Origin of the sequence: Pseudomonas sp. R28(2017), assembly GCF_002112505.1 — a bacterium.
Lineage (GTDB): Bacteria > Pseudomonadota > Gammaproteobacteria > Pseudomonadales > Pseudomonadaceae > Aquipseudomonas.
In genome coordinates this window covers 57,541-112,401 of the sequence record NZ_NEHW01000004.1, presented here as the reverse complement: position 1 = coordinate 112,401, position 54,861 = coordinate 57,541, and the positions used below count along the sequence as shown (strand labels likewise).

At 64.2% G+C, this 54,861-nt stretch carries 57 protein-coding genes (1 of these 57 only partly in view); 22 read left to right on the top strand and 35 right to left on the bottom strand.

The genetic code is table 11. From position 1 onward, the window contains the following. Both CAF78_RS08555 and CAF78_RS08550 read right to left on the bottom strand, forming a co-directional pair. A protein-coding gene (locus tag CAF78_RS08555; protein ID WP_085675028.1) for an MFS transporter crosses the window boundary here: on the bottom strand, positions 1-391 show its 5' end (the start). 1,151 nt of this gene lie to the left of the window's left edge; only the first 391 of its 1,542 coding nucleotides appear in the window; the start codon lies at positions 389-391; its stop codon lies off the left edge, out of view. A gap of 226 nt (positions 392-617) precedes the next feature. Continuing rightward, positions 618-1,526: a LysR family transcriptional regulator gene (locus CAF78_RS08550; RefSeq protein ID WP_085675027.1), complete on the bottom strand. Its 909-nt coding sequence runs from the start codon at positions 1,524-1,526 to the stop codon at positions 618-620. Between the two features lie 252 nt (positions 1,527-1,778). Here CAF78_RS08550 and CAF78_RS08545 point away from each other — a divergent pair, with 252 nt between their 5' ends. Beyond that, on the top strand, positions 1,779-2,225 hold the full coding sequence (locus tag CAF78_RS08545) for a universal stress protein (RefSeq protein ID WP_085675026.1): 447 nt from the start codon (positions 1,779-1,781) through the stop codon (positions 2,223-2,225). Between the two features lie 73 nt (positions 2,226-2,298). Here CAF78_RS08545 and CAF78_RS08540 read toward each other — a convergent pair whose 3' ends face one another. The 5 genes from CAF78_RS08540 to CAF78_RS08520 form a co-directional block, all read right to left on the bottom strand. Further along, a complete protein-coding gene (locus tag CAF78_RS08540) occupies positions 2,299-3,339 on the bottom strand; it encodes a YhcG family protein (RefSeq protein WP_085675025.1) in 1,041 nt (346 codons plus the stop codon). A gap of 181 nt (positions 3,340-3,520) precedes the next feature. Beyond that, positions 3,521-4,381 (bottom strand): HlyD family secretion protein, encoded by an 861-nt coding sequence (locus CAF78_RS08535; protein ID WP_085675024.1) that lies wholly within the window; start codon positions 4,379-4,381, stop codon positions 3,521-3,523. Between the two features lie 10 nt (positions 4,382-4,391). Then, complete coding sequence (locus tag CAF78_RS08530; RefSeq protein WP_085675286.1) at positions 4,392-4,592, bottom strand: DUF1656 domain-containing protein; 201 nt, start codon at positions 4,590-4,592, stop codon at positions 4,392-4,394. Positions 4,593-4,596: 4 nt separating this feature from the next. Continuing rightward, positions 4,597-6,774, bottom strand: coding sequence for an FUSC family protein (locus CAF78_RS08525; RefSeq protein WP_085675023.1), 2,178 nt, complete (start codon positions 6,772-6,774; stop codon positions 4,597-4,599). After that, positions 6,771-8,300, bottom strand: a complete 1,530-nt coding sequence (locus CAF78_RS08520; RefSeq protein ID WP_085675022.1) for an efflux transporter outer membrane subunit — start codon at positions 8,298-8,300, stop codon at positions 6,771-6,773. The genes CAF78_RS08525 and CAF78_RS08520 overlap by 4 nt, the downstream gene beginning before the upstream one ends. Before the next feature lie 180 nt (positions 8,301-8,480). On the opposite strand from CAF78_RS08520, the gene CAF78_RS08515 reads away from it, so the two are divergent. Continuing rightward, the gene (locus CAF78_RS08515) at positions 8,481-9,428 is read left to right on the top strand and encodes a LysR family transcriptional regulator (protein WP_085675021.1); all 948 of its coding nucleotides are present in this window, start codon (positions 8,481-8,483) and stop codon (positions 9,426-9,428) included. Positions 9,429-9,508: 80 nt separating this feature from the next. After that, entirely contained in the window at positions 9,509-10,483 is a 975-nt protein-coding gene (locus tag CAF78_RS08510; RefSeq protein WP_085675020.1) for a D-glycerate dehydrogenase, read from the top strand. A 131-nt stretch (positions 10,484-10,614) separates the two neighbouring features. On the opposite strand, the gene CAF78_RS08505 is transcribed toward CAF78_RS08510, so the two are convergent. From CAF78_RS08505 to CAF78_RS08495, 3 genes are all read right to left on the bottom strand, one after another. After that, a complete protein-coding gene (locus tag CAF78_RS08505; RefSeq protein ID WP_085675019.1) occupies positions 10,615-11,553 on the bottom strand; it encodes a glycosyltransferase family 2 protein in 939 nt (312 codons plus the stop codon). Positions 11,554-11,614: 61 nt separating this feature from the next. Further along, a complete protein-coding gene (locus tag CAF78_RS08500; RefSeq protein WP_085675018.1) occupies positions 11,615-13,108 on the bottom strand; it encodes a glucosyltransferase domain-containing protein in 1,494 nt (497 codons plus the stop codon). Between the two features lie 91 nt (positions 13,109-13,199). After that, positions 13,200-14,093 carry a DMT family transporter gene (locus tag CAF78_RS08495; RefSeq protein ID WP_085675017.1) on the bottom strand — a complete coding sequence of 298 codons (894 nt, stop codon included), beginning with the start codon at positions 14,091-14,093 and terminating at the stop codon, positions 13,200-13,202. 183 nt (positions 14,094-14,276) lie between these two features. On the opposite strand from CAF78_RS08495, the gene CAF78_RS08490 reads away from it, so the two are divergent. Beyond that, a complete protein-coding gene (locus CAF78_RS08490; protein ID WP_085675016.1) occupies positions 14,277-15,152 on the top strand; it encodes a helix-turn-helix domain-containing protein in 876 nt (291 codons plus the stop codon). A gap of 29 nt (positions 15,153-15,181) precedes the next feature. Here the strand turns inward: CAF78_RS08490 and CAF78_RS08485 are convergent, their stop codons facing one another. The 6 genes from CAF78_RS08485 to CAF78_RS08460 all read right to left on the bottom strand — a co-directional run bounded on the left by CAF78_RS08485 (position 15,182) and on the right by CAF78_RS08460 (position 21,407). After that, a complete protein-coding gene (locus CAF78_RS08485) occupies positions 15,182-17,572 on the bottom strand; it encodes a TonB-dependent receptor (protein ID WP_085675015.1) in 2,391 nt (796 codons plus the stop codon). A gap of 102 nt (positions 17,573-17,674) precedes the next feature. Continuing rightward, a complete protein-coding gene (locus CAF78_RS08480) occupies positions 17,675-18,655 on the bottom strand; it encodes a FecR domain-containing protein (protein WP_085675014.1) in 981 nt (326 codons plus the stop codon). After that, the gene (locus tag CAF78_RS08475; RefSeq protein WP_256573861.1) at positions 18,652-19,203 is read right to left on the bottom strand and encodes an RNA polymerase sigma factor; all 552 of its coding nucleotides are present in this window, start codon (positions 19,201-19,203) and stop codon (positions 18,652-18,654) included. The genes CAF78_RS08480 and CAF78_RS08475 overlap by 4 nt, the downstream gene beginning before the upstream one ends. 4 nt (positions 19,204-19,207) lie before the next feature. Further along, on the bottom strand, positions 19,208-19,534 hold the full coding sequence (locus tag CAF78_RS08470; protein WP_085675012.1) for a DUF3325 domain-containing protein: 327 nt from the start codon (positions 19,532-19,534) through the stop codon (positions 19,208-19,210). Further along, positions 19,534-21,105 carry a PepSY domain-containing protein gene (locus CAF78_RS08465; protein ID WP_085675011.1) on the bottom strand — a complete coding sequence of 524 codons (1,572 nt, stop codon included), beginning with the start codon at positions 21,103-21,105 and terminating at the stop codon, positions 19,534-19,536. Before CAF78_RS08465 ends, CAF78_RS08470 begins: the two co-directional genes overlap by 1 nt. Continuing rightward, positions 21,102-21,407, bottom strand: coding sequence for a DUF3649 domain-containing protein (locus CAF78_RS08460; protein WP_085675010.1), 306 nt, complete (start codon positions 21,405-21,407; stop codon positions 21,102-21,104). The genes CAF78_RS08465 and CAF78_RS08460 overlap by 4 nt, the downstream gene beginning before the upstream one ends. A 745-nt stretch (positions 21,408-22,152) precedes the next feature. Here CAF78_RS08460 and CAF78_RS08450 point away from each other — a divergent pair. Both CAF78_RS08450 and CAF78_RS08445 read left to right on the top strand, forming a co-directional pair. After that, complete coding sequence (locus CAF78_RS08450) at positions 22,153-22,500, top strand: HPF/RaiA family ribosome-associated protein (RefSeq protein WP_085675008.1); 348 nt, start codon at positions 22,153-22,155, stop codon at positions 22,498-22,500. Between the two features lie 124 nt (positions 22,501-22,624). Next, positions 22,625-22,927, top strand: a complete 303-nt coding sequence (locus CAF78_RS08445) for a DUF3509 domain-containing protein (protein WP_085675285.1) — start codon at positions 22,625-22,627, stop codon at positions 22,925-22,927. A 3-nt stretch (positions 22,928-22,930) separates the two neighbouring features. On the opposite strand, the gene CAF78_RS08440 is transcribed toward CAF78_RS08445, so the two are convergent. Continuing rightward, positions 22,931-23,401: a phosphate-starvation-inducible protein PsiE gene (locus tag CAF78_RS08440; RefSeq protein WP_060508765.1), complete on the bottom strand. Its 471-nt coding sequence runs from the start codon at positions 23,399-23,401 to the stop codon at positions 22,931-22,933. Positions 23,402-23,697: 296 nt separating this feature from the next. Between CAF78_RS08440 and CAF78_RS08435 the strand changes: the two genes are divergently transcribed. Beyond that, positions 23,698-23,964: a YebG family protein gene (locus CAF78_RS08435; protein WP_085675007.1), complete on the top strand. Its 267-nt coding sequence runs from the start codon at positions 23,698-23,700 to the stop codon at positions 23,962-23,964. A 50-nt stretch (positions 23,965-24,014) separates the two neighbouring features. Here the strand turns inward: CAF78_RS08435 and CAF78_RS08430 are convergent, their stop codons facing one another. Beyond that, positions 24,015-25,034 (bottom strand): Glu/Leu/Phe/Val dehydrogenase dimerization domain-containing protein, encoded by a 1,020-nt coding sequence (locus CAF78_RS08430; protein ID WP_085675006.1) that lies wholly within the window; start codon positions 25,032-25,034, stop codon positions 24,015-24,017. Positions 25,035-25,158: 124 nt separating this feature from the next. Between CAF78_RS08430 and CAF78_RS08425 the strand changes: the two genes are divergently transcribed. Then, the gene (locus CAF78_RS08425; protein WP_085675005.1) at positions 25,159-25,965 is read left to right on the top strand and encodes a SirB1 family protein; all 807 of its coding nucleotides are present in this window, start codon (positions 25,159-25,161) and stop codon (positions 25,963-25,965) included. Here the strand turns inward: CAF78_RS08425 and maiA are convergent. The 3 genes from maiA to hmgA are packed head-to-tail and all read right to left on the bottom strand — an operon-like array spanning position 25,959 to position 29,200. Next, positions 25,959-26,591 (bottom strand): maleylacetoacetate isomerase, encoded by a 633-nt coding sequence (gene maiA, locus CAF78_RS08420; RefSeq protein WP_085675004.1) that lies wholly within the window; start codon positions 26,589-26,591, stop codon positions 25,959-25,961. The two genes, CAF78_RS08425 and maiA, sit on opposite strands and share 7 nt — an antisense overlap. Positions 26,592-26,602: 11 nt before the next feature. Beyond that, positions 26,603-27,895, bottom strand: coding sequence for a fumarylacetoacetase (gene fahA, locus CAF78_RS08415; protein ID WP_085675003.1), 1,293 nt, complete (start codon positions 27,893-27,895; stop codon positions 26,603-26,605). A gap of 3 nt (positions 27,896-27,898) precedes the next feature. After that, on the bottom strand, positions 27,899-29,200 hold the full coding sequence (gene hmgA, locus CAF78_RS08410; protein ID WP_085675002.1) for a homogentisate 1,2-dioxygenase: 1,302 nt from the start codon (positions 29,198-29,200) through the stop codon (positions 27,899-27,901). A gap of 164 nt (positions 29,201-29,364) precedes the next feature. On the opposite strand from hmgA, the gene CAF78_RS08405 reads away from it, so the two are divergent. Further along, positions 29,365-30,147 (top strand): IclR family transcriptional regulator, encoded by a 783-nt coding sequence (locus tag CAF78_RS08405; protein WP_085675001.1) that lies wholly within the window; start codon positions 29,365-29,367, stop codon positions 30,145-30,147. A gap of 209 nt (positions 30,148-30,356) precedes the next feature. Here CAF78_RS08405 and CAF78_RS08400 read toward each other — a convergent pair whose 3' ends face one another. From CAF78_RS08400 to CAF78_RS08385, 4 genes are all read right to left on the bottom strand, one after another. Continuing rightward, positions 30,357-31,259: an SDR family oxidoreductase gene (locus CAF78_RS08400; RefSeq protein ID WP_085675000.1), complete on the bottom strand. Its 903-nt coding sequence runs from the start codon at positions 31,257-31,259 to the stop codon at positions 30,357-30,359. A 115-nt stretch (positions 31,260-31,374) separates the two neighbouring features. Beyond that, positions 31,375-32,280: an alpha/beta fold hydrolase gene (locus CAF78_RS08395; RefSeq protein ID WP_085674999.1), complete on the bottom strand. Its 906-nt coding sequence runs from the start codon at positions 32,278-32,280 to the stop codon at positions 31,375-31,377. 176 nt (positions 32,281-32,456) lie between these two features. After that, positions 32,457-33,143, bottom strand: a complete 687-nt coding sequence (locus tag CAF78_RS08390) for an LrgB family protein (RefSeq protein ID WP_085674998.1) — start codon at positions 33,141-33,143, stop codon at positions 32,457-32,459. Next, positions 33,133-33,519, bottom strand: a complete 387-nt coding sequence (locus CAF78_RS08385; protein ID WP_085674997.1) for a CidA/LrgA family protein — start codon at positions 33,517-33,519, stop codon at positions 33,133-33,135. Before CAF78_RS08385 ends, CAF78_RS08390 begins: the two co-directional genes overlap by 11 nt. Before the next feature lie 98 nt (positions 33,520-33,617). Between CAF78_RS08385 and CAF78_RS08380 the strand changes: the two genes are divergently transcribed. Beyond that, the gene (locus tag CAF78_RS08380; protein WP_085674996.1) at positions 33,618-34,496 is read left to right on the top strand and encodes a LysR family transcriptional regulator; all 879 of its coding nucleotides are present in this window, start codon (positions 33,618-33,620) and stop codon (positions 34,494-34,496) included. Between the two features lie 114 nt (positions 34,497-34,610). Here CAF78_RS08380 and CAF78_RS08375 read toward each other — a convergent pair whose 3' ends face one another. Next, on the bottom strand, positions 34,611-35,066 hold the full coding sequence (locus CAF78_RS08375; protein WP_085674995.1) for a flavodoxin: 456 nt from the start codon (positions 35,064-35,066) through the stop codon (positions 34,611-34,613). A 104-nt stretch (positions 35,067-35,170) separates the two neighbouring features. Here CAF78_RS08375 and CAF78_RS08370 point away from each other — a divergent pair, with 104 nt between their 5' ends. Both CAF78_RS08370 and CAF78_RS08365 read left to right on the top strand, forming a co-directional pair. Next, positions 35,171-35,599 carry a PAS domain S-box protein gene (locus CAF78_RS08370; protein WP_085674994.1) on the top strand — a complete coding sequence of 143 codons (429 nt, stop codon included), beginning with the start codon at positions 35,171-35,173 and terminating at the stop codon, positions 35,597-35,599. A 60-nt stretch (positions 35,600-35,659) separates the two neighbouring features. Beyond that, positions 35,660-36,280, top strand: a complete 621-nt coding sequence (locus CAF78_RS08365; protein ID WP_085674993.1) for a hypothetical protein — start codon at positions 35,660-35,662, stop codon at positions 36,278-36,280. Here CAF78_RS08365 and CAF78_RS08360 read toward each other — a convergent pair. Beyond that, a complete protein-coding gene (locus CAF78_RS08360; protein ID WP_085674992.1) occupies positions 36,265-37,197 on the bottom strand; it encodes a MerR family transcriptional regulator in 933 nt (310 codons plus the stop codon). The two genes, CAF78_RS08365 and CAF78_RS08360, sit on opposite strands and share 16 nt — an antisense overlap. A 219-nt stretch (positions 37,198-37,416) precedes the next feature. Here CAF78_RS08360 and CAF78_RS08355 point away from each other — a divergent pair, with 219 nt between their 5' ends. The 4 genes from CAF78_RS08355 (at position 37,417) to CAF78_RS08340 (ending at position 39,386) form a co-directional block, all read left to right on the top strand. Further along, a complete protein-coding gene (locus CAF78_RS08355) occupies positions 37,417-37,977 on the top strand; it encodes an antibiotic biosynthesis monooxygenase (RefSeq protein WP_085674991.1) in 561 nt (186 codons plus the stop codon). A 76-nt stretch (positions 37,978-38,053) separates the two neighbouring features. Continuing rightward, positions 38,054-38,746: a dihydromonapterin reductase gene (gene folM, locus CAF78_RS08350; RefSeq protein WP_085674990.1), complete on the top strand. Its 693-nt coding sequence runs from the start codon at positions 38,054-38,056 to the stop codon at positions 38,744-38,746. 9 nt (positions 38,747-38,755) lie between these two features. Further along, a complete protein-coding gene (locus CAF78_RS08345) occupies positions 38,756-39,052 on the top strand; it encodes a DUF1244 domain-containing protein (protein ID WP_054884724.1) in 297 nt (98 codons plus the stop codon). After that, positions 39,045-39,386, top strand: coding sequence for a HopJ type III effector protein (locus tag CAF78_RS08340; RefSeq protein ID WP_085674989.1), 342 nt, complete (start codon positions 39,045-39,047; stop codon positions 39,384-39,386). Before CAF78_RS08345 ends, CAF78_RS08340 begins: the two co-directional genes overlap by 8 nt. 127 nt (positions 39,387-39,513) lie before the next feature. On the opposite strand, the gene CAF78_RS08335 is transcribed toward CAF78_RS08340, so the two are convergent. From CAF78_RS08335 to CAF78_RS08325, 3 genes are all read right to left on the bottom strand, one after another. After that, positions 39,514-40,428: an alpha/beta fold hydrolase gene (locus CAF78_RS08335; protein WP_085674988.1), complete on the bottom strand. Its 915-nt coding sequence runs from the start codon at positions 40,426-40,428 to the stop codon at positions 39,514-39,516. Positions 40,429-40,506: 78 nt separating this feature from the next. Then, positions 40,507-41,718 carry an enoyl-ACP reductase FabV gene (gene fabV, locus CAF78_RS08330; RefSeq protein WP_085674987.1) on the bottom strand — a complete coding sequence of 404 codons (1,212 nt, stop codon included), beginning with the start codon at positions 41,716-41,718 and terminating at the stop codon, positions 40,507-40,509. 129 nt (positions 41,719-41,847) lie between these two features. Then, positions 41,848-42,705, bottom strand: coding sequence for a LysR substrate-binding domain-containing protein (locus CAF78_RS08325; protein ID WP_085674986.1), 858 nt, complete (start codon positions 42,703-42,705; stop codon positions 41,848-41,850). A gap of 135 nt (positions 42,706-42,840) precedes the next feature. On the opposite strand from CAF78_RS08325, the gene CAF78_RS08320 reads away from it, so the two are divergent. The 4 genes from CAF78_RS08320 to CAF78_RS08305 are packed head-to-tail and all read left to right on the top strand — an operon-like array spanning position 42,841 to position 46,975. Beyond that, positions 42,841-43,881, top strand: coding sequence for an agmatine/peptidylarginine deiminase (locus CAF78_RS08320; RefSeq protein WP_085674985.1), 1,041 nt, complete (start codon positions 42,841-42,843; stop codon positions 43,879-43,881). Further along, positions 43,878-44,774, top strand: coding sequence for an N-carbamoylputrescine amidase (aguB, locus tag CAF78_RS08315; protein ID WP_085674984.1), 897 nt, complete (start codon positions 43,878-43,880; stop codon positions 44,772-44,774). The genes CAF78_RS08320 and aguB overlap by 4 nt, the downstream gene beginning before the upstream one ends. A 2-nt stretch (positions 44,775-44,776) precedes the next feature. Continuing rightward, complete coding sequence (locus CAF78_RS08310; RefSeq protein WP_085674983.1) at positions 44,777-45,862, top strand: extracellular solute-binding protein; 1,086 nt, start codon at positions 44,777-44,779, stop codon at positions 45,860-45,862. A 3-nt stretch (positions 45,863-45,865) separates the two neighbouring features. Next, positions 45,866-46,975, top strand: coding sequence for an agmatine/peptidylarginine deiminase (locus CAF78_RS08305; protein WP_085674982.1), 1,110 nt, complete (start codon positions 45,866-45,868; stop codon positions 46,973-46,975). 78 nt (positions 46,976-47,053) lie between these two features. Here the strand turns inward: CAF78_RS08305 and CAF78_RS08300 are convergent, their stop codons facing one another. Continuing rightward, complete coding sequence (locus CAF78_RS08300; RefSeq protein WP_085674981.1) at positions 47,054-47,323, bottom strand: PepSY domain-containing protein; 270 nt, start codon at positions 47,321-47,323, stop codon at positions 47,054-47,056. A 187-nt stretch (positions 47,324-47,510) separates the two neighbouring features. Between CAF78_RS08300 and CAF78_RS08295 the strand changes: the two genes are divergently transcribed. After that, the gene (locus CAF78_RS08295) at positions 47,511-48,689 is read left to right on the top strand and encodes an acetyl-CoA C-acetyltransferase (RefSeq protein ID WP_085675284.1); all 1,179 of its coding nucleotides are present in this window, start codon (positions 47,511-47,513) and stop codon (positions 48,687-48,689) included. On the opposite strand, the gene CAF78_RS08290 is transcribed toward CAF78_RS08295, so the two are convergent. After that, positions 48,690-49,499: a 5-methyltetrahydropteroyltriglutamate--homocysteine methyltransferase gene (locus tag CAF78_RS08290; RefSeq protein WP_085674980.1), complete on the bottom strand. Its 810-nt coding sequence runs from the start codon at positions 49,497-49,499 to the stop codon at positions 48,690-48,692. Between the two features lie 228 nt (positions 49,500-49,727). On the opposite strand from CAF78_RS08290, the gene CAF78_RS08285 reads away from it, so the two are divergent. Further along, positions 49,728-51,215 carry a methylenetetrahydrofolate reductase C-terminal domain-containing protein gene (locus tag CAF78_RS08285; RefSeq protein WP_085674979.1) on the top strand — a complete coding sequence of 496 codons (1,488 nt, stop codon included), beginning with the start codon at positions 49,728-49,730 and terminating at the stop codon, positions 51,213-51,215. Here the strand turns inward: CAF78_RS08285 and yjiA are convergent. The 3 genes from yjiA to CAF78_RS08270 all read right to left on the bottom strand — a co-directional run bounded on the left by yjiA (position 51,175) and on the right by CAF78_RS08270 (position 54,508). After that, the gene (gene yjiA, locus CAF78_RS08280; protein ID WP_085674978.1) at positions 51,175-52,152 is read right to left on the bottom strand and encodes a GTPase; all 978 of its coding nucleotides are present in this window, start codon (positions 52,150-52,152) and stop codon (positions 51,175-51,177) included. The two genes, CAF78_RS08285 and yjiA, sit on opposite strands and share 41 nt — an antisense overlap. Positions 52,153-52,230: 78 nt before the next feature. Continuing rightward, the gene (locus CAF78_RS08275; protein ID WP_085674977.1) at positions 52,231-52,428 is read right to left on the bottom strand and encodes a YbdD/YjiX family protein; all 198 of its coding nucleotides are present in this window, start codon (positions 52,426-52,428) and stop codon (positions 52,231-52,233) included. Between the two features lie 13 nt (positions 52,429-52,441). Continuing rightward, positions 52,442-54,508 carry a carbon starvation CstA family protein gene (locus tag CAF78_RS08270; RefSeq protein WP_085674976.1) on the bottom strand — a complete coding sequence of 689 codons (2,067 nt, stop codon included), beginning with the start codon at positions 54,506-54,508 and terminating at the stop codon, positions 52,442-52,444. Positions 54,509-54,861: the final 353 nt, after the last annotated feature.

Sequence of the window (54,861 nt, the reverse complement as noted above, 5' to 3'; positions counted from 1 at the left end):
AACCCTGGAGGATACGCAGCAGCATCAGACTGTGCAGGTTGGGTGCGAACGGTTGCAGCAGCCCGAGCACGGCAAACAGGCCGACCGCGCTCATGGTGAAGCGGCGCAGGGAAAAGGTGGTGGCCAGCCATGGGGCAAAGGCCATGGCCGAGACCGACGCGGCGCTGTAGACGGCCAGCAGCCAGGCGCCTTCGTCGGCGCCGATGCCCATGGCACCGCGGATATCGGCGAGGGAGATCTTGGTGACCGACTCGTTGAGGCCGGCGCAGAGCACCGCCAGTAACACACCGAACAGCCCGACCACCACCCGCAGGCCGAACGCCGTCTGCACAGGCGCGGCCGGCGCGGGGGCGGCGGCAATCGCGGCAGAAGGGGCGGACAGGGAACTCATGGGCAGACATCTCCAGCAACAAATATGCGACTGGAGCCAGTCTAAGAAGGTCGAATGCTGACGAAAACTGACTTATCGGCAGGTTTATGTTGCGTCAGGCGCAATCCGGATCAACACCGCGTCGCCTGCTTCGCGGGCATGCCCGCTCCCACAGGGATATCACAGGCCTTGAGGGCTTTGCTGTACCTGTGGGAGCGGGGATGCCCGCGAAGAATCAAACAGGGGCTCAAGGGTCCACGCTGCAACAGGCCTTCAAGGTCTGCCGCAGCCAGCGGTGCGCCGGGTCGTTGTGAAAGCGCGGGTGCCAGGCCTGCAGTACCGTCACCCGCTCCAGCGGCACCGGGATCTCGAACGAACGCAGCGGCAACCCGAGCTTGTGCACGCTGTTGAGGATGTTCGCGGGCATCGGCAGGATCAGGTCGGAATCGGGCAGCGAGAACAACGCCGAGTGAAAACTTGGGGTAATCAGGGCCACCCGTCGCTGCACCTTGAAATTGGCCAGCTCGACATCGATCGGCCCATTGGCCCGGCCACGGCGAGACACGCTGATCTGTGGATAACTGGCAAAGCTGGTCGGCGTGATCGGTTGCTCGAAGATCGGGTGGTCGCGCCGGGCCAGGCCTACATAGTAAGTCTGGAACAGGCTCTGCACCTTGATCTCCGGGCCCAGGTCGACGGTCGAGCTGATGATCAGGTCGGTGCGCCCATCACGCAGCACGCTGTCGTCATCGCCACCGGGGCTTTCCGGCACGAAACGCAGCACCGTGCGCGGTGCCTGTTCATGCATGCGCCGCAGCAGCTGGGCGCCATACAAGGCGATGAACAGGTCATTGGTGCGGATGTTGAAGGCGCGGTCGAGCCTCGGCAGGTCAACATCGTCAGCGCTACGGAACACTTCGCCGGCCTGCTCCACCAGCGCCGCCACTTGCTCGCGCAGGGCCAGCGCCCGGGGCGTTGGCACCAGGCCACGGCCGGCACGCACCAGGATCGGGTCGCCCAGGGCATCACGGATACGCCCCAGGGTACGGCTCATCGCCGCCGGGCTCAGGTTCATGCGCTGCGCGGCGCCGACCACGCTGCCTTCATCGAGCAGGGCATCGAGGGCGACGAGCAGGTTCATGTCCGGGAGTTGCATGGCCGTTTTCCGTGACAGCTGTGGGGAAAGGCGATGGTAGCAGGTTGGTGGATTGCACCAGACGCAATGCGATCATGCGTGGTGAGGCATTTATTCGCTGGCCATGTTCGGCCATAAATGAGGCATTGGCAGGTCCGGCCTCTTCGCGGGCAAGCCTGCTCCCACAGGTTTGTGCGATACCTGTGGGAGCGGGCTTGCCCGCGAAGAGGCCCGGACAGGCAACCTCTCAGCCAGCTGTAAACAAGGATCCCCATGCCCAGCCCCGTCCTGATCGCCATCGATGCCTCCCCCGCCGCCAGCGCCCTGATCGCCCTCGCCCGCCGCTACTGCCGCCCCGGCGAACACGAATTGCACGTGCTGCTGGCCATCGACTCGACCTTCGCCGTACACGACAAACCCGCGCCCTACACTGCCGAGGAACTGGAGGAATACCCTGCCGCCTGCGAGGAACAACGCCTGGGCGACCGTGCCGTGGCCGAGGCGGTGCAACTGCTGCAGCAGGCAGGCTTCAGCAGCCAGGGCTGCATGGTCGCCGGGCAGCCGGTCGAGGCGATTGTCGCCAAGGCACAGGAACTGAACTGCGAGCTGGTCATCATGGGCCACCGCCACCTGTCGCGGTTGGGGCGGTTGCTGGACCCGTCGATCAGCGCGAAGGTGATTGACCGGGTAGAGGTGCCGGTGTTGGTGGGGGCCGCTTGAACCGCATTACCGTAATGGACATCGTTGAGTGTGCTCTACAGCTAGCAGCATCCACATCGGCGAAGAGTGAGGTTCAATCTCGACGGCTAGCCAGCTCCCGCTCGATCTGCTCGATACTGGGCAAGCTTGTCTGCAGCTCTTCGGGCAAGGCATCGATCAATTGAAATTCAGCTACACCAATCGGCTGAGTCTTGTCACGTAAAGCGTACTCGGCGACCACCTTGTTTTTACCTTTGCAGAGCAGCAGGCCAATCGTGGGATTGTCTTGCTCTAGCTTCATTTGAAGGTCAACTGCCGTGAGGTAGAAGCTCAGTTGGCCCAGATGCTCCGGCTTGAACTTCTCGGTTTTCAACTCTATGACCACATAGCAGCGGAGTTTCAGGTGATAGAACAGGAGGTCGATATAAAAGTCATCGCCTCCGACTTCCACATGTACTTGGCGCCCAACGAAGGCAAAACCTGCCCCCAGCTCAAGCAGGAACTGAGTGATGTGCTCTACCAGCGCAGTCTCAATCTCTCGCTCACTGGCTTCCTGAGTTACATTCAGGAAGTCGAACAGGTAAGGATCCTTGAGAAACTGACCAGCAAGATCAGTGCCTGGGGATTGTAATCGCGCCGAAAAATTGGAGGTGGCATTGCCTTCCCTCTCCAACAATCTGGACTCAATGTGCATTTGCAAGGTTGATCGAGACCACCCGCAGTCCGATGCCCGCGCCGCATACGCAAGCCTCTCGTCCGGCTTTTTAAGCTTCGTCAGCAACACCAGGTTATGCCCCCAAGGCAATTGTCCAACAGCTTGTTGGACAATTGCCTCATCTGGCCAAGCTTCAGCAAACGCTCGCATATACATCAGATTGGCTCGAGAGAAACCCTTCATCGCTGGAAAGGCGGTTTTCAGGTCATGCGCCAGCCGCTCAATGACCTTGGCTCCCCAACCTTGAGCGGCTTGACGTTCGACGATATCCCGCCCAAGACGCCAATAAAGCCCTACCAGTTCCCGATTCACGGCAAGGCTGGCCTTTTGCTGGGCTTTATGAATACGGACTTTCAGATCAGCTAGCCAGTCACTGTAACCCTGGGGTGTATCGATCAGGGCTAAGGGTTTTTCAGGCATGGGGAGATTTCCTCGAACAGGGGACGGATTGCTTTCGTGGCGTCCCAGACTGCTCTCCTGGAAATGCAGCGCCAATAGCCGTCCCCCCTCGATTCGTCCTGGATTCAAGTAGGCTGTTTCCTAAAACCTCTCCGAGCCCCTGTAACAACTAATGTATTCACAGCATGTCGTGTGATCAGCTTCATTCCTCGCCCGGCTTCACCACCACCGTACAGGTCGTCCCCGCCGCCAACAGGAACCCGTCCGGCACTTCATCGATATGAATCCGCACCGGCACCCGCTGTGCCAGGCGAACCCAGTTGAACGTCGGGTTCACGTCGGCGATCAGCTCGCGGCTCTGCGGGTTGTCGCGGTCGTAGATGCCGCGGGCGATGCTCTCCACATGCCCCTTGATGCGCTCGCCGCTCATCATCTGCAGTTCGGCCTGGTCGCCGACCTTCACATGCGGCAACTTGGTCTCCTCGAAGAAGCCGTACACCCAGAAGGAGTTCTCGTCGACCACCGCCATCACCGCTTCACCGGTACGCGCATAATCGCCCTTGTGGATGTTGAGGTTGGTCACGTAGCCGTCAACCGTGGCGACGATATGGGTGCGCTTGAGGTTCAGCTCGGCCGCCGCCAGTTCAGCCTGGGCCTGCTGGTAGTCGGCCAGGGCGGAGTTGGCGATGTTGCTGGCGTCGTCACGGTTTTCCCTGGAGATCACCAGGTTGTCCATGTCGGCACGGCGCTTGGCGTTGACCTTGCGCATTTCCCAGGTGGCCTTGCGCGAGGCGACCAGGGCCTTGGCCTGGTCGACCGCCAGCTGGTAGTGCTCAGGGTCGATCTGGATCAGCAGGTCGCCCTTCTTCACCCGCTGGTTGTCCTTGACCGGCACATCCACCACATAGCCCGGCACGTCGGCGGCGACGTTGATGATGTCGGCACGCACGCGGCCGTCGCGGGTCCACGGCGTGGTCATGTAGTGCAACCACAACTGGCGACCGATCACCACGGCAGCGGCCAGCACCAGCAGGGTGGCGATCAGGCTGAAGAACTTTTTCATCGAAGGATTCTCACCAGTAGAGCGGCAGCGCCAGGGCGCCGAACAGGCAGACGAACAGGCTCAGGCGCAGCAGCGCCGGGTGCCAGAAGAAGCGGTAGCCATCATGACTGGCGATGAACCGGTCCAGGCCCCAGGCCAGGCCCAGGGCGAACAGGAACATCAGGGTCATGGTGGGCATGTACACGCCATGGAAGGCGATTTCACGGGGCATGCTTTCACGGAGCATCGTGCGATCCTTTCGCCGGTGCCAGCGGCGACTGTGGGTCCAGCAGGGAAGAACGGATGAAGTGCAGGTAGCTCTGCGCACGGCGCAGCACCGAGGTGTCGAAGTGCCGGGCGAAGGGTTCGTCAGTGGCCTGCACGCGCGCGATGGCGTGGTCCACCGCGACCAGGGCGCGTTCATGGTTGCTGGCGCTGGGCTGCAGGAACAGGCGGGCCAGGGCGCGGCCCATGACACGAATGGCCTGGCGCCATGGCTGCGACTCGGCGTAGGCCGGGTGGACCGGGGCCCGGGCCTGTTCCTTGCGCAGCTCGATGATGGCGTGGCCGATCTCCAGCACGGTGAACATCCAGCCCATCAGTTGGCTTTGTACCTGCGGCTTGCCGGCAGCCAGGCCATAGGCCTGGTGCAACAGGTCGCGGGTGCGGCTTTCGAAGGCCGAACCGAGGCCGCGCAGACGGCCGCTGATGGCGAACAGCACCTGCCCGCGCAGCTCCTGCTCCAGGCGGCTCCACAACCAGCGGCTGTTGGGCGGCAGGATGATCGCCCCGGCCGCGGCACAGACGAACATGCCGATGACCATGCCGATGTAGTCGTTGATGAAGCTGTACGGGTCGTAGACGGTCAGGTTGTTCGGCACCGAGCCGATGGCGAAGAACACCAGCAGCCCAATACCGTAACCAGCGTAGGCCGGCCGCGACGACAGGAAGGCACCGAGTACGAACACCGGCGCCAGGACCATGCACAGCAGAGGGAAGCCATCGATCCAGGGGAACACGAAGAAGGTTTCGAAGAAGCCGATGAACGCACCGATCGCCGTGCCACAGGCCATCTGGAACGACATGCGCTTGGGGTTCGGCGAAGCAGCTGAGAGGCCCACGGTGACGGTGGCGATCAGGGTCATCATGGCGCCGCTGGGCCAGTCGCTCATCAGCCAGTAGCTGCCCAGCAGCAACAGCACCGCCGAGGCCCGCACCCCGGCGGCCAGCGACACCAGCCAGCTGGTCTGCGCCACATAGGGCTCATCCCACTGCTCACGCTCATGGGTGTGCGCGGCCAGCGAGGCGTGGGTTTCGGCGTAGCTGTACATCTCGTCGACGAAGCGGTAGAGCAGCTCGAACGCCGTATGGAAATCGAGCAGGTCGGACTCACTCGGTTCGGTTGCCAGGTAGTCGGCACGCAGGCCGCGCACCTGCGCCTGCAGGCCTTCCTTGTAGGCCGCCAGCTCCAAGGTCAGGCGCAGCGCATCGGCGTCGGTCAGCGCCCGGCCCACATAGGGCTGCAGCAGCGCCACCAAGGTGTTCAGGCCTGGCTCGATGGCGCTGACGATCTGCAGCGGGCCGCGGGCGCGCAGGCGCTCCAGCAAACGGTGCAGGGCGTTGAAGCGCGTGGTGATGGCCATGAACTCGCTGTTCATACGCACCAGGCGGCCAGAGCGGCGACGCATGTGCGGGTCTTCGAAGGCGGTGACGTTGCGCAGGCTCTCCAGCCCCACCGCTTCGGCGACGAAGCGCACGTTGCTGGTTTCGAATCGGTCGCGCTGGCTATCGCCGCGCAAGGCTTCCACCACCACCCCGGCAAATACCCCGAAGCGCTGGTACAAGGCGTTGCGCATGGCGGCACTGGCCGACTGCGGCAGGATCGCGGCACTGACGAAGGTCGACACCAGGATGCCCAGGGCAATTTCAAGGACCCGCCACACGGCCGCCATGAACGCCTGGTCCGGGTGCTGCAGCACGGGCAGGCCGATCATTGCCGCGGTGTAGCCGGCGAGGACGAAGCCATAGGCGCGGAAGGTGCGATAGCGCATGGCGCCGGCCGAGCACAGGCCGACCCACACCGCAAGGCTCGGCAGGAACAGTTCGGTGTTCTGCGGGAAGATCGCGATCAGCGCGACCATCATCGCCGAGCCGGCCAAGGTGCCGAGCACCCGGTAGAAACTCTTGGCGAACACATGGCCGCTCTGCGGCTGCATGACGATGAACACGGTGATCATCGCCGTGCGCGGTTGCGGCAGTTCCAGGCGCATGGCCAGCCACAGGGTGATGAAGGCTGCCGCCAGCACCTTGAAGATGTACACCCAGGTCACCCCGTCGGTGCGCGCCCAGGCAAAGAAGCCCCGGCGCCATTCCAGGCTCTGCAGCCAGCGCATGGGCAAACTGGAAGTGCTCATTCGGCGTTATCCGGCTTCGTGTCGAAAATGGCCAGGGTGGCCGGGGTTTTCGGCGCTGCCTGGCGTTCTTCCTTCGGCACGTCCTGGCCGGCCTGCAGGCCACCGCCCAGGGCGGTGACCAGTTCGGCATGGGCGACCAGGCGTGCAGCCTGCACCTGCTGCTGCACCTGCTGTTGGCGGAACAGCAAGGTCTGCGCATTGAGCACGTTGAGGTAGTCGGTCAGGCCGCGCTGGAAGGCCACCGTGGCGATGTCGTAGGTCTTCTGCGCAGCGGCCACCGACTCGGCGGCGAAGTGCGACTGCTCCTTCATCGATTCACGGCGAATCAGCTGATCGGAAATGTTCTTCAGCGCGCCGACCACGGTCTGGTTGTAGCGCGCCACGGCCACGTCATAACCCGCCGACGCCACGCCCAGCTGCGAGCGCAGGCGGCCACCGTCGAAGATCGGCAGGCTGATCGCCGGGCCGACGTTGTAGTTGAACTTGCGCCCGGTCAGGAATTCCAGCGGACCACCACCGGTGGCCATGAAGCCGAGGCTGCCGACCAGGTCGACATTGGGAAAGAAACCGGCATGGGCGACATCGATGCCACGGGCCTGGGCGGCGACCTGCCAGCGGCTCGCGACCACGTCCGGGCGCTGGCCGACCAGTTCGGCAGGCAGGTTCGAAGGGAGTTTCAGAGGGGCCGCAAGGGCCAGCGACGGCCGCTGCAACTGCGCGCCCTCCCCCGGGCCTTTACCGGCCAGCGCTGCCAGCTGGTTGCGGGTCAGGGCGATTGCTTCGTCGAGGCTGTCGAGCTGGCGATGGGTTTCAGGCAGCGGTGCCTCGGCCTGGCTGACCTCGAAATGGGTGCCGATGCCGCCGTCCAGGCGGCGCTTGGCCAGGGCCAGGATCTGTTCCTGTTGTTCCAGCTCGGCCTTGACAATATCGCGCTGGGCGAAATGCAGGCTCAGCTGAATGTAGGCACGCACCACGTTGTTCTGCAGCTCCAGCTGCGCCTGGCGGGCCTCGGCCACGCTCATGTGCGCCTGGTCCACCGCCTGCTCGCTGGCGTTGCGCTCACGCCCCCACAGGTCCAGCGCGTAGCTGAAGCCGATGGCGGCGTTGTTGTCCCAGGTATTGGCGCCCGACAGCGCGCCTGGGCCGTAGAACTGATCCTCGGGCCAGTTGTGCCGTTTGAGTGTTGCATCACCATTGACCTGGAGCTTTTCCGCCGACTCGACCACGCCGGCCATGGCCTTGGCTTCACGCACACGCGCCGCCGCCATGGCCAGGCTCGGGCTGCCGGCCACGGCCAGGGCGATCCAGCGGTCGAGTTGTGGGTCGCCATAGGCCTGCCACCAGCGCTGGTCAGGCCAGTGCGCGTCGCTGGCCGCTTCGCGAATGGCCGCGTCGGTGGTCAAGGTATTGGCTTGCAGGGTCTTGCTTTGCGGGGCGATACCCCAGGTTCCGATACAGCCGCTCAAGGTGAGACTAAGGGCACAGGCACTGAACACTTGAAGCGTTCTGATGATGCGACGCGGCACAGCTGCGATTTCCCGAGGAAGAGGTGGAGGGGCCGGGCAATTCTAGGGGGCCGCCGCACTGGCGATAAGCGCATATTCCTGCGAATCTTTGTTACCGAAACAGCGATAATCCGGCTTTGGTCGAACGCACATTCGCGTTACTTCGTGACACAATTTTGTCCTCTACCTTGAGAGTGACCCATGGACACCCTGCAAAACATGCGTGCTTTCAGTTGCGTAGCCCAGCTAGGCAGCTTTACTGCTGCGGCGGCGCAACTGGATACGACCACCGCGAACGTGTCGCGGGCGGTCTCCAACCTGGAAGCCCATCTGCAAACCCGGCTGCTCAACCGCACCACCCGGCGCATCGCCCTGACCGAGGCCGGCAAGCGTTACCTGATGCGCTGTGAACAGATCCTCACCTACGTCGAAGAAGCCGAAGCCGAAGCCAGCGACGCCCATGCCCGGCCAGCCGGGCAGCTGAAGGTGCATTCGATGACCGGGGTCGGCCAGCACTTCGTGGTCGATGCCATCGCCCGCTACCGCGAGTCGCACCCGGACGTGACCTTCGACCTGACCATGGCCAACCGCGTGCCCGACCTGCTCGACGAGGGCTACGACGTGTCCATCGTGCTGGCCACCGAACTGCCAGACTCCGGTTTCGTCTCGCAACGCCTGGGCATCACCTACAGCATTGTCTGCGCATCGCCCGAGTACGTGGCCAAGCACGGCTTTGCGCAAAAGCCGGTCGACCTGCTCAAGCACGCCTGCCTGCGCATGGTCAGCCCGGTGATCCCGCTGGAAAAATGGCTGTTCGACGGCCCCGAAGGCCAGGAGCTGGTGAACATCACCAGCTCGCCGTTCCAGGTCAACTCGGCGGATGCGATGAAGACCGCAATCCGCAGTGGCATGGGCATGGGCGTGTTGCCGATCTACTCGGTGATCGATGGCTTGCGCGACGGCAGCCTGGTCCGGGTGATGCCGGAGTACCGGCTGCAGGAGCTGAACCTGTATGCCATCTACCCATCGCGCCAGTACCTGGACGCCAAGATCAAGACCTGGGTCGAATACCTGCGCAACTCGTTGCCGGAAATTCTGGCGGCCCATGAAGCCGACCTGAAAACCCACGAGTTGCTGATCGCCAATTGAAAAAGCTGCTGCACGGCGGCGGTGGACAATGGTAGGTTGCTAACCAATCAACACCAGCCACCGCCCTGAGAAGTTGCCCGATGAAAAAGACCGTCCTGGCCTTCAGCCGCATCACCCCGGCCATGGCCGAGCGCCTGCAGCAAGACTTCAACGTGATCGTGCCGAACCCCAAGCTCGGCGACATCAGTGCCCAGTTCAACGAAGCGCTGCCCGAGGCCCACGGCCTGATCGGCGCTGGCCGCAAGCTCGGCCGTGCGCAGCTCGAAGGCGCGGGCAAGCTCGAAGTGGTGTCCAGCGTTTCGGTCGGCTATGACAACTACGACGTCGACTATTTCAACGAGCGCGGCATCGCCCTGACCAACACCCCCGACGTGCTCACCGAAAGCACCGCCGACCTGGGCTTCTCGCTGATCATGGGCTGCGCCCGCCGCACCGCCGAGCTGGACGCCTGGACCAAGGCCGGCCACTGGCAGGCCACGGTCGCCCCCTCGCACTTCGGTAGCGATGTGCATGGCAAGACCCTGGGTATCGTCGGTTTGGGCAATATCGGCGCCGCCATTGCCCGCCGTGGCCGCTTCGGCTTCAACATGTCGATCCTGTATGCCGGCAACAGCCGCAAGACAGCGCTGGAGCAGGAACTGGGCGCGCAGTACCGCAGCCTGGAGCAGCTGCTGGCCGAGTCCGACTTCGTTTGCCTGGTGGTGCCGCTGTCCGATGCCACGCGCAAGCTGATCGGCGCCCGTGAGTTGAAGCTGATGAAACCGAGTGCGTTCCTGATCAACATCGCCCGTGGCCCGGTGGTCGACGAGGCGGCGCTGATCGAGGCGCTGAAGAACGGCACTATTCGCGGCGCCGGCCTGGATGTGTACGAGAAGGAGCCGCTGAGCGAATCGCCGTTGTTCCAGCTGCCCAATGCGCTGACCTTGCCGCACATTGGCTCGGCCACCGCCGAGACCCGCGAGGCCATGGCCAATCGGGCGATGGAAAACCTGCGTGCGGCGCTGCTCGGCGAGCGGCCGCGGGATCTGGTGAATCCACAGGTGTGGAAAGGTTGAAAGTTCTCTAGCGCCTGTACCGGCCTTTTCGCGGGCGCGCCCGCTCCCACAGGTACCGCACAAGGCTCAAGCCTGTGGTGATCCTGTGGGAGCGGGCGTGCCCGCGAAGAGGCCAGTACTGACAACAGATCTTACCTAGGCTGACGCCGACGCCCCAGCACCTTGCGCACCACATACCGCGGCCGATGCTTGGTCTCCTGGTAGACCCGCCCGATGTACTCCCCCAATATCCCGATGCCGATCAACTGCACCCCGCCGAGGAACAGGATCGCCGTCATCATCGAAGGGTAGCCCGGCACATCATTGCCGTTCAGCATCTTGTCGACCAGCATGTACACCGCAAAGGCAAAGGCGAACAACGACACCCCAGCGCCCACGTAGCTCCATAGCCGCAACGGCACGGTGCTGAACGAGGTGATGCCGTCCAGTGCCAGGTTCCACAAACGCCAGAAGCTGAATTTGCTGTTGCCCGCCGCGCGCTCTGGCCGGTCGTATTCGACGATCGCGGTGCGAAAGCCCACCCACGACAGTACGCCCTTCATGAACAGCTGCTGCTCGGGCAACTGGCGGATCGCAGCCACCACCTTGCGGTCGAGCAGGCGGAAATCGCCGACGTTCTCTTCGATCTGGGTCGAGGCGATGCGATTGTGCAAGCGATAGTAGAAACGCGCGCTCCAACGCTTGAGCGGCGTGTCGGCGGCCCGGCTGCGACGCTTGGCCAGCACCACATCGGCGCCCTCTCGCCACAGTGCGATCATCTGCGCGATGACATTGACCGGGTCTTGCAGATCGACATCGATCGGCACCACGGCATCGCCTTCGGCATATTCGAGGCCGGCGAACAGCGCCGATTCCTTGCCGAAATTACGCGAAAAATTGACCACCGTGACCCACTCGTCCCGCGCCGCCAGCTCGGCGCAGATATCTTCGCTGGCATCGCTGCTGCCGTCGTTGACGAACAGGATCTCCACCGTCACGCCCTGTAGCGTCGGCTCGTTGCGTACCGCGTCATAGAAACGCTCCAGGTTGTCCTGTTCGTTGTACACCGGCACGATCAGGGTAATGTTCACGATCCCCTCCGCTTGAACACCACGGTGTGCGAAAAGCAGTAGCGGGCAAAATGATGCCAGGTCACTGGCCGTACCCCTCGGGCGGCTTGACCAGCACGTAGGCGTCGTCGCCGACCCGGTGGATGTCATAGAAGCGGTTCGACAGTTGCGGCGTGGGGCTGGCCGCGAGCACCTGCTGCCGATTCAGCGGTGGCGGCTGGTAGAACGTGTGCAGGTCGTCGATGCCCACGCGGGGCAGCATCTCTGGCAGCACCAGGTAGTTGTAGGCATGGATCCTGGCCATGGCGGGCATGGCCTGCAAGGTGCCGGCCGCCGCAGGAATCCAAGGCCGCTTCAGCCAGTAGCCGAGCACGTAGCAATGCTGGGCCGCGTCCAACGACAGCAGGTCATGGGCCAGCATCTGCGCGATGGACTGATGCAAGGTTTTCTGCAGCACCAGCACCCGCCCGTAAGCGAACGAGAACGACAGCATGAACAGCAAGGGCACAAACAGCGCCAGCAAACGCAGGCGTGGCCAACTGGCCAATGCTCGGTGGACCAGGACATTGAGCAGCACCAACAAGACGCCCAGCCCCATCAGTACCCGTACCGACTGCTCGAACTCCCTCAGCAGCAGGATAAAGCCAGGGACACACAGCACAACCAGCACAACCGCCATCAACCAGGCCGCCATCAAGCCCAACCGCTCGCCCGTAGCCGCCGGCCGTTGCCACACACGCTGCAGCTCACGCAGCCATGCCAGAGCGGCGCAGAGCAGCACAAGCGCGAACAGCCAGGCATTACCGGGTGTGATCAGCAAGCCTACGACCTCGGCCGTGGTCCGCAAGCGTGCCACCACCTCCGCCAGCCATCGCCCATCCAGCGGCAACATGCCAGCGCGCGTGGAGGTCACCAGCCAGGCACAGCTGGCGTAGTACAGCAAAACCCCCAGCACACACTGCCCCGCGCGCACCGCTGCCAACCGACAGACAACTGCGCCCCTGTCACCCTCGATCACTCGCCGCATCACCTCCAGCGCACAGAGCCCGGCAAACACGTTGACGCTGGGCTGATAGAGCGCAGCGCCAGCTGCCACCAGCAGCGCCCCGCACAACCCGCCGCGCAAGCCTTGGGTGCCCAGGGTGATGGCCCAGACAGCTGCTGCCATGGACAGCGCCATGCTCGCGCCGTCGTACTGGTAGGAAAGGTTCTGCAGGAAATACGGCTGGAACCACAATGGCAGCACCAGCAGCACGCTGCTCAAGGTCGGGAACTCGAACCAGCAGCGCAGCAAACGTGCCAGCGCGTGCCCGGTGACCACCACCGCCAGCAGCAGTGGCAACGGGTACAGGTTCACGGCGCCGGGGCTGAAACCGAGTGCGGCAAACATGACGACCATCAACGGCCGCCCTACGTCCATCCAGTCATTGCGCGCCAGATGCTCACGGGCAAGGTCGTCAAGAAACGGCATATCGGCCATGAGCAACGGCACGACATGCAGCAGCAACGCCGCGCAGCAGAGCAGCCACAGTCGTGCAGGCGTGAGTGGCTTGTCCCATGACGGCGGTGACGGCATCTCCTTTCCCCGGGTTAAGACCTCCCTGGAAAAGTCTAGCCAGCCGCCAACGCCCTACCTGGCATTTTTGTCAGTTGCCTGGCTGGCAGGCTTATGCTAATGCCGCAACCGGCTTGGGCCGTGGCTTGCGGAACACCAGCACATTCCCCGCCATCACCGCCACCAGGCCCAGCAGGGCTGGCGTCGTCCACTGATAGCCCTCGGCAAAGGCCGACACGTTCAGCGCCACCAGGGGGAACAGCACGGTGCAATAGGCCGCCCGCTCCGGCCCCATGCGCCCGACCAGGGTCAGGTAGGCGGTGAAGCCGATCACCGATCCTGGGATGACCAGGTACAACAGCGAGCCGATATAGCGGGTGTTCCATTCCATGGCGAAGGGAATGCCGCTGAGCAGGCAGTACAGCGCCAGCATCGATGCGCCGTAGACCATGCCCCAGGCATTGGTGGTCATGGGCCTGAGCCCGGCCTTCTGCTGCATGCTGGAAAGCATGTTGCCGGCCGAGAAGCACAGCGTGCCGAGCAGTGCCAGGCCCAGGCCGTACAGGGTTTCCCGGCTGGCCGTGTGGTGCGAAAGCTCGGGCCAGAACAGCAGGCCCAGGCCAAGCAAGCCAAGGGCACCGCCAGCCAGGACATTGCTGGCGATCTTCTGGCCGAAGAAGATCCGGGCATTGAGGGCATTCCACAAAGTCGCGGTCGAGAACACCACGGCGATCAGGCCACTGGCAACCCACTGACTGGCGGTGAGGAAGCACATGAAGTTGACACAGAACAGGCAAAAGCCCTGCGCCACGCAGATCAGGTGGCCGCGCCGGCCCATCGGTTGCAGGCGGCGGGTGAGCAGCAGCATGGCGAACAGGATCAGGCCGGCCAGGGCGAAGCGATAGACGATCGACACCGGGATGGCGACCACGCCCAGTTGCAGTTTAAGGGCGATCCAGGTGGTCCCCCAGATCAGGACGGTGAGCAGGTACAGAAACAGGTTCATGGCGGCGGTTCCTTGGGCATGTCGATAGCGGTGCCTGGCTTTTCGCGGGCAAGCCCGCTCCCACAGGGATCACCAGTGTTCTGCCGATTGGCCTCTCCCTGCTTGCACAAACTTGCGCTTTTCCTGCCCGGGTAGCTGTCAGCGGCATGCAGGCGCAGTACGATGAGCCCCAGAGGACTCACCATGACCCCACTCACCCAGTTGCAAGTGTTCAACGCCATGCACGCCTCGCCACACGCCCGGCTGGAGCTGAGCGCGCACCTGGGCGACGGGCTGGCGGCAGCGTTGTGGAGCAACCGCGACGACGCCCGCGACTACCAGGCGCCGAGCCATCACACGCTGTCGTGCTACATCGCCGACGGCACCGGCACCTTCCGCCGCCAGCGCCCGGCCGACAAGGGCGCGCCGGACAAGTTGTGCATCATGCCGGCAGGGCACGAGTCGAACTGGGTGGTGAACGGTGCGATTCGCCTCGCCCACCTGTACATCAGCGAGGCGCAATTTGCCCTGGGCTGCGTGCGCCTGCTCGACCGTGAGCCACGCGAACTGCAGCTGCAGGAGGCGACCTTCCTCGATGACCCGCAGCAATCCGTGCGCTTTCGCCAGTTGATCACCCTCGACTGGGATGAGCCCGCCGAACGGTTGCTGGCCAGCAGCCTGGCCCACGAGATCGTCGACCATGCCGTGCTCAGCCAGGTTGGCCTGCGCCAGGGGTTGCGCCTGAAAGGCGGGCTGGCGCCGAGCCTGCGTCGGCAACTGGTGGAGTATGTCGAGGCACACCTCGACCAGCCGATCACCCTGGGCGAGTTGGCCCTGCGCTGCAACCTGTCCGAATACCACTTTGCGCGGATGTTCCGCACCAGTTTCGGCCTGCCGCCCCACCAGTACCTGCTGGCACGACGGCTGCACCGGGCTTGCCAGTTGTTGCGCCTGGGCGATCTGCCGTTAGGTCAGGTGGCACTGTTGTGTGGGTTCGCCAGTGCCAGCCACTTCAGCAACCGCTTTCGCCAGGCGCTGGGGGCAACGCCTGGCGAGTACCGTTCGGCCGTGAGCACGTGAAACTGGGGCTGCTTTGCAGCCCCTGGCGCCTAGAATTCGAAGGTACTCGACAGGCTCACCTGCCGCGCATCGCCGATGGCGACGAAGTACTGGTTCACCGCCGAGCTGTAGTAAACCTTGTCGAACAGGTTCTTCACGTTCAACTGCAAGCGCACATTGTGCTCGTCAAACTTGGTCTCGTAGGTGGCGAACGCGTCAGCCACGGTATAGCTGGGCAGGTCGAAGGTATTGGTCGAGTTGCCCGGCCGTTCGCCCACATACCGCGCCCCGGCGCCAAAACGCAGGCGATCACCGCCGAACAGGTTGCCGAAGTCATACACCGCCGACAACGAACCGGTATGCCGGGCCACGTTCTGCAGGCGGTTGCCTTCCAGGTCGGGGTCCTTGGTCACCTTGGCATCGGTATAGGCGTAACTGCCGATCAGGCTCCAGCGCTCGCTGAGCTGCCCGGTCAGGTCCAGTTCGACGCCACGCGAACTGACCTCCCCCGCGTTGCTGTACACCGTCTCGCCGGTGCCAGTGTCAAAGTTGGCGACCAGCACGTTCTGCTTGGTGATGTCGAACAGCGCCAGGGTACCAGTGAGGCTGCCCGGCATGTCCAGCTTGGCGCCCAGCTCCCAGGACTTGCCCTCCTCCGGCGCCACCGACGAATCCAGCACCACCCCCCCGGTCAGCGGGGCAATGCTGGAGTTGGGCTTGAACGACTCGCTGTAGCTGCCGTAGAACGACAGCTGGTCATCGACCTTGTAGACGATGCCCGCATGCGGCACCCAGGCCTGGCCACTGGTGTCGGTATTGGCCTTGAACGGGCGGCCGCGGCCGGCGTACTGGTCGTATTGCTGGTAACGCGCGCCTGCAACCAGGATCCAGTGCTCGTCCAGGTGCAGCGCGTCCTGCAAAAACAGCGCGTCGGTGCGCAGCTTGTCGGTCTGGTCGCTGTCGCTGGCGCGCACGGTGGTGCCCTCCACTTCCTGGCCGTAGACCGGGTTCACGTAGCTGAAGGTGGACCGAGCGGTCTGACGGATCAGGTCGCCGCGAAAGATCTTGCGGTCTTCGTGGTCGATGCCGAACAGCAGGTCGTTCTGCAGGCCGGCCAGTTCCACATTGCCATTGAGGCTCAAGGTGGCGAACTGGTCGCGGCTCATGGCGTTGTGGGTACCGTCGATGCTGCGCGTGAGCGTGCCCTTGGCTTCGTTCACACCCGTAACGCGAACCTGGCTGGCATCGTAGGTCTCGCGGTTGAAGCTGTAGCCGAAGTGCAGTTTCCAGTCGTCGGCCAGCTGGTGGTCGACCTCCAGGCGGTAGAGGTCGGACCGCCCTTCCATGTCGTTGAACGGCTCGTCCAGCCGGCGCGTAGCGGGAATGTCCAGTGGGTGGCCGTTGCTGCCGAATGCCGTGCCGCGGTCGAACGGGTAGAGGAATTCGCGGTGCTCGTAGGCCAGCACCACCTGGGTATCGTCGCCGAGCCAGGCCAGCGATGGCGCTACCAGCGATTCGCGGTGCACACCGAAGTTGCGCCAGTAGTCCTCGTCCTCGTGGTCGACGATCAGGCGGTAGGCGAAGTTGCTGTCACCCAGCGCGCCGGTGCTGTCAAAGCCCCCGCCGCTGCCGTTCTTGCCGCTGCCGTAGGTGGAACCGCGCACGGTCAGGGCGTTGTACTGCTGCAGTTGCGGGCGCTTGCTGACCACGTTGATCACCCCGCCCGGGTCCTGGATGCCATACAGCAGCGAGGCCGGGCCCTTGAGCACTTCGACCCGCTCGGTGCTGGCATTGAGGCTGCGGCCCTGCACCAGCGGCATGCCGTCGCGCATGATCGAGCCATCGCGGTTGTCACCGAAGCCACGCTTCATCACGGTATCGGAAGTGCCACCGAAGTTGTTGCCCTGGGTGATGCCGCTGACGTTGGCCAGGGCGTCGTCGAGGTTGCGCGGGGCCTGGTCGCGGATGACCTGGGCCGGTACCACGTTGATCGCCTGGGGGATGTCCTGGGACGGCCCCTGGCCGCGCATGATCGAGGCGCTGGCCGGCGGTTGATAGCTGTAGCTGTCCATTTGCGAGGTCACCGTGGTGGCCTGCAGGTTGAGGGCGCCAGAGGTATCCACAGGTTCAAGTGTCAGGGTGCGTGCGTCGAGGCGGCGCCAGGTCAGTCCGCTGTTGCCCAGCAGCTGTTGCAGAGCCTGCTCGGCACTGAACGAGCCATTGAGGGCCGGGGCCTGTATGCCAGGCAGTTCGAGGGTGTAGACGACGCTCTGGCCAGTGGCACGGCTGAAGGCGTTCAGAGCCTGGGCCAGTGGCTGGCTGGGCTGGTCGAACGTGTGCAGCTGCAGTTGCTCGGCAGCCATCAGGCCAGGGGTGGCGGTGATGGCCGAGCACGCTGAAAGGCCGAGCCAGAGGGGTACGCAACGCGGGGTGAACTTCATGGACGCTGACCTGTGAGAGGGCTATTACTGCGAATGAATCGCACTTCCACTCATTACACGGATGCCGCCACTTGTTACCTCATCCGCTTTTGCAATTTTTTTTCAGCGGATCACGGTCAACCGCCCCAGCAGCGTTTGCCGCGAAAAGCCCAGCACCTTGCTCAACGAGTCCAGTGCCGCCAACGGCTCATCCACCGGGAAGCTGCCGCTGACCTTGCGCTGCCCCAACTCGCCGTCAAGCAGGACGATGCGGCCTGGGTAGTAGCGGCCCAGGTCGGCCACCACCTGCGCCAGCGGCACCTGATAGTAGTTCAGCCAGCCCTGGCGCCAGGCCAGGCGGCTGTCGCTGTCCACGCTCGACAGCTCGCCTGCATGCCCGTCGGCATAGGCCAGCTGCTGGTTGGCCGTCAGTACCTGGCCGGCCTGCCCCTCCGACGGGATGACCGCCACGCGTCCGCTGCGCACGATGACCTGCGCGCCCTGCCCTTGGTCACGCACTTCGAACTGTGTGCCAAGCACCCGTACTTCGCCGCCAGCGGCCTCCACCACGAATGGCTGCCCCGTATGGGTAACCTGGAAGAACGCTGCGCCATGCAACAGGCGCACGCGGCGTTCGCCTTGCTGGAAGTCGACGGCAATCGCGCTGCCAGCATCCAGGGTCACCTGCGACTGGTCCGCCAGGGTCACCTGGCGCAGCGCATCGCTGCTGCTGAAATCGGCCTGCAGGTTGAGCAGCCAGTCACCCGGCCGCCAGCCGCCCGCCATGCTGACAGCCAGCACCAGGCACGCTGCGGCCAACGCCATGCCCGCGCGCCGCCAATGCCCTTTGCCTGGCGGCTTGGCCATGGCCAGCAAGTAGCGCTGCAAGTCTGCGTGCTCTTCCTCGGCCAGGCGCGCTGCCGGTGCTTCGCTGAGTTGCCACAGCAACTGGGCTTCGGCGTAGGCTTCACGGTGCCTGGGGTCGGCCAGCAACCAGCGCTTGAACGCCGCACTGCTGGCAACTGCCGGCTGTTCGTTGATGCGGATCAGCCACTGCAAGGCTGCCTCGGACTGGGCAGCGGTGATCAGGTCTGGATGGCTCATCGGCGGGCGCTCCCAGGCCTGCGAGTGAAGGTCGCGGGCTCGGCAACACTGGCCTTGCACGCTTCAAGGGCGCGCATCATATGCTTTTCCACGGCGCTCTGGGAAAGCTGCATGGCCTTGGCGATTTCGCCGTACTTGCAGCCGTGGATGCGATTGAGCAGAAAGATCTGCCGGGTCCGCTCAGGCAGGGCACGCAGGGCGTTTTCGATGCGCTGCAGGTCATGATCGACTTCCACGGCCTGCTCTGGCGCCTGGACCAGGCCCGTTTCATCCAGCGGCAGCGATGCTTCGGCGATGCGTTCGCGGCTGCCTTCACTGCGCAAGTGATCGATGGCCAGGTTGCCGGCACAGCGCAGCAGGTAGGTGTCGAGCGCGTCGACCTTGAAGTCGGGCCGGCGCCAGAAGCGCAGGAACAATTCCTGCACCAGGTCCGATGCCGTGGCACGGCAGCCTACCCGGCGGCTGACCAGGGCTTCCATGCGTGCACGCTGGGCCAGGAATACCTGGACGAAACGCGCGCGGGTACCGTCGCTGTCAGGTTCGCTCAAGGCATCACCCGGCAAACAGGGCCAACAGCGGGCCGAGCACCAGGCTAAGCGCCGCCAGGCCGAGCAGAAGGCGCGGCTGGTAGGGCAGACCGAACACCCACAAGGTGCCCCCCGCCATCAGCAATGCGACCCACTCCACCAAGCCGTGCGCCCAGCCACGCCCGTGCACGGCGAGTACCAGCGACAGCACCAGCAACAGCCAGCCGCCGATGCGCAGCACGCGCAGTTGGCCTGGGGAGGGTTTGCGCTCGAGCAGCTCGCCGAAGTGCTTTTCCATCGCCAGGCACAGCGCGGCGAAACCGGCGAAAACCATCAGGGCAATGCTCGACATCACTGCACCTCGAGCCTTTGAGGCGAAACCTTGGCCGCCTTCGGCGCACGTTTTGCGGCGGGCTTCACCGGCCGCAGCATCTTGCTCGCAGCCCAGGCCAGGAACAGCCCACACGCCAGGGCGGTCAGGTCGAACCCGGCCATGGCCCAGTCACCCGCAGGCACAGAGGCATTCAACCCTTGGCCGGTGCTCAGGGCGTTGAGCAGGGGTAACAGGGCAAAGGCCAACGCGCCCAGTGCCAACTGCTCGCCCCAGGCCCTGCGCCCCGGGCGCACCACGGCATGCAGCAATGACGCCGACCAGACCAGGAAGAAGGTGTTCACCTCCCAGTCGGCCCGCCCGTGCAGTGCCACGGGCAGCAACCGGTTGGCCCAGAAGAAGCCAGCCACGGCGAGGATCAGGCCACTCATGCTGGCGATGTTGAGCACTTCGACCAGGCGCAATTCGCCCGGCAGGCGTTCGCGCTTGGCGTGCTTGAGCTGGCGCTTGCCCAGCCACATCACCAGGCCAGTACCGATCACCGCCGTGCCGGCAAGCCCGAAGGCGAAGTACAGCCAGCGCAGCCAGGGCCCAGCGTAATTGCCCATGTGCAGGCCTGCGAAACTGAAAGAGGTCATCATCGTGGCGCTTTCCGGCGCGCCCTGTTTCAGCAGTTCACCGGTGGCGCCATCGAAGGTCCAGTTGGCACTGCGCTTGTAGGGGACGTTGTCTGCCGATGACTGGCTGAAGGTGACACGGGCATTGCGGTCCCCCGCGTTCTGCACCTGGATGAAGCCCATGCGTGCGCCCGGCACCTGCGCCTGGACCTTGGCGTAGAGGCTCGCCAGCGGCACCAGTGGGGTCGCGACATTGGCCACCTGGGGGGCCTCGTCGCGGCCGAACAGGTCATTGAAATATCCGCTGGTGTTGCCATAGCTGGCCAGGATGCCGGCCGGCATGACCATGTACATGAACAGCACCAGGCTGCTGTAGCTGATCATCAGGTGGAACGGCAGCACCAGCACGCCGATCGCGTTGTGGCCGTCCAGCCAAGAGCGCTGGGCCTTGCCGGGGCGGAAGGTGAAGAACTCCTTGAAGATCTTCTTGTGGGTGATGATTCCGGTGACCAGCCCCAGCAGCATGATGAAGGCGCACAACGTCGACAGCCAGCGGCCCCAGGGGTACGGCATCTGCAGTTCGAAATGGAAGCGGTAGAAGAACTCGCCGCCACGCGTATCACGCGCCTCCACCGGCTGCCCGCTCTGCGCGTCCAGGTCCTTTCTGACAAAGCCCCGGCGCCCGCCCTCGGGGTCGCGCCAGCCCACGTTCAAGGCCGCGTCGCGCTCGCTGGGCAGGCGGATCATCCAGCTGCCCGAATGTGCCGCGTTGCTCTCCAGATAGCGCTGGGCCAGCCCCAGGCTGGCCACCGGGTCGAGCGCATGGCGGCGCACTTCCGGTTGCGCCCAGTGGCTGACCTCCTCCTTGAAATACGACAAGGTGCCGGTCAGGAAGATGGCGAACAACAGCCAGCCGAAGATCAGGCCGGTCCAGGTGTGCAGCCAGGCCATGGCCTGGCGGAAGCCTTCCTTCATGGGTTTTTCATCCAGTAGGCGAACCCGCCGAGCAGCCCCAGCACCAGGCTCGGCAGCAGCACGCCAAGCCAGGCGCGCCAGGCGCTGCGGCAGGCGAAGCACCAGATGAAGGCCAGCAGGTAGAACACGAACGAGAGCATCAGCCCGGTCAGCGTGGCGTCGACCTGGGGCAACGGCAGCAGCAGGGCAAGGCAGACACTGACCAGCGACGCCAGCAGGTAGCCGCCCAGCAATGCGGCCAGGCTGCGTGAGACCACGGCCAGGCGATAGCTGAGAGGGAGTCCGGCGGCGGAGCGCTTCATGGCGTGTGTCCGGGGAATGGGGGTGCAATAGTAATGAGTTTAATTCTCATAAGCAAAGACTGGTGGAGGATTGAGGCACAGGAGTGATTGGCCCGAAACAAATGTGGGAGCGGGCTTGCCCGCGAAGCGCCGCGCGGGCGGCGCTCGGTCGCATAGGCGCTGCAAGGGTCGTGGCGAACTCGTGGTCGCCATGAACCGATCTTCAGATGACCCCAACACCCGTACGACAATTCTGAACTTGAAACCAAATGCTTCAATTTGGATCAAGCGTCGACTTATCCTACAAGCCTCGTCGGAAGTCGCTGCATTGCCGCTGGAACATCTCAGGGATAACGTTTCCGGGTCGCCTAAATCAGGTGACCGGGCGTGAGAAACCCGACTTCACGACTTGCGGTAACGCTTTATGGCGGCCGTACGCAGGCAGGCTTCGGCCTGGCCGAGTGCTCGTGTCTCGGATTTCTCACCCTCGTACGGTTGCCACCCTAGTCTCGTGAGAAAAGATGCAGGTGGTGATTTCATCTCCCATCGCCGGCAAGCGCGGCTCCCACAGTGGGGGCGGGGCTTGGCAGCGCTGGACTGCAAAACAGTCCCCTTCAACGAATTTGCTACAGAAAATTTATTTTCAATAAGGGGTTGTATTCGCTTCGCTGTTGCCTGACCTTAGAGTCAAGAGGCGCAGAATTTCCAAGGCCCTCAATGGCCTAGGCACGCCTCCATGCGAGCAAGCTGAATAAGGATTGGAATCATGCAAATCCAGGTCAACAGCAGCAACCATATCGAAGGCAACATCCGTCTCAACGAGTGGGTCCGCAGTACGCTGGAAGCCACCCTCGAACGCTTTGACGACGACCTCACCCGCATCGAGGTCCACCTGCGCGACGAGAACGGCGCCAAGCCCGGCCCGCATGACAAACGCTGCCAGTTGGAGGCTCGCCCGAAAGGCCATCAGCCGATTTCCGTGACCCACACCGCCACTTCGCTGGACCAGGCGGTCGACGGTGCCGCCAGCAAGCTGAACAACGCGCTGGAACACTTCTACGGCAAGCTGCGCAGCAAGCGCGGCGTACTGGAACTGAGCGACCCCGACGCCTGATCGGCACCCTGAACAACAACGCCCGGCCTGTGCCGGGCGTTTTGGTCTGCAGCGATCAATGGGCCTGAACCAACCGGCCTGTTCCCCGGTCAACTTCTGCAGTCATTCATTGCAGACCCTGACCATGAACAATCCCTTCGAACAGATCAGCGCCGCCTTCGCCCCCGAATACCGGGTCAACCTGAGTATCGAGCGGCTGGACGGCAGCATCATGCTGACCCTTTCCGACGACGCCGGCGTGGTCGCCAAGCGCCTGATCAGCCAGGCCCAGCGCAACGACCCGGTGCGCCTGCAGCGGGTCATCGACAGCATCCGCCTGGGCCTGGCCATCGAGCTGGGGCAGAACCCGTTGCAGGTCCTCGCCGCCCTGACCCGCGACACCGGCCACGCGCCACGGCATCTGACCGCCGTCGGCCTGGCCAACTGAGGGCTACTTGCCCTCCTCCACTTCCTTGCCGCTGGCGTCCAGCACCTTGGTCGAGGGGTAGCGGTACGAGGCGTAGCGCACCACCAGGATCGAGAACGCCAGCAGCAGGATGCCGCCACACACGTACAGCAGCCCGGCGTCCGGCGCCTTGTGGTGCGATACATCGCCGATCAGCAGCCGTGTCAGCGCGGTAATCGCCACATACAGCAGGAAGCGGATCGGCATGTGGTTGGTCTTGAAGTAGATACCGACCATCGCCCCGAGCTCCAGGTAGATGAACAGCAGCAGGATGTCATCGACGCTGACCCCACCCTTGCCGAGCATGTCCAGGAAGGTGACCACCGCCGCATAGGCGGTAATCGCGCCAATGCCGAACAGCGCCAGGTAGTGGAACGCTTCCACACACAGGTTGCCCAGCGAGTCGGCCGAGCCGTGCAGGCCCTTGCGCAGTTTTTCTGCCCATTTGATGTCCACGATGTGCGATTCCCCGATACGACATGAAGGATGATGCGTCACCCCTGTGACGCTTGTGCCATGCAGTTAAAGGGCCAGGCCCCTGCCTTGGAAGGCGACCGATTGCCGCAAGGCACGGGCAGCACGCGATTTCGGCACAGCTACAATTTCTGGTTGCGAAACGACCGCATTGCCATTACTGTACATCGATACAGTATTCGGTGACGGCACTCTGCCTGACTGCCTGGATAGCAACTGAACCGCAAAGCAGACGGCGCACGAGCGCTCCCCTGCTACCACTGACCGAGAGGCCTCGTATGGCTGTTGAGATTCTTTACCGCAGCACGCGCGATTTGGAGACCACGTTCTTGGACCGCAAACTCGCAGACGCCCATGACCAGATGCTGGAACTGGCCGAGGTGCTTACTCAGGTTCTGGTGAAACATGTACCCGGGCTGGATGAAAACATGGCCGAAGAGGCAAGCATCTTCATGGCCAAGAACAGGGCGGTGTTTGCAGCGGCATTCAAGAACAATGCGGCGGCATTGGCGGAGCTGGATGGTTCGGAAAAGAGCGGCGAATAACCCGCAATCCTTAGGCGGTTATGCATCACTGACGCACTCGGCACCCGGATTCAACCGTAAAGCAAGCGCTCGGCCAGCATCTGCGCCACCCTGGCCGGCGAGCGCTTTTCCGCCTGGGCATGGCCGAACACCTCGGTCAGCCGCGTCGGTATGCGTGCCAGGTGTGCGGTGATGGTACCCAGGTCGCCCCCCCGATGCTTGAGCGCCACATAGATCAGGCCACCGGCATTGATCACATAGTCGGGGGCATACAGAATGCCACGCGCCTCCAGCTGGTCAGCCACCTGCAGCGTGGTCAGCTGATTGTTCGCCGCCCCCGCCACCGCCGCGCAACGCAGTTGCATCACCGTCTGGCCATTGAGCACCGGCCCTACGCCACAGGGCGCGAAGATATCGCAGGGCGTGCTGATCAGCGCGTCATTGGTCACCGGGTGAGCATTGAACTGCTCCACCGCCAGGCGCACCCGGCCTGGGTCCAGGTCGCTGACCAGCAACTCCGCGCCCGCCGCATGCAGTTGCTCGGCCAGGGCATAGCCGACATTGCCCAGCCCCTGCACGGCCACGCGCAGGCCTTCAAGGTTGCTGCTGCCCAGGCGTGCCTGCGAGGTGGCGCGGATGCCGGCGAACACGCCCATGGCAGCATGCGGCGACGGGTCGCCGGAAGCCGTGGTACTGGTGACATGCGGTGTGCTCTGGGCGATGCAGTCCATGTCCAGGGTCGAGGTACCGCTGTCCACGGCAATGATGAAACGCCCTTGCAGGGTATCGATGAAGCGGCCGAACGCCTCGAACAGTGCCGCGCGGTTTTCCACATGGGGGTTGCGCATGATCACCGCCTTGCCGCCGCCCAGCGGCAAGCCCGCCAGTGCCGCCTTGTAGCTCATGCCTTGGGCCAGGCGGATAGCGTCGGTCATGGCGCTCTCGTCATCGGCGTAGGGCAGGTAGCGGCAACCGCCCACTGCCGGGCCCAGTTTCTCGCTGTGAATCGCCACGACGGCCTTGAGGCCGGTGGGTGGGTCAATGAAGAGGTGCAGCGACTGGGTACGGGTGCTTTGCATCAGCGCGAACATCGACGGGCTCCCCAACGAGGTGCTCCTACCAGTATAGGCACGCGCCGAGCACCGGCACGGCGGGCGGACCACTGGACGAATCCACGCGCCCCGGCTAATACTCAAGCGTGTGTGGAGAGCCCCCATGAAGCCACGTCAAGCCTGCCTGGCCTGCCTGGAACGCGAGCCGGTCGCCCTGCTGGAAGCTGCGTTATGGATTGCCGTCGAGCATGATCGACAGGTCGAGCCTGCAGCCTGCCTCGCCGCATTGCACAACCTGCAAGGCCAGATCAGTGCCAGCCTGCCGATGCTGCCGTTGGCCGAACTGGCCCAGCCGCTGCTGCGCCAGCTCAATGCACTCGGTTTCCAGCAGGACGAATACCACCCGCTGCGCCCCCAGGCGGCGCTGCTGGACAAGGTCCTGCAGCGCCGGCGAGGCCAGCCCCTGGCACTGGCCATCATTACCCTGGAACTGGCCAGGCGCTTGTCCATACCGCTGGAGGGCGTGGCATTCCCCGGGCACTTTCTGCTGCGCGTGCCCGGTGCCGACCACCTGCTCGACCCCTGTGGCGGGCGGCGCCTGTACCCCAACGATTGCCGCGAGTTGCTGGCGCGCCAGTTCGGCCCTCATGTGCCGTTGACTGCCGAACACCTGCGCAGTGCCAGCGCCACGCAAATGCTGCAACGCCTTTCACGCAACCTGCGCCAGTTGCATATCAGCAACGACAATCACCTGGCCGCGCTGATCGACGCCGAACGGGTCATGCAACTGGGCCCGGTGCAGGTCAGCGACTACATGACCCGCGCGACGCTGTATCAGCACCTGGACTGCCCCCAGGCCGAACGGTTCGACCTGGAGCACGCCCTGCTGCTGACCGACGACCCGGTCCAGCGCCTGAAGCTGTCCGAGCGCATCGGCAAGCTACCGACGGCGAACCGTTCGATTCACTGAGCCGGCGTGTCCACCTGGCAAGCAGGGTGCGCCCTGGCGAACGCCGGATGCCCTTTGGCCAGTGCTGCAACCCGGGCAATGCGCGGATAGCCGCCGAGGTCGATGTTGAAGCGCTCGGCTGCATACAACTGGGGAATCAGGTACACATCCGCCAGCCCCGGCTCATCGCCAAAGCAGTAACCGTGATCGCCAATCAACTGCTCCACGGCCGCCAGCCCCTGCCCGATCCAATGTGCGATCCACTGATTGACCTGCGCCTCGTCATGGCCCAGCTGACGCAGCTGGTTGAGCACACTGACGTTGTGCAGCGGGTGCACATCGCAACCGATGATCGCCGCCACGCCCCTCACCTTGGCGCGCAGTGCGGCACCCGTCGGCAACAGTGCCGGCTGTGGATAAGCCTCTTCCAGGTACTCGATGATCGCTGGCGACTGCACCAGCAGATCACCGTCATCGGTGCGCAAGGCCGGCACCCGGCCTTGCGGGTTCACCGCGACGTAGGCAGCACCGCGCTGGTCGCCCTTGAGCAGGTTGACCGGCACGGCCTGGTAATCCAGCCCCTTGAGTGCCAAAGCGATGCGCACGCGGTAGGAAGAGGTGGAACGGTAATAGGTATACAGCTCCATGGCCGGCCCCTTCAGTTGGCTGCGATGATCTTGCCGCGGCATTCGCCGAAGCCGATGCTGGCCACGCCATCACGCGTGCAGCGGGCGCGAAGGATGATCTCATCGCCGTCTTCGAGGAACTTGCGCACCTCGCCGCTGGCCAGTTCCACCGGTTGCTTGCCACCCATGGTGGTCTCCAGCAGGCTGCCGTAGGCGTCTGGCGTGGCGCCGGACAAGGTGCCCGAACCGAACAGGTCGCCAGGCTGCAGCTGGCAGCCGTTGACGCTGTGGTGGGCGATCAGCTGGGCCACGGTCCAGTACATGTTCAAGGTGTTGCTCAAGGCCAGACGATGAGCCGGCAAGCCCTGCTCGCGCATGCGTTCGGTGAGCAGCAGCACTTCCAGTTCGATGTCGAAGGCGCCACGGGCCTGGTCACGCGGGTCGAGCAGATAAGGCAGCGGCTGCGGGTCGCCGTCCGGGCGGGCCGGCTGGGCGCAGCGGAAAGGCTCCAGCGCTTCGGCGGTGATGACCCAGGGCGAGAGGGAGGTGATGAAACTCTTCGACAGGAACGGGCCCAGTGGCTGGTATTCCCAGGCCTGGATATCCCGCGCCGACCAGTCGTTGAGCAGGCACAGGCCAGCCAGGTGCTGGTCGGCCTCGGCAATCGGGATGGCCTGGCCCATGTCGTTGCCCTGGCCGATCCAGATGCCCAGCTCCAGCTCGTAATCCAGGCGCGCGCAGGGGCCGAAGCTTGGCTCGGTGTGGCCGGCAGGCAGGGTCTGGCCTTTCGGGCGACGTACCTCGGTACCCGACGGACGCAAGGTCGAAGCGCGGCCGTGGTAGCCGATGGGTACGTACTTGTAGTTGGGCAGCAGCGGGTTGTCGGGGCGGAACAGTTTGCCGACGTTGGTGGCGTGCTGGATACCGACGTAGAAGTCGGTGTAGTCGCCGACCTTGGCCGGCAGGTGCAGCTGGCACTCTCTGGCCGGATACAGCGCCGCTTCGAGCGCGGCCTGATGTTCGCTGTGTTCGCCCAACAGCACCTGCAGGCGCTCACGCAGCGCCACCCGGGCAGCACGACCCAGCGCGAAGAAGGCGTTCAGCGCACCGCCACGGGTGGCCTCCACCGCAGCCTTGGCCGGGCCTGAGAACAGCCCTGCGGCCAGCACCGCTTCCAGGTCAAGGATGGCATCGCCAATGGCGACGCCACAGCGCTGCGCTTCACCGGGGCGGCTGAAGATGCCCAGCGGCAGGTTCTGCAGCGGGAAGTCGCGGTGCCCGTTGGCGTGCTCGACCCAGCTACGGGCAATGGCGGTCTGGTTCATGGGTTATCTCCGGTTCGGGTTGAAGGTGCTCGGCAAGGTGGCCCAGCAACTATCGTAGTCGGCCTGCAATTGCGGGCTGTCGAGTGCCTGCAGGCTCGGGCGCAGCACCTGGCTGGTCTCGAACATGAAGGCCATGGTGTTGTCGATCTTGTGCGGAGCCAGCTCGGCGGCGATGGCCTTCTCGCAGGTTTCGGCATCCGGCCCGTGTGCACTCATCACGCCATGCAGCGAGGCACCGCCTGGCAGGAAGCCTTCGGCCTTGGCATCGTAGGCACCGCTGATCAGGCCCATGAACTCGTTCATCAGGTTGCGGTGGAACCACGGTGGACGGAAGGTGTTCTCGGCCACCATCCAGCGCGGCGGGAAGATCACGAAATCCATGTTGGCCAGGCCGTGAACGCTGGTCGGTGACGTCAACACGGTGAAGATCGACGGGTCCGGATGGTCGAAGCTGACCGTGCCGAGGGTGTTGAAGCGGCGCAGGTCGTACTTGTAGGGCACGTTGCTGCCGTGCCAGGCGACCACATCCAGCGGCGAGTGCTGCAGCTCGCAGGCCCAGTGCTCACCGAGAAACTTCTGCACCAGTTGCACCGGGCCTTCGGCTTCTTCGTAGTGCGCCACCGGGGTGAGAAAATCACGCGGGTTGGCCAGGCCATTGCTGCCGATCGGCCCCAGGTCTGGCAGGCGCAGCGGCGCGCCGTGGTTTTCGGCGATGTAACCGCGGGCCTGGCCATCGAGCAGCTCGACGCGGAACTTCATGCCGCGCGGAATCACGGCGATTTCCAGCGGCTCGACGTCCATCACGCCCAGTTCGCTGGCGATGCGCAAGCGACCTTGCTCCGGCACCAGCAGCAGCTCACCGTCAGCATTGAAGAACACCCGCTCCATGGAACGGTTGGCGCGGTAGATGTAGATACTGACCCCGGCCGGCTTTTCGGCAGCCGAGTTGGCCACCATCGGCAGCCAGCCTTCGATGAAATCGGTGGGTTCACTGGGGATTGGCTGCGGGCTCCAGCGCAGGCGGTTGGGTGTGGCCGCGCCCGGCGGGCTGCTCAATGGCTGGCGCTGCAGGCGCTCGAAGCGCGGGTGCAGGGCCGACGGGCGGATGCGGTACAGCCAGGTGCGGCGCAGTTCGCTGCGCGCCATGGTGAACGCCGTGCCCGACAGCAGTTCGGCATACAGCCCATAGGGGGCTTTCTGTGGCGAGTTCTGCCCGACCGGCAGGGCGCCGGGCAACGCTTCGCTGGCGAATTCGTTGCCGAAGCCGCTCAGGTAGTGAAGGTCGGGGGACGTGTCGCGGTTCATCGATGCCTCCGGGCTCTTGCCGAGCCATTGCGGGCAGCTGGCTGCTGGGTGGCAGCGGGTCTGCATTGTTTTTATCGTAATCAGATTACGAATAACGTAATTTGCTCAGGGCAAGGCGTCAAGCTATAAAGGCCCGACTCGAACAATCCGGAACCACGAAACCCATGGCCAAAGCCAGCTCCCCCGCCGACAACGGCAAGCAGAAGGTCCGTTCGGCGGAAGTCGGCACTGATATCCTCAAGGCTCTCGCCGAACTGTCCCCGTCCACCTCGCTGTCGCGCCTGGCCGAGCATGTGCAGATGCCGGCGAGCAAGGTCCACCGCTACCTGCAGGCGCTGATCGCCAGCGGATTTGCCGAACAGGATGCCGCCACCAACCACTATGGCCTGGGGCGTGAAGCCTTGCGTGTGGGGCTGGCGGCGCTGGGCAGCATTGATGTGCTGAAAGTGGCGGCACTGCCGCTGTCGCAATTGCGCGATGAGCTCAACGAGAGTTGCTTCCTCGCGGTCTGGGGTAACCAGGGCGCCACCGTGGTGAGCATCGAGCCCGCCGTGCGGGCGGTCACGGTGGTGACCCAGATCGGCTCGGTGCTGCCGCTGCTGAGCTCCTCCACCGGCCTGGTGTTTGCCGCCCATCTTCCAGAACGTGAGACCGTGGAGTTGCGTGACCGCGAGCTGGCCGTGCTGCAACAGAGCGCCAGCGACTACCAAGGCTTGCTGGCGGGGATCCGCGAACAGGGCTTGCACCATGTACACGGCTTGTTGATGCCAGGCGTGGATGCGTTGTCTGCGCCCGTGTTCAACGCCATGGGGCAGATCGCGGCGGTGATGACCGTGGTCGGCCCCACCTCGATCTTCCATGCCGATGAACACGGCCCGGCAGCTCAGCGTCTGCTGGCTGCAACGCGGGACACCAGCTGGCGCATGGGCTACTCGCCGGCGGCCTGAAATGCCTGCCGGGCACTGTTGCCCGAAACGTAAAGGTGAATGTCATAAGCGGCTATTTTTCCTACCGGATCAAGCGCTTATTCTTACCTCACTGGCCGGCATGAAGGGCTCTACCCCCCGCCTTTCAGGCCCGCGAGGTTCACCGACGTTGATTTTGAAGCTCCTTGATCTAACGTCTCGATTGGCCGCTGCGTTTGCAGCGGCCTTTTTTATTTCTGCAGGTTGGCCATCATCTGCTGCAACGCCTGCAGGTTGTCGCGTGGGTGCACCGCCCCGGCGAAATCACCGATCTGCGCCCAGTGTTGCGCGACCTGCTCCGGGGTGAACCCTTGGCCAGGATCGAAGCCGACACCCAGGCTACGCTCCCAGCGCACCTTGCCTACCCAGCCCCCGCCCACCTCGAACAATTCGCCGCTGTCCTGGCACTGTTCGCTGCACAGGTACACCACCAGCGGGCTGATCAACTCGGGCCTGAGCCGCTCGAACACCTGCGGCGGTATCAGCCCTTCGGTCATGCGCGTACCGCCGGTTGGCGCGATGGCATTGACCAGCACGCCATGCTTGCGCCCTTCGATGGCCAGGGTCCGGGTCAGGCCATACAGCCCCAGCTTGGCCATGCCGTAGTTGGCCTGGCCAAAGTTGCCGTAGATGCCCGAGGTCGATGCGGTGAAGATCACCCGCCCCCAGTTCTGCTCGCGCAGGTGTGGCCAGGCAGCCCGGGTGACCTTGTAGGCGCCTTCGACATGAACCTTGTAGACCAGTTCCCAATCGCTGTCGTCCATCTTATGAAAGGCTCTGTCGCGCAGGATGCCGGCGTTGTTCACCAGCACATCGACCCTGCCGAAACTGTCCAGCGCCTGTTCGACGATGCGCGCACCGTCGGCCACCGAGTCGTGGTTGGCCACCGCCGTGCCCCCGGCAGCGCGGATTTCGGCCACCACCTCGTCGGCAGCCGACGCATTGGCACCTTCACCCTGGGTCGAACCGCCCAGGTCGTTGACCACGACCCGGGCGCCACGGGCGGCGAACAGCAGGGCATGGGCGCGGCCCAGGCCACCACCGGCTCCGGTGACGATCACTACACGGTCTTGCAGACTTACCGGCTCGCTCATGGGCATGGCTCCAGGTCGGGTTGAAGGCATCGAGTGTCCGCCAGCCCGTGCAGGCGGACAATCAAGCTCACCCTGGCTGAATGCCAGGCGATAACGGCAGGCGATGATCGCTGGCTCAGGACCAGGCGACACGCTGCGGCAGGTAGCTCAGCGGCTGTTCGCGAAAGGCCAGGTAGTGGCGCAGCACCTGCACTGGCGCTTCGGTGTGCGGGTAATGGCCGATGCCCTGCAGCTGCACGGTGTCGGGGTTTGGCACCAACTGCTGGTAACGCTCGACCATGCGTGCACCGGAAACCGGGTCGACCACGCCGTTGATGAAGCGCAGCGGCACCCCTTCACGCTGCAACGCACCCACCCAGCGCTCGCGGTGCAGCCTGCGCTCTGGCAGGTAACCCACCAGCTTGTGCAGGATACGCGTGCCGGAATTGGCGGCGATCAGGCTCCAGCAGTCATCCAGCGCGCTTTCGCTGGGGTGGGTGCACGGGCCGTAGATCTGGGTGACGTTGCGCACCAGGTCATCGCGCCCGAACGATCGCCCCACCAGCCAGCCGAGGCGGCTGAGCAGCAGTTTCTGCACCAGCAGCACCTGGCAGCTTTCCGGGAACAGCCCGCTGTTGAGAAACACGCAACTGGCGACCTCGGCGCGCTGCTCGTGGTGCCGCGACAGCAGCTCCTGGGCCACGCTGCCACCGTAGTCGTGCGCCAGCAGATGCACGGGCTGGTCAATCTGCAGATGGGCCAGCAGCGCCTGTTGCAGGTCCGCTTGGTCCATCAGGCTGTAACGGTGATTGAGCGGCTTGGCAGAATCGCCAAAGCCCAGCATGTCGCAGGCAATTACCCGAAAGCGCTGGGCCAGCGGTGCCCACAGGTAATGCCAGTCCCAGCTCGCGGTGGGAAATCCATGCAACAGAAGCAGGGGCTCTCCTTGCCCTGCGGTCCAGTAGCGGATGCTCTGGCCCCGGAATGTGAAACTCTGCCCCCGGGTACGCCAGACGCGCAATGGAATCTCGGCCATAGGCATCAGAAGGGTCCCGGTACAGTGGTGTGGAGGGAATAGGGCAAGGCTGCGTTCATTGCATGTCACCTCGGCACTTACATGTGCTCTCTATGTCGAGGTTGAGTGTAATCAGCAGCCCAGCCGATGAAACTTGCGTTACCAGCCAGCTTGATGACTGAGCGAGTCAGTGGCACGAATGGTCACAGCAGCATCGTCAGCAACGGTGCGGCGAACAGGTTGAGCAACCCGGTAAGCACCATCACCAGGCCGGCAACCGAGCCCTCTTCACGGCCCACCTCCTGGGCCCGGCTGACCCCGGCCCCGTGCGCACCAACCCCGAACAGCGCGCCCCGCGCCAGCGGAGTACGCAGCGGCAACCAGCGCAGCAGCACGCCGCCGAACATCGCCCCCAGCACCCCGGTGAACATCACGAACACTGCCGTCAGTTCCGGTACGCCGCCCAGGTCATGGGCCAGCGGCATGGCGAACGGCGTGGTGATCGAACGCGGCACCAGCGACAGGCTGATCGCGTCGTCCAGCGCCAGCAGGTGCGCCAGGCTCCAGGAACTGGCGATCGATGCCGCACTGCCTGCCACCATACCCACCAGCAACGCCGGCCAATGCCGTGCAAGCATGGCCCGCTGCTGCCAGATCGGCACGGCGAAAGCCACGGTCACCGGGCCCAGCACGCCCATCAGCCAATGCGTGTTGCGCGCGTATTCGGCATAGGCCGTGTGCAGCGGCACCGCCACTGCAAGCAGCAAGGCCGGGACCAGAATCAGCGGCGACATCAGGTAGCGCCCGGTGCGCCGGTACAACCAGCGGCTGGCCAGGTAGGCCGCCAAGGTCAGTGCCAGCCAGAACAGCGGCATGGGTTCAAGGCTCATGGCGCAGCCTCCAGCGGCACACCAGTTCCACGGTCACGGCGGTCACCACCATGACCATCAGGGTACTCACGGCAATGACCAGCAAGATGCGCCAGCCTTCGCTGCGTACCAGGCTGCCGTAATCGAGCAGGCTCATCAGTGCCGGGATGAAGAACAGCAGCATTTCCGCCATCAGCCAGCCTGCGCCCAGTTGCAAGGTGGCCGGCTTGAGCATGCCGCAGGCGAACAGCAGCAACAGCAGGCCCAGGCCCATTACCCCGCCGGGGATCGGCCAGCCCAGCCAAGCGGCCAGTTGGCCACCGAACAGGAACAGGGCAAGCAAAACCGCCAGCTCGGCGAGCAGGCGCAGGGTCTTTTTCAGTAACGCGGGTTTCATGGGCGGGGTTCCTCGACAGGCCCTCATTTTAAGATTCGGCTGCCTAGGCCAAAAGCGAATTGTTAGACTTGCAGCCATTCCACAACGGAATCGTCACCATGGAATTCAAACAGCTGCGCAGCTTCATCGAAGTGGTCCATCGCGGCGGCTTCACCCAAGCCGCGCAGACCCTGCATATCAGCCAGTCAGCCGTGAGCAAGCAGGTCGCCCAGCTGGAGCAAGATGTGGGCCAGCCGCTGCTCGAACGCCAGGCCTCGCAGCTGCATCTGACGGCGGCCGGGCGCATCGTGCTGGAGCGCGGCGAGGCGCTGCTGCGCCAGCGTCAGGCGTTGCTCAGCGAGCTCGACGACCTCAGCCAGATGGCGCGCGGCGAGCTGCGCCTGGGTTTGCCGATGCTGGGCAGCGATGCCTTGTTCGCCAGGTTGTTCGCCGAATACCGCAGGCGTCATCCGAACATCGCCATTCAGTTGCTGGAAGGCGGCAGCCGCAGCGTCGAGCAGGCGGTGAGAAATGGCGAGCTGGAGCTGGGCGGCAGCCTCACGCCGAGCGACCCGGCGTTCGAGTACCAGCCGTTCTGCAACGAACCGCTGGACGCCCTGCTGCCAGCCGGGCATGCGCTGGCCGCGCTGGACCAGGTGAACCTGAAGCAGCTGGCCGATACGCCTTTCCTGCTGTACCAGCGCAGCTTCGTGCTCAACGACCGCTTGCTCAAGGCTTGCCAGCAGCAAGGCTTTACCCCGAAGGAAGGTGGCCGCAGTGGCCAGGCGGACTTCCTGGCGGCGCTGGTCGCGGCTGGCCAGGGCGTGGTGCTGCTGCCCCGTGTGGTGGCAAAAGCGCTGGAGCGCCCCGGGGTGGTGCGGCTGCCGCTGAAGGCGCCGGCGTATCTGCGCTGGGATATCGCCTTCATCTGGCGGCGCGGAGCCTACCTGTCGCGCGCGGCGCAGGCCTGGCTTGAATTGCTGCGGGAGATGAACTGACCTGCACCGGCCTCTTCGCGGGCAAGCCCGCTCCCACACCGGGCCTGAGGGCAGTGATACCCCTGTGGGAGCGGGCGTGCCCGCGAAAAGGCCAGTACAGCCTGAAGAAAGACCTCAGGCTTTCAGTACTTGAACAAGCTCTGCCAGCCAAGGCTCGGCATCAGCCTCTGGGGTCACGGTCTCGCTGGCATCGAGCTTCAGCATCGGCAGCACTTCCCGTACCCCCAGTTCGGCAAACAGCTCGCGCATCTGCTCACCACCGCCACAATACGTATCGCCATAGCTCGAATCACCCAGGGCAATCACCGCGCCCGGCAGCCCACGCCAGGCCGCTGGCAGGGTGTCGCGAATGCTGCTGTACAGCGGCATCAGGTTATCCGGCAATTCACCCATGCCGGTGGTCGAGGTCACGGCGAGCAACGCTGCAGGGGCAAAACCTTCCAGATCCTGCTGGGTAGCGCGGGCAGCATGCCAGGCTTCAAAGCCTGCAGCCTTGAGCAACGACTCGGCATGACGGGCGACTTCTTCGGCGGTGCCGTACACCGAGCCGGAAATAATGGCGACTTTCATCAGGAAGAGGATTCCGAAACTGAGTGAAAACGTAGGATACTAGCATCCAGCGCTGGCAAAAGGCCGCCTCTACCAAAGTCCCCTCATCACCCCATGGTCCGGACATGATCAACGCGCAGCTGTTGCAATCGATGGTCGACGCATCCAACGACGGGATCGTGGTCGCCGAGCAGGAAGGTGACGACACCATCCTGATCTACGTGAATGCGGCCTTCGAACGCCTGACCGGCTACAGCCGTGACGAGATCCTCTATCAGGATTGCCGCTTCCTGCAGGCCGACGACCGCGATCAGCTGGGCCGGGCACGCATTCGCAAGGCCCTGGCCGAAGGCCGTCCCTGCCGCGAAGTGCTGCGCAACTACCGCAAGGATGGCAGCGCGTTCTGGAACGAACTGTCGATTACCCCGGTGAAGCACGATGCCGACCAGCGCACCTATTTCATCGGCATCCAGAAAGACGTCAGCCGCCAGGTCGAACTTGAGCGCGAGCTGGCAGAAATGCACGTTCGTCGGAATCCCGACGAACGTACCTGAACCAAGCGTCCTGAGCACGGTCAATTCCCGTTGAAGAAATCGTCATCACCGAGTTCGATCATGCAAGCAGACGCGCTCCTGACTCAGGACGAACTGGATTTCATCCAGGACATGCAGCATTCCCCGCAATTGAACCTGGCCGACCCCATGTCGAGCCTGCTGGTCAATGGCGACCGCCGTATCCAGTCCCTGCTCGCCCGCCTGGTGGCCAACGAGCAGGTTACCCTGCAGGCACAGTTCAACAACCAGCAGATCAGCTTCCCGCTGCAGCTGGTGGAAGACGAGTTCCACGCTGTGCACCTGCAGATCGGCTCACCGGAAATCTACGAAGACGATGGCCCCATGCTGCGCCCCTGGCGCCTGTCGATGGAGCAGCCCAGCGCACTGCTGGATGCCCAGGGCAAGGCCAGCGGCCTGCTGGTCAGGGACATTTCGTTCAAGGGCGCGTTGCTCGAGGTACGCGGCCCGGCCAAGGCCCCTTCACGTTTCGACCTGCATTTCGCCCCGGAGGGCATCAGCCCTATCGGCCTGCATGGCCGGCTGCGTCGGCGCATTGGCTCGGACCTGGCCGCCTACGACCTGAGCCGCAGCCCCGCAGGCGAAATCGACCGGCTGCGCGAATACATCCTCCAGGCCCATCGCCAGGCCCACCCAGAGCTGCACGATCAGGTATCGAGCTGACCGGCAAGGTACTGGCGCAAGCGCCGCCGCATCAGCTCGACCTCTGCACCCAGGCATGCCACCGGGCTCCCCGCCAGGCCATCCTGGGCACCTTCAGCCGCTTCGCCGGCCAGCAGCAACGGGCACTGCAGCCCTGCCGCCAGGCGCGTCAGGCGCTTGCCCAGCCCACCACCCGGCGGGTGATTGGCAAACAGCACCAGCGCATCCGGCCTGAGCCGCTCACACACCAGTGGCAACTCGTCCAGCGCCTGCCCGGGCATGAGCAGGCGCACACCCACTTCATCGCTGGCCAACAGCAAGCCGGTCACCAGCAGGTCCAGCTCAAGGCATGGCCCGGGCAGCGGCGCCAGCAATACGTTATGGCCACGCCGCAGACGAACGAGCTGCAAGCGCGCAAACACCCGGCCGCGCAGAAACTGGTCAAGGAACAGCCATTCACTGGCCAGGCCAAACGCCCCCTGCCCCGCCGCCAGGTCGTGCCAGACGGGCATGAACACTTCACTGAATACCTGGTCCTGGCTAAGTGCGGCAAACACCTGGTCGAACAGGCCATCCAGGGCCACGGCATCGAAACGATGCACCGCCTCGCGCACCTGGGCTTGCCAGCGTGCCGTGCAATCAGCCAGCACCGCCCCCTGGGTGAGCATCTGGCCCCGGGCCAGGATGCTGCCGACCTTGCTCACGGCCACGCCGCGTTCGAGCCAGCCGAGAATGCGCCGGATGTCGTCGATATCTGCCTGGGAATACAGCCGGTGGCCACTGTCGGTGCGTGTGGGCTGGATCAGCCCGTAGCGGCGCTCCCAGGCGCGCAAGGTCACAGCGTTGACGCCGGTCAGGCGGGATACCTCACGGATAGGGAACAGATCCTGATGTTGCAGGCCCGCCTCGATGGCCGAGTCACGTCCCTGTTTGCTCATCTGCACTGAGTAACCTGTGTGCGGAAGTTGAACAGTCATTCTACTACGACACTATAGGCCGCAAGCCAGCAACCGTTTGCGAACAATTGTTAAGGCTGCATCGTCAGGACGATGCTGTTTCGCGCCCGATTCTTGCATGCCCGCAGCCGTTGCCCACCACCCCGGGCAACGCAGCCAAGGGGCCGGCTACCCGCCAGCCCCGTCGCCAGGAGATACACGATGTCTACCCCACCCGTCACCCTGATGGTGTCGCGCCGCGCCGCCCATGGGCGCTACCAGGACCTGCTGGCCTGGCTCCATGAAGGCGAGCAGCTGGCTACCGACTTCCCCGGCTACCTCGGCTCGGGCATCCTCGCCCCGCCCCGCGACAGCGATGAGTTCCAGATCATTTTCCGCTTTAGCGACGAGCCCACCCTGCACGCCTGGGAGCATTCCGCCTCGCGCCGGGCCTGGCTGGCTCGCGGTAATGGTCTGTTCGAACGCCCCAAAGAGAGGCGCGTCAGCGGTATTGATGACTGGTTTGGCACCAACATGGTGCAAAAACCGCCACGTTGGAAGCAGGCGGTGGCCATCTGGGTGGCCTTCTTCCCGGTCTCGCTGCTGTTCAACGTCGTGTTCGGGCATTGGCTCGCGACGCTCGAGCTGCTGCCCCGGGTCATGCTCAGCACGCTGGCCCTGACCCCGGTCATGGTCTATCTGTTCATCCCGCTGTCCACCCGCCTGCTGGCCAACTGGCTGCACGCCACGCCCAGTGCCAGCCCGGTTCTGCGCAGCCGCTGAGGCAAGCCGTACAACAGGAAAACGCTTAAGGTATGCTGGGCGGCAACGACAGGACAGACAAGTTGACCGCCCGCACATGAACAGCCCAATTCTCGTCACCGGCGCCAGCCAGCGCGTCGGGCTGGCCCTGGCCCTCGAACTGGCTCAGGCCGGCCATACGGTAGTCAGTGCCAGCCGCAGCCGCCAGCCGCAGGCCGCGCATCCGAACATCGTGCAGTTCCAGGCCGACCTCTGCCGCAGAGCCGACCGTGAAGCGTTGATCGACCACCTGCAGCGCAACTACGACGGCCTGCGCGCTATCATCCACAACGCCTCGCTGTGGCTCGACGATGACCTGGACAACCTCGAGACCATGTTCCGCCTGCACGTCGAAGCGCCGTACCACCTCAACCTGGCCCTCGGCGAGCTGCTGAACAAGGTCGACAAGGCCGACATCATCCACATCTGCGACGAAACGTCCTCGCGCGGCAGCAAAGGCCACATCGGCTACGCCGCGACCAAGGCCGCGCTGCAGAACATGGTGCTGTCATTCGCCGAAAAGTACGCGCCGAAGGTGCACGTCAACGGTATCCTGCCAGGCCTGCTGATCCTCAAGGAAGGCGGTGACGAGGCCTATCGCCAGCAGACCCTTAAAAAGGCCCTGCTGGAATTCGAACCCGGCGCCGGGCCACTGATCGAGACGGTGAAATACCTGCTCGCCAGCCAGTACAGCACCGGCAGCCAGGTGGTCATCAACGGTGGCCGCCACCTGAAGAACCGCATGATCTGAGAGACTGCCATGACTGAGCAACAACAGCTCGAACTTGAAGCCGCCGCGTTCCGGCGCCTGGTCGAACACCTGCAGAAACGCACCGACGTGCAGAACATCGACCTGATGAACCTCTCCGGCTTCTGCCGCAACTGCCTGTCCAAGTGGTACAAGGCCGCCGCTGACGAGCGCCAGGTCGACATCAGCCTGGATGACGCCCGCGAAGCGGTGTACGGCATGCCCTACGCCGAGTGGAAAGCCCAATACCAGAAAGAAGCCAGCGCCGAGCAGCAAGCGGCGTTTGAACAAGGAAAACCTCGTGACTGACCTGAACACCCTGCGCAGCAGCCTGGCCAGCGGCCAACACCTCTTCGCCGACACCCTGGCATTCATCGCCGGCAACTACAGCTACCAGCCCCAGGCCTTCCACAACGGTGGCGTGGAGAATGCTGCCGGGCAGAACGAAGGCTCGTGCAAGACCCTGGGCCTGGCCCTGCTCGAAGGCCTGAGCGACCAAGAAGCGCTGCTGGCCTTCGGCGAGCACTACCGCGACGTGCTGGCCACGCCTGAGGGCAGTGACCATGGCAACATCCGTGCGCTGATCAAGCACGGGCTGGCCAGTGTGAAGTTCGCCGAGCTGCCGCTTTCGCGCAACGCTTGAGATTGCTGGGGCTGCTTCGCAGCCCTATCGCCGGCAAGCCAGCTCCCACACCGAACGCATGGAACCTGAGCCCTGCGCCATACTTGTGAGAGCCCGCTTGCCGGCGATGAGGCCGGTGCAGGCAGCATCAGCTCATGATCCTTCCGGGCTCCCCGCCCTCCAATCCCCCCTCCTGCAACCACTGCAACGCAATCGGCCACAGGCTTTCGCGAAAGCGGTCATGGAAAAATGCGAAATGGCCAATCTCATCAACCGAGATATCCACAGGCGCAATCCGCAAATGCTGCCGCTGCGCCGCTGGCAGATACCCCAACAAACGCTCGGTCGCCGCCACCGTGCCGAACGGATCGTCCGTCAGGCTGATGGCCAAGGTTGCAGCTTGCACCTGGGCGAATGGCAGTGCCGACAGGCCGCGCCCGCTCGGGCGCTGCTCATAGCGCGGCGTGCGCGTGGTCCAGTCACGCACGACACCGGCCGGGGTATCTTCCAGCCAACCCAGGCGCTTGCCGGGGAAGTAACCGAAGGCGCGGGTCAGCAGCGGCATTACCACATGCCACTTGCCGAACAGCCGCCAGCGCTGATCGGCGGCATAGTCGCGCCAGTAGGCGAACTGCGCGCCGACCATCACCACTCGCCGAATCTGCCCGGCCGAGGGTGCCAGGCCCACGGCGCAGCCACCGAAACTGTGGCCCACCACGTCCACCGGCTGGCCGGGAAAATGCTCGGCGGCGTGCGCCAGCATGGCTTCGAAATCCAGCCTGCCCCAATCGCTCCACGAAGCCTGGAAGCCGCGCAGCGAGCGCGGGCGCGGGCGCGACTCACCAATACCGCGATAGTCGTAGGTCAGCACATCGCAACCCTGGGCGAACAGGTAGTCGGCAAAGCGCGAGTAGTAGCGGCAGCGCACCGAAGTGGCCGCATTGATGATCACCAGCGGGCGCCGGGTGTCGGCTTGGGCGTGACGCCAGCAGAAGCCGCCGAGGCTGTAGCCGTCGGCAGTGGCCTGGCGAAAGACGGTGGCGGGTTGGGTGAGGCTGCTCATGGCGCACTTCCTGTTGTTGTGCGCCAAAACTAGCAAAAAAAATGGGGGCCTGTATCGGCCCCCATCTTTTACCTCGACTTACAGCTCGATGCAGTCGAACTTCACATCGGTGGCCACGTCTTCGTCGTAGTTGACGTCAGCGCGCTCGAAGCCGAACAGGTTGAGGAACTGCTTCTTGTAACCGGCGTAGTCGGTCAGTTCGAACAGGTTCTCGGTGGTCACTTGTGGCCACATGGCCTTGCACGCGTCCTGCACGTCGTCGCGCAGTTCCCAGTCGTCCAGGCGCAGGCGGGCTTTTTCGTCCACTTCGGCCGGGGCGCCATCGGCGCGGTACATGCGGTCACGGAACATGCGGTCCAGTTGGTCCTGGGTGCCTTCGTGAACGCCTTTTTCCTGCATGATCTTGAAGACCATCGACAGGTACAGCGGCATCACCGGGATGGCCGAGCTGGCCTGGGTGACCACCGACTTCAGCACCGCCACGTTGGCGCCGCCCTTCACTTCACCGGCCAGTTTCTTGTCCAGGCGCAGCGCGGTTTCGTCCAGGTCCTGCTTGGCCTGGCCCAGGGCGCCGTGCCAGTAGATCGGCCAGGTGATCTCGGTGCCGATGTAGCTGAAGGCCACGGTGCGTGCGCCTTCGGCCAGCACGTCGGCGCCAGCCAGGGCATCGATCCACAGCTGCCAGTCCTGGCCGCCCATGACGGTGACGGTGTCGGCGATTTCCTGCTCGGTGGCCGGCTCGATGCTGGCCTCGATGATGGTGTCCTTGTTGGTGTCGATGGCAGTCGACTTGTACGGCTGGCCGATCGGCTTCAGTGCGGAACGGATCAGTTCACCAGTCTGCGGCAGCTTGCGCACGGGCGAAGCCAGCGAGTAGATGACCAGGTCGACCTTGCCGCCCATTTCGTTCTTGATCAGTTCGATGACCTTGGCGCGGGCTTCGTCGGAGAAGGCGTCACCATTGATCGACTTGCTGTACAGGCCCTCGGCCTTGGCGAACTTGTCGAAGGCGGCAGCGTTGTACCAGCCGGCGGTACCGGCCTTGGTTTCGGTGCCTGGCTTTTCGAAGAACACGCCCAGGGTGTCGGCCTTGAAGCCGAAGGCCGCAGTGATGCGGGCTGCCAGGCCGTAGCCGCTGGAGGCGCCGATGACCAGGACCTTCTTCGGGCCATCCTCGCGCACGCCCAGCTTGCGGGTGGCTTCGATCTGGTCACGGACGTTGAGCTCGCAGCCCTTCGGGTGAGTCGTGGTGCAGATGAAACCGCGAACCTTAGGATGAATGATGGCCAATGTCTGTACCTCGTCAGGTTTATGCCGGGGAAACGCCGCAGGGGCGATTCCGATTGATCAGAGGGTGAGACTACCCCCGCAGGTTATCCGACACATATTACGGGGTGTTTGAGGGGATTCAAACGCCGGTCATGGCTGCAACTCACTGCGCAGCCAACCCAGAAACTGCCGGGCCAGCGGATCGTCCTGGCTGTCCCGGTGTACCAGGCAGGCCCAGGCCGGCCCACGCACCCGTTGCGCAGACAGCGCCTGCAGGCGCCCTTCTTCCACCGCCCGCTGCGCCAGCAACTGGCTGACCAGGGCAACGCCCAGCCCCTCGCTCGCGGCATCCAGCAACAGCCCAGGGTCGGAAAAATTCAGCCCCTTGCCCTGCTGCCCCACATCCTCGCCGCCTTCCAGCTGCCAATGGCTCCAGTCCATTTCGCGCTCGCCGTGCAGGGTGGTGCGCAGTTGCTCGGGGGCTTGCAGCAACGAAGGGTGGCAGGCGGGGTACAGCGTGTCCTGGTGCAGCACGGTAAAGCTGCACTCGGCCTGGGCACTGAGGTCGTCACGGATGGCCAGGTCAATGGTTTCGCTGGCCATGTCCGGGACCTCGAAGCTGGTGAACAGCCACAGATCGACCTGCGGGCAACGCTGATGGAAATCGGCCAGGCGCGGCAGCAACCAGTGCCGGGCGAACGCCGGGCTGGTGTTGACCACCAGTTGATTGGGCTTGCGGTACTGGTCCAGGCGACGGATGCCGACCGCCAGGTGCTGCAGCAGCGACTGCGTGGTGCTGAGCAGGTCATGCCCGGCATCGGTCAGGCTGACGCTGCGGCCACTGCGGTGGAACAGTGGCTGTTCCAGGTAGGTTTCCAGGCTGCGAATCTGCTGGCTGATCGCCGACTGGGTGAGGTTCAGTGCTTCGGCGGCCTTGTGGAAGCTGCCAAGCCGCGCGGCGGCTTCAAAACCCCTGAGCGCGTTGAGCGGTGGCCAGTGTTTGAGCATGATCGATAAGCCTTGCTAATCAGATATGGGCTAAATCTATCGTTTGTCGCCACCACTTCATAGCCATAGCATGGACACCAACACCCGCGACGGCGGGCTTCGTTGATAAAAATCCTTAATAGATCGGAGTTCACTATGCACCTGTCCCTCGACAGCGGCTGGCGTATGCCTGCCGAATGGGCCCGCCACGCGGCAACCTGGATGGTCTGGCCACACAACCAGGCGCTGTGGGAAAGCGGCTGGCGCGTCAGCCTGGCCGATGTGCAGCGCGATTATGCTCGCGTGGCAGCCGCCATCGCTCGCTTCGAGCCGGTGAAGATGGTCGTCGATCCATCGGCCCTGCACAGTGCCCGCGCCCTGTGCGGCGCCAACATCGAACTGATCGAGCTGGCCGTGGACGACAGCTGGTGCCGAGACAGTGGCCCGAGCTTCATCTGCCACCCACAGCACGGCTTGGCCGGGCTGAGTTGGCGCTTCAATGCCTGGGGCGGGAAATCGCAACACAGCCAGGACCGCAGCCTCGGCCGACGCATCCTCGACCACCTGGGCCTGGGCGGTTTCAGCACCCCGTTGTGCAACGAAGGCGGCGCGATTCATGTCGATGGCGAAGGCACCCTGATCACCACCGAATCGGTGCTGCTCAACCCCAACCGCAACCCGGGTATCGACAAGGCAGACTTCGAAGCCTGCTTCGCCCGCCATCTGGGCATCAGCAAGACCATCTGGCTGCCCGGCGACCCGCAGTACGTCACGGGCGACATGACCGACGGCCATGTCGATGGCGTGTGCGCCTTCGCCCGCCCAGGTGTGCTGCTGGTCGATGCCACCCACGAGCATGGCTCGGTCTACGCCGAAGTGGTCCGCGAGAACCGCCGCGCACTGGAGCTCGCCACCGACGCCCAAGGCCGGCATTTCGAGCTGCTCGACCTGTTCGAGGCCAGCGCCGCCGTCGATCAGGACGCTGAAGTGTTCTGCGCGTCCTACACCAACTTCTACATCGCCAACGGCGCGATCATCATGCCGGCCTACGGCATCGCCGCCGACCAGGACGCCGCCGAACAACTTGCCCATGCCTTCCCGGGCCGCGAAATCGTGCCGGTGCGCATCGATGCCATCGCCCACGGCGGCGGCGGCATCCACTGCATCACCCAGCAGCAGCCGCAGGTGCAAGCATGAGCCTGCTGCGTATCGCCACCACCCAGATGCCCTGCAGCTGGAACCTGCCCGACAACCTGGACCGCGCCGAGCAACTGGTCCGCCAGGCCGCCGCCGATGGCGCGCAGGTGATCCTGCTGCAAGAGCTGTTCGCCACGCCCTACTTCTGCATCGAGCAGGACCACAAGCACCAGGCGCTGGCCGAACCTTACCCGAACAGCCCGATCCTCCAGCGTTTCGCCGCCCTGGCCGGCGAGCTGGGCGTGGTGCTGCCGCTGAGCTGGTACGAACAGGCCGGCAATGCCTTCTTCAACTCGCTGACCGTGGCCGATGCCGACGGCCAGTTGCTTGGGGTGTACCGCAAGACCCATATCCCCAACGCCATCGGCTACCAGGAGAAGGAGTACTTCAGCCCCGGCGACACCGGCTTCAAGGTCTGGGACACCGCCTTTGGCCGCCTGGGCATCGGCATCTGCTGGGACCAGTGGTTCCCCGAAACGGCCCGCTGCCTGGCGCTGATGGGCGCCGAGGTGCTGTTGTTCCCCACCGCCATCGGCTCCGAGCCCGGCTGCGCCGGGCTGGACTCGCGCGACCATTGGCAGGTCGCCATGCGCGGCCATGCCGCCGCCAACCTGTTGCCCGTGGTGGCCGCCAACCGCGTCGGTGTGGAAGTGGCCCAGAGCGATGAATCACTGAGCATGCGCTTCTACGGCTCATCGTTCATCTGCGACCACAAGGGCGCCATGCTCGCCGAAGCCGACCGCGACAGCAGCGGCATCTGGCTGCACGACCTGGACCTCGCACGCATGCGCGAAGACCGACTGAGCTGGGGCATCTACCGCGACCGCCGCCCGGAAATGTACGCCCCGTTGCTGACCCTGGACGGCAAGCACCCACACAACCTGAGGGCCTGAGCATGAAACGCCACGTTATCGCTGCACTGGCCCTGGCCATTTGCGCCAGCCAGGCCCAGGCCGACCCGCCTACCCTGCGCCTGTACAACTGGGCAGATTACTTCGCTGAGGACACCCTCAAACAGTTCACCGCCGAAACCGGTATCCAGGTGATCTATGACGTGATGGACGGCAGCGAGGTCCTCGAAGCCAAGCTGATGTCCGGGCGCAGTGGCTACGACCTGGTGTTCCCCGGCGACACCGTGGCAGAACGGCTGATGCGTGCCGGCAGCCTGCAGCCACTGGACCCCGGTCGCCTGGAGGCACTCGACGATATCGAGCCCGGCCTGCGCAAGCTGCACGCGCAATACCCCAAGGCCAGCCAGGCGACCGTGCCCTACACCTGGGGCACCATCGGCCTGACCGCGAATGCCGACAAGGTCCGCCAGCGCATGCCCGATGCACCGCTGGAAAACCTCGACCTGCTGTTCAAACCGGAGCTGGCGGCCAAGTTCGCCGATTGCGGCATCTCGATGATCGACTCGCCTGACGAAGTACTGGCCGTGGTGCTCAATTATCTGGGCCGCGAACCGCGCAGCGCCAAGCGTGAAGACCTGGCCGCCGCCAGCGAGCTGCTCAAGGCGGTGCGCCCGTATATCCGCAAGTTCCAGTCGCAACCGGTGACCGAGCTGGTCAACGAGAACCTGTGCCTGTCGCTGGGCTACAGTGGTGACGTGGTCCAGGCCCAGCGCGCCGCCGACGCTGCCGGCAAGCACCTCGACTTCCAGTACCGGGTACCGCGCCAAGGCACCACGGTATGGATGGACACCATGGCCATCCCGGCCGATGCCCAGCACCCGGAATACGCCTATCGTTTCATCAACTTCGTCATGCGCCCGGCAAACATGGCCGCCATCAGCAACTTCACCGGCTACCCCACGGCCAGCGCCAAAGCGCGCCAGGCCGTGGACCCGCGCATGCGCGACAACCCCGACATCTACCTCGACGAAGCCACTTACGCCCGCCTGATCCCGGGCCGCGACATTCCACAGGCCGACATGCGAGCACGCATGCGTGTGTGGACCCGCTTCAAGACCGCACAGGACTAAGCCATGCCCAGCCGTAGAACCTTCCTGCAACTGTCACTGGTCACAGGCCTGGGTGCCGGCCTTGGCCTGCCGCTGGGCCTGGCCCGCGCCGAGGAGCCCGGGCGCTGGTTCATGCCCGACGAAGGCGAGCCGCAGCAGCGTGCGTTCATCGCCTTTGGTGCCCAGAAAGCCATTTGGGAGGACTTCACCGCCGACGTGCAAGCTGCCCAGGGCCGCATCGCCCAGGCCATCGCCCGCTACCAGCCAGTGACCGTCTTCTGCCGCCCCGCTGAACGCGAACTGGCCGAACGGCACTGCGCCAGCCCCAACACCCAGTTCGTCGAATGCAACCTGGACGACATCTGGATGCGCGACATCGGCGCCAACTTCGTCGTCGACGATGACGGTGCCCTCGCTACGGTCGACTTCAACTTCAATGGCTGGGGCAACAAGCAACGCCACCGCAACGACGCGCAGCTGGCCAGGCGCGTCGCCACCCTGGCTGGCGCCCGCTATCAGCGCAGCGAGCTGGTGGGCGAAGGCGGCGCCATCGAGGTGGACGGCCATGGCACCGGCATCATGACCGAGAGCAGCTGGGTCAATGCCAACCGCAACCCGGGCTGGAGCAAGGCCGACGTCGAGGCAGAGCTCAAGGCACGCCTGGGGTTGAGCAAGATCATCTGGCTGCCGGGAATCGCCGGGGAAGACATCACTGACGGGCATGTGGATTTCTATGCCCGCTTCGTGCGCCCGGGGGTGGTGATCGCCAACCTGGACAACGACCCGGATTCCTATGATCACGCGGTGACGCGCAAGCACCTGGCGATACTCAAGCAAGCCACCGATGCCGAAGGCAGGCGTTTGCAGGTACATGTGGTATCACCGCCCATGCAGGGGCGGCGCAACAGGTTCAGCCAGGGCAATAGCGACTTTGCAGCGGGGTATATCAACTACTTCGTGATCAACGGCGCGGTGATCGCACCGCAGTTCGGTGATGCACAGGCCGATGAAAAGGCCCGGGCGTTGCTGGCCGTGCTGTATCCGGGGCGGGCTATCGTGCAGCTGGATATCGATGCGATTGCGGCCGGAGGTGGAGGTATTCATTGCGTCACCCACCAGTGCCCGGCTGTGTGAAGGCCGCCAGGTGCATGTCGACAGAAGTTCGGCGCCTGCGACATGCACCTTGCGCAATACCCAGCGTTGCGGCTGGCATCAGTAGCCTTCTACTTCGCTCTTGACCGCCTTGCCGGTAACCGGGTCATGGTAGATCTCGACCTTCTTGCCGTCCTTGTCGACACCATAGATCTCGTAGCAGTTGCCTTTGGTGACCTTGAACTTGTCGATCTTGTAGCCCTGCTCCTTGAGCTGGGCCTGGAACTTTTCCGGATCTTGCCAGGTGCTTTTGTCGGCCGTGGTGCATTGGGTGGCGGCGAAGGTCGAGCCGCTGGCAATCAGCAAAGCGAGGGGAACGAGAATACGCATGGCGATACGCTCCAATCAGTTGAGAGGAACAACACTGTGCGAGGCATGACCCCTTGAGCTTAGCTCAACGGCCGGGGCGCCTCATTGATTTGCTTTTCACATCAATCTCAAAGAAAAACAAACTTAACAAATGAACCAAACCCGCCGATGCTGGCAGCACTACGCCCATTGCCCGGAGAACAACAACATGAACGACGTGGTCATCGTCGCCGCAACCCGTACCGCCATCGGCAGCTTCCAGGGAGCCCTGGCCACTGTGCCTGCCGTCGACCTCGGTGCGGCGGTGATCAAGCAGCTGCTGGAGCAGACCCAGCTGGACCCGGCCCTGGTCGATGAAGTGATCCTCGGCCAGGTGCTCACCGCCGGTGCCGGGCAGAACCCGGCGCGCCAGGCGGCGATCAAGGCCGGCCTGCCCTACAGCGTGCCGGCGCTGACTCTGAACAAGGTCTGCGGCTCGGGCCTGAAGGCCCTGCACCTGGCGGCCCAGGCGATCCGCTGCGGTGACGCCGAGGTGGTGATCGCCGGCGGCCAGGAGAACATGAGCCTGGCCCCGTACGTGATGCCTTCGGCACGCACTGGCCAGCGCATGGGCCATGGGCAGCTGATCGACAGCATGATCAGCGACGGCCTGTGGGATGCCTTCAACGACTACCACATGGGCATCACCGCCGAAAACCTGGTGGACAAGTACGGCCTCAGCCGCGAGCAGCAGGACGCCTTCGCCGCCGAGTCGCAGCGCAAGGCCGTCGCGGCGATCGAAGCAGGCCGCTTCAAGGACGAGATCACCCCGATCGTGATGCCGCAGAAGAAAGGCGAACCGAAAGTCTTCGACCGTGATGAGCAACCCCGTCCGGACACCACCGCCGAATCGCTGGCCAAGCTGCGCCCGGCGTTCAGGAAAGACGGCAGCGTCACCGCCGGTAACGCCTCCAGCCTCAACGACGGCGCCGCCGCAGTGCTGCTGATGAGCGCCAGCAAGGCTCACGCCCTGGGGCTGCCGGTGCTGGCGAAGATTGCCGGTTATGCCAGTGCGGGGGTAGACCCGGCGATCATGGGCATTGGCCCGGTGTCGGCGACCCAGCGTTGCCTGGACAAGGCCGGCTGGCAGCTGGCTGACCTTGATCTGATCGAAGCCAACGAAGCCTTTGCCGCACAGGCGCTGGCGGTGGGCAAGGCACTGGAGTGGGATGCCGGCAAGGTCAACGTCAATGGCGGGGCGATTGCCCTGGGGCATCCGATTGGCGCTTCCGGCTGCCGGGTGCTGGTGACCTTGCTGCACGAAATGATCAAGCGTGATGCCAAAAAAGGGCTGGCCACCTTGTGCATTGGTGGTGGTCAAGGGGTCGCACTGGCGATCAAGCGTTGATCAGGCAGTAGCGCGCAACTCGCGGGCAGCCGCGTCATTGACGCCCTTGGCCAGCAGCGCGACTTCCTGGCACTTGTGCACGGCCTGCTCCACCGGGCTGTGCAGTAACGGGCAGGCTGTGGCCACCCACAGCCGATCGCCCAGACGGTCGTGGGCATCGCGCAGCAGGGCCAGGGTATTTTCCTGGTCGCATGGCGAGGCGTTGCGGCCGTCGACCAGGCCGAGCGACAGCACCTTGTAGGCCGGTATGCGGTCGAGGACGGTCTGATACTGATCGGGGGCCTGTACCAGGTCGATGTGCAGGCCATCGACCGGCAGGTTGACGGCCAGGCCGAGGTTGCCTTCCAGGCCACCGAAGTAGCTGGCGATCAGCTTCTTCAGCGGTGCACGCTGAAGGATGTTATAGACACGTTCGAAAGCGTTTTTCCAATCCTGCGGCAGTTCCTGGGCCAGGATCGGCTCATCGATCTGCACCCATTCGGCCCCCAGGGCAGCCAGGCGGTTCAGGCCCAGGTCATACAGCGGCAGCAGGCGTTCCAACTCGTCGAGGTCGGCGTTGCCTTTGCTGGCCTGCCACAGGTAGGTCAAAGGGCCGATCACCACCGGCTTGACTGCATGGCCCAAAGCCATGGCTTCAGTCACTTCGTCGAACAGCTGCTCCCAGCATTGCGCAAACGGCTGGTCGCACCAGGCGAAATCGCCAACTGGCAGCAGCTCGATGCCCGCGTCTTTCTGCACTTGCCAATGGCGGGCACGCAGCTCGCGATCACTGCCAAAGCGTGGAAAGCCCAGGTTGTGTGCCAGTGCCATGTCTTGTCCCTCAGAATTCTGAAAAAAGTACCGAAATGAATGAGGGCATTTTCCGGCCGGCGAGCCCCTGAGACAAACTCATAAAATTTGAGATGAACTCAAGAATTGCTCATGATGCCGACCAACCTGAATGTCTTGTTCAGAGCAGCACCCTACGTATTCAGACATGAGCCCGACCGATAACCTGCCGCACAATGCCAACCTGACTACGCCAGGTGCCCTTGAGCCATGAGCCTGCTGAAAGCCGCGCTGCGCGAAAAACACTTCGTTTGCGTCATGGAATTCGTCCCCAAGCCCTCGGCGGAACGTTTCGCCGCGATGGAGGCGATCATGGCCCGCGGCCAAGTGTGCGGCTGGCCCATGACCGTCGCCATCGGCGACCGCGTGGGCAGCCCGCTGGACATGTCGCCGCTGGATGCCCTCGCCTCCTTCAGCACCCCGCTCCCGGCCTTGCCGCACTTCTCTGGCAAGGATCGCGAGCGCCATCATCTTCTGGCCCAGCTGCAGCGCATGGATGCCGCCGGCCTCAACCAGTTGCTGCTGCTCACCGGTGACCGATTGCCCGGCCACCAGCCCGGTGAGCGCCCGGTGCGCTACCTGGAGTCGGTCGCGGCCTTGCTGATTGCGCGCCAGGCCTGCCCCCACTGGTTGCTGGGCGCGGCACTGAACCCGTTCAAGTACCACGAGGAAGAAGGCGGCGCACAGTACTTCAAGGCTGAGAAAAAACTCGCCGCCGGCGCCGACTTCCTGACCCTGCAGCTGGGCTTCGATGCCAGCAAGCACCAGGAAGCCATGCGCTGGATGCAGCGCCAGGCTTCGCCCAAACCGATGCTGGCCTGCCTGATGAGCCTGACCCACGGCCGCGCGACGATGCTCGAACAGGTGGCGGGGGTCACCGTGTCGCCCTCGATGCGCGACATGCTCGAAGCCGAGAGCAAAGTGTCCAAGGCCTTTGCCCAGGCGCGCAGCGTCGACCGCCTGGCCTTGCAGATCATCGGTGTGAAGCTGATGGGGTATGCGGGCGTGCACCTGTCGGGCATTCACGAGCTCAAGCAGTTGCTGGCGCTGGAGGAACGCTTGCAGCACTGGCAGGCGCAGATCCACTCACTGGAGCATTGGGCGCCCGCCTGGGCCGACAGCTGGCAGATGCCAGGCCTGCCCATCGTTGCGTTCCATCCGCCGCAGGGCAACTGGCGCCAGGGTGAAGCGACCGTCAGTGCCTCGGGCAAGGAGAAAATCCGCTACCACCTGCTGCACGCCGCCCATTCGCTGCTGTTCAGCCGCACCCACTGGCTCAGCAAGGCGTTCGGTTGGGCCGTGCGTCAGCCACTCTGGGCAACCAGGCGTGGGGCCCGGGTGCTGCACGGGCTGGAGCGGGCGGTCAAACGGCCGCTGACAGGCTGCGACACCTGCGGCCGCTGCCGCCTGGAAGACACCCTCTACACCTGCCCGGAAACCTGCCCCAAAGGCCTGGCCAATGGCCCTTGCGGTGGCACGGCACTGAACCGCTGCGAGTTTGGCGACCGCGAGTGCATCCATAGCGCCAAGTACCGCATTGCCAAGGCCGTGCAGCAAACCGCCGTGCTCACCGAGCGACTGATCCCGTGCATCGAGGTCGAGACACGCCACCGCAGCTCCTGGCCGCAGTGGTTCGAGGCCCAGTCGCCGCGCCAGCTCAGCCCGCAGCCAGCGCCTCGAACCCAGCCCGAATCTTAGCTTCGGGTAGTTCATCGGCGATGAACACCATCACGCTCTCGCGGTGCTCGCCTGCTGCCCATTCGGCATCCCAGTCGAAGCCGTAGAGCTTGAGTACGCCCTGGAACACCAGGCGACGGTCCTCGCCGGCAATGTTCAGCACACCCTTGTAGCGCAGCAACTGCTTGCCATGCTCTTCCAGCAGTTCGTTCATGAAGTCGCTGAGGCGATCGATGTCCAGCGCGGTCTCGGTGCGCAGCACCAGGGTGGAAATCCGGTCCGGCGTGGCCGGCTTGTGCACCGGGCGCAGGCTTGGTTTGAGGTTGGCGCCCAGGTCCGGGTTCAGGTTGAAACCGCGCACATCGAGCAACTCGGCCAAATCGATACGGCCATGCTCGACCACCCGGATCGCCGCCCGCCCATTGATCCGCGCCAGGCGCTCGCGCAAGGCCTCCACCGCGGCCGGCTCGACCAGGTCGGTCTTGCTCAGCAGCAGGCGATCGGCAAAACCGACCTGGGCCTGAGCGATGGTCTGGGTCAGGTGCACCTCGGCGTGGGCGGCATCGACCAGGGTGATGATGCCGTCGAGGATGTAGCGGTCGCGCAGGTCTTCGTCGACGAAGAAGGTCTGCGCAACTGGCGCCGGGTCGGCCAGGCCAGTGCACTCGATCACCAGGCGGTCGAAGGCGATCTCGCCGGCGTCCAGGCGCTCGAGCAGCAGGTGCAGGGCACGGGTCAGGTCGCCATGGATGCTGCAGCACACGCAGCCGTTGGCCAGGGTCATCACCTGTACCGGCTCGTCACCCAGCAGCTGGCTGTCGATACCGGCCTCGCTGAACTCGTTCTCGATCACGGCGATCTTCAGCCCGTGCTCGGCCTTGAGCATGTGCTTGAGCAGCGTGGTCTTGCCGGCACCGAGAAAGCCGGTAAGAACGGTAACGGGAATTGGCGTCTGCACGCAGAAATCTCCTGAAGCTGAAAATGAGTGTGGGAGGCCGGTTGCCCGGCCTCCCACAGGTTCACGCAAGTTGCAGGTTCAACAGCACTTGGGCCCGGACTTGCCACCGTAACGTGCTTCCTGGCGTTCGCGGAAGAACGCCTCGTACGTCATCACCGGCTTGTCCGGGTGCTTCGTCTGCATGTGCTCGACATAGTTGTCGTAGTCGGGCATGCCGACCATCAGGCGGGCTGCCTGCCCCAGGTATTTACCCAGTCGACCCAGGTCGTTGAACATCACTGCAGTCCTCTCAAGCGTCAGGCAGGGCCTGGAACGGGGTTTCCTTGTCGGTGCGCTCTTTGCGGCCGAGGGCGGCGTAGCCGACCTTGAGGGCGAAGAACAGCACACTGAACACCACCAGCAGGAACAGAATGGTCAGGCCGGCGTTGGTGTAGGCGTTGAAGATCACGTGCTGCATCTGCCCGATGTCCTTGGCCGGGGCCAGTACCTGGCCGGCGTCCAGCGCGGTGCTGTACTTCTTGGCCAGGGCCAGGAAGCCGACGGCCGGGTTCGGGTCGAACAGCTTGATCAGGCCCGCCGCGGTGGTGCAGATCAGCAGCCAGGCAGCCGGCAGCAGGGTGACCCAGATGTAGCGCTCGCGCTTCATCTTGATCAGCACCACGGTGCCGAGCATCAGGGCGATACCGGCCAGCATCTGGTTGGAGATGCCGAACAGCGGCCACAGGGTGTTGATGCCGCCCAGCGGGTCGATCACGCCCTGGTACAGCAGGTAGCCCCACAGCGCCACGCAACCGGCGGTGCCGATCAGGTTGGCAGTCCACGACTCGGTGCGCTTGAGGGCCGGCACGAAGCTGCCCAGCAGGTCCTGCAGCATGAAGCGACCGGCACGGGTACCGGCGTCCACCGCGGTGAGGATAAACAGCGCCTCGAACAGGATCGCGAAGTGGTACCAGAAGGCCATGGTGTTCTCACCCGGCAGCACCTGGTGCAGGATCTGCGCGATACCCACCGCCAGGGTCGGTGCACCACCGGCCCGGGCCAGCACGGTGTGCTCGCCGATGTCGCGGGCCACCGCTTCGAGCTGCTCAGGGGTGATCATGAAGCCCCAGCTGCTGACCGTTTGCGCCACCGAAGCCACGTCGGCACCGACCACGGCGGCCGGGCTGTTCATGGCGAAGTACACGCCCGGCTCGATAACCGAGGCGGCGACCATGGCCATGATGGCGACGAACGATTCCATCAGCATGCCGCCGTAGCCGATGTAGCGGGCGTTGGCTTCGTTGTCCAGCAGCTTCGGCGTGGTCCCCGAGGAGATCAGCGCATGGAAACCGGACACCGCGCCGCAGGCGATGGTGATGAACAGGAACGGGAACAGGGTGCCTTTCCACACCGGGCCGGTACCGTCGGTGAACTGGGTCAGTGCCGGCATTTTCAGCTCGGGCATGGTCACCAGGATGCCGATGGCCAGGGCGATGATGGTGCCGATCTTGAGGAAGGTCGACAGGTAGTCACGCGGCGCCAGCACCAGCCAGACCGGCAGCACGGCGGCAACGAAACCATAACCCACCAGCATCCAGGTGATCTGCACGCCGGTGAAGGTGAACGCCGGGCCCCAGACCGGATCGGCAGCGATTTGGCCCCCCAGCCAGATCGACGCCAGCAGCAGGACCACGCCCACCACCGAGATCTCGCCGATGCGGCCCGGGCGGATGTAGCGCATGTAGATGCCCATGAACATCGCGATCGGGATGGTCGCCATCACCGTGAACATGCCCCATGGGCTCTCGGCCAGGGCCTTGACCACGATCAGCGCCAGCACCGCGAGGATGATGATCATGATCAGGAAGCAGCCGAACAGGGCGATGGTGCCAGGAATGCGGCCCATCTCTTCGCGCACCATGTCGCCCAGCGAGCGGCCGTTGCGGCGGGTGGACAGGAACAGGACCATGAAGTCCTGCACCGCACCGGCCAGCACCACGCCGGCGATCAGCCACAGCGTGCCGGGCAGGTAGCCCATCTGCGCGGCGAGTACCGGGCCGACCAGGGGCCCGGCGCCAGCAATGGCGGCGAAGTGGTGACCGAAGAGGATGTGTTTGTTGGTCGGAACATAGTCCAGGCCATCGTTGTTGAGCACCGCGGGGGTGGCTCGGCGAGGGTCGAGTTGCATCACCTTGGTGGCGATGAACAGGCTGTAGTAACGGTAGGCGACCAGGTAGATGGCCACCGCAGCGACCACGATCCACAAGGCATTGATCGCCTCGCCGCGACGCAGGGCGACGACACCCAGCGCGCAGGCCCCTATGACCGCCAGCGCCAGCCACGGGATGTGGCGTAGCAGGCTGTTATTGTTGTTCATGGCATGCTTCCAGCTAAGTGGTTGGAATAGACAGCCCTTTGAGTCTAGGGCTTGCTTGGCAGCTTTACCATATCGAATTGTGATCAGGTTCGGGCGCCATGACCCGCGCTAGAGCGGCGAGGGCCCTGCACAGCAGATTTTTTACGATCAGCCCCCATTCACCTGGCCCAAGCCCGCGAAAGCAACGTGCAGCGCTTGCCTTCTGCAGCCACTGACACTGCCGGGAATTGCTCTAGAACACCTGGCAATATTGTCAGTTGTGCTGCGAGCGGGTCCGCTATTCAATATTCCTGTCAGTTCAGCCAAGTCAATAATCCTGACAAGCAGTTTGGCATTCTCAAACTTCAATCGAC

Bases quoted from the DNA above. Each gene is read 5' to 3' on its own strand.
- CAF78_RS08550 (WP_085675027.1), bottom strand. From the start codon at position 1,526: ATGCAACTCCCGGACATGAACCTGCTCGTCGCCCTCGATGCCCTGCTC.
- CAF78_RS08545 (WP_085675026.1), top strand. From the start codon at position 1,779: ATGCCCAGCCCCGTCCTGATCGCCATCGATGCCTCCCCCGCCGCCAGC.
- CAF78_RS08540 (WP_085675025.1), bottom strand. From the start codon at position 3,339: ATGCCTGAAAAACCCTTAGCCCTGATCGATACACCCCAGGGTTACAGT.
- CAF78_RS08535 (WP_085675024.1), bottom strand. From the start codon at position 4,381: ATGAAAAAGTTCTTCAGCCTGATCGCCACCCTGCTGGTGCTGGCCGCT.
- CAF78_RS08530 (WP_085675286.1), bottom strand. From the start codon at position 4,592: ATGCCCCGTGAAATCGCCTTCCATGGCGTGTACATGCCCACCATGACC.
- CAF78_RS08525 (WP_085675023.1), bottom strand. From the start codon at position 6,774: ATGAGCACTTCCAGTTTGCCCATGCGCTGGCTGCAGAGCCTGGAATGG.
- CAF78_RS08515 (WP_085675021.1), top strand. From the start codon at position 8,481: ATGGACACCCTGCAAAACATGCGTGCTTTCAGTTGCGTAGCCCAGCTA.
- CAF78_RS08510 (WP_085675020.1), top strand. From the start codon at position 9,509: ATGAAAAAGACCGTCCTGGCCTTCAGCCGCATCACCCCGGCCATGGCC.
- CAF78_RS08500 (WP_085675018.1), bottom strand. From the start codon at position 13,108: ATGCCGTCACCGCCGTCATGGGACAAGCCACTCACGCCTGCACGACTG.
- CAF78_RS08495 (WP_085675017.1), bottom strand. From the start codon at position 14,093: ATGAACCTGTTTCTGTACCTGCTCACCGTCCTGATCTGGGGGACCACC.
- CAF78_RS08490 (WP_085675016.1), top strand. From the start codon at position 14,277: ATGACCCCACTCACCCAGTTGCAAGTGTTCAACGCCATGCACGCCTCG.
- CAF78_RS08485 (WP_085675015.1), bottom strand. From the start codon at position 17,572: ATGAAGTTCACCCCGCGTTGCGTACCCCTCTGGCTCGGCCTTTCAGCG.
- CAF78_RS08480 (WP_085675014.1), bottom strand. From the start codon at position 18,655: ATGAGCCATCCAGACCTGATCACCGCTGCCCAGTCCGAGGCAGCCTTG.
- CAF78_RS08470 (WP_085675012.1), bottom strand. From the start codon at position 19,534: ATGTCGAGCATTGCCCTGATGGTTTTCGCCGGTTTCGCCGCGCTGTGC.
- CAF78_RS08465 (WP_085675011.1), bottom strand. From the start codon at position 21,105: ATGAAGGAAGGCTTCCGCCAGGCCATGGCCTGGCTGCACACCTGGACC.
- CAF78_RS08460 (WP_085675010.1), bottom strand. From the start codon at position 21,407: ATGAAGCGCTCCGCCGCCGGACTCCCTCTCAGCTATCGCCTGGCCGTG.
- CAF78_RS08450 (WP_085675008.1), top strand. From the start codon at position 22,153: ATGCAAATCCAGGTCAACAGCAGCAACCATATCGAAGGCAACATCCGT.
- CAF78_RS08445 (WP_085675285.1), top strand. From the start codon at position 22,625: ATGAACAATCCCTTCGAACAGATCAGCGCCGCCTTCGCCCCCGAATAC.
- CAF78_RS08435 (WP_085675007.1), top strand. From the start codon at position 23,698: ATGGCTGTTGAGATTCTTTACCGCAGCACGCGCGATTTGGAGACCACG.
- CAF78_RS08430 (WP_085675006.1), bottom strand. From the start codon at position 25,034: ATGTTCGCGCTGATGCAAAGCACCCGTACCCAGTCGCTGCACCTCTTC.
- CAF78_RS08425 (WP_085675005.1), top strand. From the start codon at position 25,159: ATGAAGCCACGTCAAGCCTGCCTGGCCTGCCTGGAACGCGAGCCGGTC.
- maiA (WP_085675004.1), bottom strand. From the start codon at position 26,591: ATGGAGCTGTATACCTATTACCGTTCCACCTCTTCCTACCGCGTGCGC.
- fahA (WP_085675003.1), bottom strand. From the start codon at position 27,895: ATGAACCAGACCGCCATTGCCCGTAGCTGGGTCGAGCACGCCAACGGG.
- hmgA (WP_085675002.1), bottom strand. From the start codon at position 29,200: ATGAACCGCGACACGTCCCCCGACCTTCACTACCTGAGCGGCTTCGGC.
- CAF78_RS08405 (WP_085675001.1), top strand. From the start codon at position 29,365: ATGGCCAAAGCCAGCTCCCCCGCCGACAACGGCAAGCAGAAGGTCCGT.
- CAF78_RS08400 (WP_085675000.1), bottom strand. From the start codon at position 31,259: ATGAGCGAGCCGGTAAGTCTGCAAGACCGTGTAGTGATCGTCACCGGA.
- CAF78_RS08395 (WP_085674999.1), bottom strand. From the start codon at position 32,280: ATGCCTATGGCCGAGATTCCATTGCGCGTCTGGCGTACCCGGGGGCAG.
- CAF78_RS08390 (WP_085674998.1), bottom strand. From the start codon at position 33,143: ATGAGCCTTGAACCCATGCCGCTGTTCTGGCTGGCACTGACCTTGGCG.
- CAF78_RS08385 (WP_085674997.1), bottom strand. From the start codon at position 33,519: ATGAAACCCGCGTTACTGAAAAAGACCCTGCGCCTGCTCGCCGAGCTG.
- CAF78_RS08380 (WP_085674996.1), top strand. From the start codon at position 33,618: ATGGAATTCAAACAGCTGCGCAGCTTCATCGAAGTGGTCCATCGCGGC.
- CAF78_RS08375 (WP_085674995.1), bottom strand. From the start codon at position 35,066: ATGAAAGTCGCCATTATTTCCGGCTCGGTGTACGGCACCGCCGAAGAA.
- CAF78_RS08370 (WP_085674994.1), top strand. From the start codon at position 35,171: ATGATCAACGCGCAGCTGTTGCAATCGATGGTCGACGCATCCAACGAC.
- CAF78_RS08365 (WP_085674993.1), top strand. From the start codon at position 35,660: ATGCAAGCAGACGCGCTCCTGACTCAGGACGAACTGGATTTCATCCAG.
- CAF78_RS08360 (WP_085674992.1), bottom strand. From the start codon at position 37,197: ATGAGCAAACAGGGACGTGACTCGGCCATCGAGGCGGGCCTGCAACAT.
- CAF78_RS08355 (WP_085674991.1), top strand. From the start codon at position 37,417: ATGTCTACCCCACCCGTCACCCTGATGGTGTCGCGCCGCGCCGCCCAT.
- folM (WP_085674990.1), top strand. From the start codon at position 38,054: ATGAACAGCCCAATTCTCGTCACCGGCGCCAGCCAGCGCGTCGGGCTG.
- CAF78_RS08345 (WP_054884724.1), top strand. From the start codon at position 38,756: ATGACTGAGCAACAACAGCTCGAACTTGAAGCCGCCGCGTTCCGGCGC.
- CAF78_RS08335 (WP_085674988.1), bottom strand. From the start codon at position 40,428: ATGAGCAGCCTCACCCAACCCGCCACCGTCTTTCGCCAGGCCACTGCC.
- CAF78_RS08325 (WP_085674986.1), bottom strand. From the start codon at position 42,705: ATGCTCAAACACTGGCCACCGCTCAACGCGCTCAGGGGTTTTGAAGCC.
- CAF78_RS08320 (WP_085674985.1), top strand. From the start codon at position 42,841: ATGCACCTGTCCCTCGACAGCGGCTGGCGTATGCCTGCCGAATGGGCC.
- aguB (WP_085674984.1), top strand. From the start codon at position 43,878: ATGAGCCTGCTGCGTATCGCCACCACCCAGATGCCCTGCAGCTGGAAC.
- CAF78_RS08310 (WP_085674983.1), top strand. From the start codon at position 44,777: ATGAAACGCCACGTTATCGCTGCACTGGCCCTGGCCATTTGCGCCAGC.
- CAF78_RS08305 (WP_085674982.1), top strand. From the start codon at position 45,866: ATGCCCAGCCGTAGAACCTTCCTGCAACTGTCACTGGTCACAGGCCTG.
- CAF78_RS08300 (WP_085674981.1), bottom strand. From the start codon at position 47,323: ATGCGTATTCTCGTTCCCCTCGCTTTGCTGATTGCCAGCGGCTCGACC.
- CAF78_RS08295 (WP_085675284.1), top strand. From the start codon at position 47,511: ATGAACGACGTGGTCATCGTCGCCGCAACCCGTACCGCCATCGGCAGC.
- CAF78_RS08290 (WP_085674980.1), bottom strand. From the start codon at position 49,499: ATGGCACTGGCACACAACCTGGGCTTTCCACGCTTTGGCAGTGATCGC.
- CAF78_RS08285 (WP_085674979.1), top strand. From the start codon at position 49,728: ATGAGCCTGCTGAAAGCCGCGCTGCGCGAAAAACACTTCGTTTGCGTC.
- CAF78_RS08275 (WP_085674977.1), bottom strand. From the start codon at position 52,428: ATGTTCAACGACCTGGGTCGACTGGGTAAATACCTGGGGCAGGCAGCC.
- CAF78_RS08270 (WP_085674976.1), bottom strand. From the start codon at position 54,508: ATGAACAACAATAACAGCCTGCTACGCCACATCCCGTGGCTGGCGCTG.